Here is a 55,001-nt window from a genome sequence, read left to right on the forward strand (position 1 = left end):
GGTGCGGTGCTTGTACTCCAGGTTGCCTTCGGCCAGGCCGCGATCGCTGACGACGATGCGGTGTGGGATGCCGATCAGCTCCATGTCGGCAAACTTGATGCCTGGGCTGGTCTTCTTGTCGCGGTCGTCCAGCAGCACTTCGAAGCCGGCGGCGGTCAGTTCGGCGTACAGCTTGTCGGTTGCCTCGCGAACCACCTCGGTTTCGTAGCGCAGCGGTACCAGGGCGATCTGGAACGGCGCCAGGGCATCGTTCCAGATGATGCCCTTGTCGTCATAGCTCTGCTCGATGGCAGCGGCGACCACGCGGGACACACCGATACCGTAGCAGCCCATCGACAGAACCACCGGCTTGCCGTTCTCGCCCAGTACCTGGCACTTCAGCGCCTCGCTGTACTTGGTACCCAGCTGGAAGATGTGGCCCACTTCGATGCCGCGCTTGATCACCAGGGTGCCCTGGCCATCCGGGCTTGGGTCGCCTTCGACCACGTTACGCAGGTCGGCGACCTGTGGAACCGGCAGGTCGCGCTCCCAGTTGACGCCGAAGTAGTGCTTGTCATCGATGTTGGCGCCAATGCCAAAGTCGCTCATCAGGGCAACCGAACGGTCGATGATGCATTCCAGCGGCAGGTTCAGCGGGCCGAGCGAGCCGGCACCGGCGCCAATGGCGTCGCGCAGTTCGGCTTCGGTGGCCATGACCAGCGGGTCGGCAACCTGTTCCAGCTTGGTGGCCTTGATTTCGTTAAGTTCGTGGTCGCCACGGATGATCAGGGCAATCAGCTTGCCTTCTTCGGCTCCGCGCACGATCAGGGTCTTGACGGTTTTTTCGATCGCCAGGCCATGGTTTTCCACCAGCTGGGCGATGGTCTTGGCGTCCGGGGTGTCGACCAGGCGCAGCTCCTCGGTAGGGGCAGGGCGCACGGTTTCACGCGGGATGGCTTCGGCCTTCTCGATGTTGGCGGCGTAGTCGGAGCTGTCGCTGAAGATTACGTCGTCCTCGCCGGAGTCGGCCAGTACGTGGAACTCGTGCGAGTAGCTGCCACCGATCGAGCCGGTGTCGGCCTGCACTGGACGGAAGTCCAGGCCCAGGCGGGTGAATACGTTGCTGTACGCCTGGTGCATGCGGTCGTAGGTTTCCTGCAGGGAAGCCTGGTCGGCATGGAACGAATAGGCGTCCTTCATGATGAATTCGCGGCCACGCATCAGGCCGAAGCGCGGGCGGATCTCGTCACGGAACTTGGTCTGGATCTGGTACATGTTGAGTGGCAGCTGTTTATAGCTGGACAGCTCGTTACGGGCCAGGTCGGTGATGACTTCTTCGTGGGTCGGGCCAACGCAGAAGTCGCGCTGGTGGCGGTCCTTCAGGCGCAGCAGCTCCGGGCCGTACTGCTCCCAGCGGCCGGACTCCTGCCACAGCTCGGCAGGCTGGATGCTTGGCATCAGCACTTCCAGGGCGCCGGCGGCGTTCATTTCCTCACGCACCACGGCCTCGACCTTGCGCATTACCCGCAGGCCCATCGGCAGCCAGGTGTACAGGCCGGAGGCCAGTTTGCGGATCATGCCGGCACGCAGCATGAGCTGATGGCTGATGACCACTGCGTCGGCAGGGGTTTCTTTCTGGGTGGCGAGCAAATATTGACTGGTGCGCATGGTTAGCCGTGTCGATTGCCTAAGACGTTGAAATAGCCCCGCATTGTACGGGGGCGAAACGAAGGCGTACAGGATGCCCCAGGGCGGGGCGCTTGTCAGCCAAGAAAAAGCCCGGCGAGATCGCCGGGCTTTTCAAGTGCGGGGCACTGCAAGCCAGGCTTACAGGATGCTCAGCGGGTATTCCACGATCAGGCGCAGTTCGTCGATCGAGCTCGAACCGTAGTAAACGCCGTCGCTGGAGCGGTAGGTGGCCTGACGCACGCGCAAGCTCAGGTCTTTCGCCGGGCCGCTCTGCAGTACGTACTTGACGTCTACGTCGCGTTCCCATTCCTTGCCGTTGTTGGTGCTTTCGGTAGTGGCGCCCGAGCCGCGAACATAGCGGGTCATGAAGGTCAGGCCAGGTACGCCGTATTCGGCGAAGTTCAGGTCGTAGCGTGCCTGCCAGGACTTCTCGTCTTCGGCGTTGAAGTCGGAACGGGCAACGGAGTTGGCCAGGAAGATGGTGCCGCCACCGTCGACGCCGTAAGCGTAGTCGCCGTCGCCGCTGACCTTCTGGTAAGCCAGGGTGAAGGTGTGGGCGCCAATGTTGTAGGCGGCCGAGAGGCTGGCTGCAATGTTGTCCAGTTCGTTGCTGCCGTCAGCCTTGCTGACGAAGGCGCCGGTCAGGTTGTCGCCGATGGACTTGGTGTCATAGATGTTGAAGTCGAACACCAGGCCTTGCTTGTCGCTGATCGGCAGCGCCCAGTTGATGTTGCCGTACCACTTGCGGAAGTGGTCTTCAATGCGCGAGTAGTAGACGCTGGTGCTGAGGTTGTCGTTGATGGCGTAGGTGCCACCGAAGACGTTGGCCTCGGTCAGGCGCAGGCTATCGTGGTAGGTCTGGGCCTGGGCGTTCAGGGCGGTGAAGTGACCGGCGTGCAGGGTGAGGCCATCGATTTCGTTGCTGGTGATCAGGCCACCTTCAGCAACTTCTGGCAGCAGTCGGCTGTCGTCGGTGGCAAGTACCGGCAGGGCGGTGAACTGGTCGCCGAACTTCAGCACGGTATTGGACACGCGCAGTTTTACTGCACCGCCGCCTTCGGAGTAGTCATCTTGCGAACGGCCGTCGGAGGCAGTCGGGAACAGGCCGGTGCCGGCGCGGCCTTTGCCGCTGTCCAGTTTCAGGCCCAGCATGCCGATGGCGTCAACGCCGAAGCCTACGGTGCCCTGAGTGAAGCCCGATTCGAAGGTGCCCAGGAAGCCCAGGCCGGTTTCTTCGACGCGGCTCTTGCCGCTGTCGTTGTTACGGAAGTCACGGCTGAAGTACAGCATACGGGTTTTTACGTTCAGCTTGCTGTCTTCAAGGAAACCTTTGGACTCGTCTTGTGCCGAGGCCATTGCCAACTGCGAGGTCCCTGCCGCAACGGCCAGGGCGATCATGCTCCACTTCATCACGCGCATCGTGATTTGCTCCTTTGGTTTTTAGGAAGAGTACCGCCGCGCCCAAGTGTTTTAGTTATAGGGTGCAGCTCTTTCTTGTTATGTCGGCGAAAATGTATAGCACGCTGACTGTTGTTGGCGATATGGCTATAAAGACTCTTTACGGAACTTTTTTGCCGTGTCGCGTTTAAGTATTTCCATGTCGCAAATCACACCCCGGTTTTTAGGGCGTGTAAACGCCAGCGTTGTTCCTTTCGCCGTGGTGAACCTGCAAGTGCTGATTCCGGCTAGGGAAACTCCCTGGTAACCAATGCCGCTGTTGTTATTTGTCGCGTACACCTGCCATTGCAGATGCCGTGCCGACTTGGCGTGAAGGGAATGCAACAAGCGTGCTCAAAATTCGCAACAGTTCATGAATTTTTCACAAAACCTGCTACCGAGGGTCGGAAAGTGCCGTAAATACGGGTCGAAGGCACAATGAGGGGGTGGTGGAGTCGAGAATCATTAAAATTTAGAAACCTGCCATGAAAGTCAATGTGTTACCGCTATTTGTTAAACCAGAGTCATTTGTGGGGTGGCAAGTGTGGTGGTGGTGCGCAGGTGGCTTCATTTTGGTGCGAAAAGTAGCGCTGTGTTACCGGGAGTGTGCAAGGTATCCTTGCAGGCCTGTTTTCCGCTTGAAGCGGGTTCTGAAGGAGATATGCCGTGTTCGTCCTGGATTCGCGTTTGCAGCAGGATTCCCTGGTGCTTGGGGAGTTTGCGTTGTGCCAACTGCTGCTGAGCAAGGATGCCAACTACCCATGGTTCATTCTGGTACCCAAGCGCGCCGGGATCAGCGAGGTATTCGAGCTGGATGCGGCGGAGCAGCACCAGTTGTGGCAGGAAACCACCCTTATGGCTGAAGCGCTGAAGGCCAGTTACGGCGCCGCCAAGATGAACGTGGCCACGCTGGGCAATGTCGTCAGCCAGTTGCACATGCACGTGATCGTACGCCAGCGGGACGACGCGGCCTGGCCGGCACCGGTTTGGGGCAAGTGCCCTGCTGTGGCTTACAGCGAAGACCAGTTGCAGGCCATCCGCCAGCGCCTGCGTGGGCTGCAACTTGCTGGCTACCAGGAGGCCTGACATGTCACTGGAATTGCGTATTGTTGAACTGGAAACCCGGCAAGCGTTTCAGGATGACACTATCCAGGCGCTGAATGACGTGATGGTCGAGCAGGCGCGGGTGATCGAGCGGCTGCAATTGCAGGTGGCCGAGCTGATCAAGCGTCATGAAGAGATGGTCGGCCAGTACGGCAGCGAAGGGGAAGAGGCGCCGCCGCCTCATTACTGATGTCCTGAAGCAACAGAAACCCTGGCAGGAGCGGCGCCAGGCCGCTCCTGCACAGGTTAGCGGCGTGTTACCGCAACCACGTCTTCGGCCTGCAGGCCCTTGTCCCGGTGCATCACCGAAAACTCCACGCGCTGGCCTTCGACCAGGATACGGTGGCCTTCGCCGCGTATGGCACGAAAGTGCACAAAGATGTCATCGCCCGAATCGCGGGAGATGAAACCAAAGCCTTTCGAGGTGTTGAACCACTTCACCGTGCCGGTATCACGGTTGCCAGCATCCTGGGCGGCATGCTGGCTGCTGCGTGCCTTGCGCGGGCTGCGGGCAAAACCCACAGCCAGGTGCAGAGCCACAGCCAGTGCCGCACAGACCAGCGCAGCAAGGTTGCCCATTTCCGGGCGGGCCAGCAGCGTCAGGGTTTGCAGCACCACCGCCACCACCAGCAGGGCGCAGGCAAGGTGTTGCAACTGCTGGCGGGCGCCGCGGTAGTACAGCGGCACGACCGGCGCCAGGACCAGGTTGAGCAGGCCGAGCAGGGCAAGGTAAACCGCGTCGGGTTGTTGCAGGAAGGGTGTCGCATCGGTTTTCAGGCTGGGTATGAGCGATAGCAGCAAGGCTGCCACGCCCGTCACCAGATGGACGATCTTGAACATGGGGTTGGCTCACAGTTGATAAGGCCGATCACAGGAAGAGCGGGCAGTACGGTGCGCATGAGGTGTAAAGCGCGAACACGTGACAAGCCAGCCTATGCACCCGGCAATGACAGTCCGCACGGGTGGCACGGTGCCTATTTAACAGCAAAGCCGAAGCCTACTCAAACCGCAGGCCTCAGTGGGCGATGTGTTGCGCCATGTCACAGGCAGTGTGGGTAAAGTGTTGCTACAGTGGTCGGCGTCCGCTTGAGTCTCAAGCCTTATGGAAAGGGGAACTTCAATGGCAATCGATATCGGTATCAGTGAAGAAGATCGCAAGTCCATCGTCGATGGGCTGTCTCGCCTGTTGTCGGATACCTACGTGCTGTATCTGAAAACCCATAACTTTCACTGGAACGTTACCGGCCCGTCGTTCCGCACCCTGCACCTGATGTTCGAAGAGCAGTACAACGAGTTGGCGCTGGCAGTGGATTCGATTGCCGAGCGCATCCGTGCACTGGGTTTCCCTGCGCCAGGGTCGTATGCATTTTATGCGCGGCACTCCTCGATCAAGGAGGAGGAAGGCGTACCCCCGGCGGACGAGATGATCCGCCAGCTGGTCCAGGGCCAGGAGGCCGTGGTGCGAACTGCCCGTAGCATCTTCCCGGTAGTGGACAAAGTCAGTGATGAGCCAACCGCCGACTTGCTGACCCAGCGCATGCAGGTTCACGAAAAAACCGCGTGGATGCTGCGCGTGTTGCTCGACGGGAAATAAATACCCCAGCGCTGTGACAAAACCTGTGGGGGCGGGCTTGTCCCGCGAATGAGGCCACGCGGTGTATGGCACCGGCTTTGCCGGTGTTCGCGGGGCAAGCCCGCTCCCACAGTGTTTTCCTCGCGCTCAGGACTCGAGTGTTTGTGCGGGAAGACTTTGCTGCTGCTTTAAACCTGCCGCCCGGCGCTTCATTGGTCACCTGTTACCGGTGACGAGGAAGTAGGGCGCATGATGCAAGCGAGCAAGCGTGTGGCTGGTCAGGGAAGCTGGCCAGGAAAACAGTGCATTGATCCGTTCAAGGCAGATTTCGATATGTTGCAGACGCAGCCGGTGTCACGTTCGGTGCGGCTCAACGGTTTTTCCACCTGTCTGCGCCTGGAGGCCGTCTACTGGGGCATCCTGGAACGCATCGCCGCCGCCAACCGCTGTTCGGTCAGTGCGGTGTTGTCCTACGTGGACCGCGAAGTGCACCTGCGCCAGGGTGGAGTGCGCAACTTCAGTGGGCTGATTCGGGTAATCTGCGTTGCCTGGCTGCAAGACCCGCCAAGTGTGCGCTGATCGCCTGGCGGGCTGCGCAGTGCTTGGTAACCATATATAATCCCGCTTTTTGCTGCCCTGGCAGCCAGCGTTATGGTTGACGAGAGACACCCATGCCCCTTTATGACTATCAATGTGCGTCCTGCGAGCACCGCATGGAAGTGCTGCAAAAGATCAGCGCCGCGCCGCTGACCGATTGCCCGGCTTGCCAGGCGCCGGCGCTGAAGAAGCTGCTGTCGGTGCCAGGCTTCCGCCTGAGCGGTAATGGTTGGTACGAAACCGACTTCAAGACCGGGGCGAAAAAGAATCTGGCAGGCGGCGACAAAGCCGACTGAGTTGAATGCTGTGACCGGGTCTTGCAGTATTAGCCCTCTGGGCGGCCAAGGCCTCCACCGAATACACGAATCACGAGAAGCGAAACCACCATCATGATGCGCAGCCATTATTGCGGCCAACTGAACGAGAGCCTGGACGGCCAGGAAGTCACCCTTTGCGGCTGGGTCCATCGTCGCCGCGACCACGGCGGGGTGATCTTCCTCGACATCCGTGACCGCGAAGGCATGGCCCAGGTCGTGTTCGACCCGGATCGCGCCGAAACCTTCGCCGCCGCCGACCGCGTGCGCAGCGAGTATGTCGTACAGGTCACCGGCAAGGTCCGCAAGCGTCCAGAAGGTGCAGTGAATGCCAACATGGCTTCCGGTGCCATCGAGATCCTCGGCTACCAGCTCACCGTGCTCAACGAGGCGGAAACCCCGCCGTTCCCGTTGAACGAGTTCTCCGACGTCGGCGAGGAAACCCGCCTGCGCTACCGTTTCATCGACCTGCGTCGCCCGGAAATGGCTGAAAAGCTGCGCCTGCGTTCGCGCATCACCAGCAGCATCCGTCGCTTCATGGACGACAACGGCTTCCTCGACGTCGAAACGCCGATCCTTACCCGTGCCACTCCGGAAGGTGCGCGTGACTACCTGGTGCCAAGCCGTACCCACGCCGGTAGCTTCTTCGCGCTGCCGCAGTCGCCCCAGCTGTTCAAGCAGCTGCTGATGGTCGCCGGCTTTGACCGCTACTACCAGATCGCCAAGTGCTTCCGTGACGAAGACCTGCGTGCTGATCGCCAGCCGGAATTCACCCAGATCGACATCGAGACCAGCTTCCTCGATGAAAGCGAGATCATGGGCCTGACCGAGAGCATGATCCGCAAGCTGTTCAAGGAAGTGCTGGACCTGGAATTCGGCGAATTCCCGCACATGACCTTCGAAGAGGCCATGCGCCGCTACGGTTCCGACAAGCCAGACCTGCGTAACCCGCTGGAACTGGTCGACGTTGCCGACCAGCTGAAGGATGTCGACTTCAAGGTGTTCGCAGGCCCGGCCAACGATCCGAAGTGCCGCGTGACCGCTCTGCGCCTGCCAGGCGGTGCCAGCATGCCGCGCAGCAAGATCGACGAGTACACCAAGTTCGTCGGCATCTACGGTGCCAAGGGCCTGGCCTACATCAAGGTCAACGAGCGCGCCAAGGGTGTCGAAGGCCTGCAGTCGCCTATCGTCAAGAACATCCCTGAGGCCAACCTCAACAACATCCTCGACCGCGTTGGCGCTGTAGACGGCGACATCGTGTTCTTCGGTGCCGACAAGTTCAAGGTGGTCAGCGAAGCCCTGGGCGCCCTGCGTATCCGTCTGGGTCACGATTTCGAGCTGCTGACCTGCGAGTGGGCGCCGATGTGGGTCGTCGACTTCCCGATGTTCGAAGAGAACGAAGACGGCAGCTTTACCGCGCTGCACCACCCGTTCACCGCGCCGAAGTGCACGCCGGAAGAGCTCGAAGCCAACCCGGCCACCGCGCTGTCGCGTGCCTACGACATGGTCCTGAACGGCACCGAGCTGGGCGGCGGTTCGATCCGTATCCACCGTAAAGAGATGCAGCAGGCAGTATTCCGCCTGCTGGGCATCGAGGCAGCAGAACAGGAAGAGAAGTTCGGCTTCCTGCTCGACGCCCTGAAGTTCGGTGCGCCACCTCACGGTGGCCTGGCCTTCGGCCTGGACCGCTTGGTCATGTTGATGACCGGCGCCCAGTCGATCCGTGAAGTGATCGCCTTCCCGAAAACCCAGAGCGCCGCGTGCGTCATGACCCAGGCCCCTGGCCTGGTCGACGCCAAGGCCCTGCGCGAGCTGCACATTCGACTGCGCGAACAGACCAAGGTCGAGTAAGCGGTCCCGGGCGCATCCACATGGATGCGCCTTTGCGTTTCGGCGCAGGTATTTTCCCGTCCCGCCCCGTACAGGGGCGGGGCTGTTTGTGATTCAAAGGATTCGGAGTCGTTATGGCTGGTCATTCCAAGTGGGCGAACATCAAGCACCGCAAAGAGCGCCAGGATGCCAAGAGAGGCAAGGTCTTCACCAAGTGGATCCGCGAGCTCACGGTCGCTGCCAAGCAGGGCGGCCCTGACCCGGCATCCAACCCGCGCCTGCGCCTGGCACTGGACAAGGCCCTGGGCGCCAACATGAGCCGCGATATCATCGACCGAGCCGTGGCCCGTGGTGCTGGCACCAATGAAAGCGACAACGTCGAAGAGCTCAGCTACGAAGGTTATGGCCCGGGTGGCGTGGCGATCATGGTCGAAGCCATGACCGACAACCGCAACCGTACCGCCGCCGCCGTGCGTCATGCCTTCACCAAGTGTGGCGGCAACCTGGGCACTGACGGTTCGGTGGCCTATCTGTTCGAGCGCAAAGGCCAGCTCAGCTTTGCCCCGGGTGTGGAAGAAGACGCGTTGATGGAAGCGGCGATGGAAGCCGATGCCGACGATGTGGTGGCCAACGATGACGGCTCGTTCGACGTGTTCACTTCATTCAACAGCTTCTACGCCGTGCGCAATGCCCTGGAAGAGGCGGGCTTCAAGGCTGCGGACGCGGAAATCGTCATGCAGCCGACCACCAGCGCCGAGCTCGACCAGGACGGTGCTGAAAAGGTGCTCAAGCTGATCGACATGCTCGAAGACCTGGATGACGTGCAGAACGTCTACTCCAATGCCCAGATTTCCGACGAGATCATGGAAAACCTCGGCTAAGGTGACCTGGCGATCCACGCCGGCTCTTTGAGTTTTCAGTGCCTGTACCGGCCCTTTCGCGGGTAAACCCGCTCCCACAGGTACTGCACCGCGTTCGAATGCGGTGCAGTACCTGTGGGAGCGGGTTTACCCGCGAAAGGGCCGGTACAGTTTGCAAAGACGCATCATTTTTACGACAGGCACTATGACTCTGATTCTTGGTATCGACCCCGGTTCGCGCATCACCGGCTACGGCGTAGTACGCCAGACCGCCCGTGGTTGCGAGTACGTGGCGTCGGGCTGCATCCGCACCGGCAGCGGCGAGCTGCACGAGCGGCTGCAGATCGTTTTTCGTGGTGTCAGTGAAATCATCGCCCAGCATGAACCGGTGACCATGGGCATCGAGCGGGTGTTCATGGCCCGCAATGCCGATTCGGCGCTAAAGCTCGGCCAGGCCCGCGGCGCGGCTATCGTCGCTGCCGCCGAAGCCGGGCTCGAAATCGCTGAATACAGCGCCACCCAGGTCAAGCAAGCGGTGGCTGGGACCGGTGGGGCCAACAAGGAGCAGGTGATGATGATGGTCATGCACCTGCTGAAACTGACGCAAAAGCCGCAGATCGACGCCTCGGACGCCCTGGCTATCGCCCTGTGCCACGCCCACACCCGTTCCAGCCTGGTGCCCCATGGCCTGGCCACGGCGCGGCGGCGCGGCGGGCGCTTGCGTCTGTAGGCGCTTCATGCGCTGATACACATTTTGTGCGGGTGATGCGTTCACCCGTTGCATTTGCTGATAGGGTTGAGCGGTCTTTGACCGGCTCCCCGAGAGGAAGGATCGGAACGTGATTGGACGTTTGCGCGGCACCCTGGCGGAGAAACAGCCGCCGCACCTGATTATCGATGTCAACGGCGTGGGTTACGAACTGGAAGTTCCCATGACTACGCTGTACCGTCTGCCCAAGGTGGGCGAACCCGTCACCGTGCACACCCATCTGGTCGTGCGCGAAGACGCCCACTTGCTCTATGGGTTTGCCGAAAAGCGCGAGCGTGAGCTGTTCCGCGAGCTTATCCGGCTCAATGGCGTCGGTCCCAAGTTGGCATTGGCGCTGATGTCCGGCCTGGAAGTCGACGAGCTGGTCCGCTGCGTGCAGGCCCAGGACACGTCGGCCCTGGTGCGCGTGCCCGGCGTCGGCAAGAAAACCGCCGAACGCCTGCTGGTCGAGCTCAAGGACCGTTTCAAGGCCTGGGAAACCTCGCCGGCCATGTTCACCCTGGTGTCCGATGGCCCGTTGCCAGCCGCCAGCGAGTCCAGCGCCGAGGCAGATGCCGTCAGTGCTTTGGTATCGCTGGGTTACAAGCCGCAGGAAGCGAGCAAGGCAATCGCTGCGATCAAGGACAAGGCCGGCCTTGGCAGTGAAGAGCTGATCCGCCGCAGCCTGAAAGGGATGATTACCAAGTGATCGAAGCCGACCGCCTGATTGCCGCCAGTGGCCGCGACCGCGAAGAGGTCCAGGACCGTGCGATTCGCCCGCTGAGCCTGGACGATTACATCGGCCAGCCGGTGGTGCGCGAGCAGATGGCACTGTTCATCCAGGCCGCCCGTGGCCGCAGCGAGTCGCTTGACCACACGCTGATTTTTGGCCCGCCCGGGCTGGGCAAGACTACTCTTGCCAACATCATTGCCCATGAAATGGGCGTGTCGGTAAAAAGCACCTCGGGGCCGATCCTCGAGCGCCCGGGCGACCTGGCAGCCATGCTGACCAACCTCGAACCGCACGACGTGCTGTTCATCGACGAGATCCACCGCTTGTCACCGGTTGTCGAAGAGGTGCTCTACCCGGCCATGGAGGACTTCCAGCTCGACATCATGATCGGCGAAGGCCCGGCGGCCCGCTCGATCAAACTCGACCTGCCACCGTTCACCCTGGTAGGGGCTACCACCCGTGCCGGCATGCTCACCAACCCGTTGCGTGACCGCTTCGGTATTGTCCAGCGCCTGGAGTTCTACAGCGACAAGGACCTGGCCACCATCGTCAGCCGTTCGGCCAACATCCTTGGCCTGGTCATCGAAGACCAGGGCGCCTACGAGATTGCCCGACGTGCCCGTGGCACTCCGCGTATCGCCAACCGCCTGCTGCGCCGCGTGCGCGACTACGCCGAGGTACGCGGCAAGGGCCAGATCACCAAGGCCGTGGCCGACATGGCGCTGAACCTGCTGGATGTCGACGAACGTGGCTTCGACCATTCCGACCGCCGCCTGCTGCTGACCATGATCGAGAAGTTCGATGGCGGCCCGGTAGGGGTGGACAACCTGGCTGCGGCCATCAGCGAAGAGCGCCATACCATCGAAGATGTGCTGGAGCCGTACCTGATCCAGCAGGGCTACATCATGCGCACGCCGCGCGGTCGCGTGGTCACCCGGCATGCCTACCTGCACTTTGGCCTGAATATTCCCGGGCGTTTGGGGGAGGGCGGTGATTTTTCCGAGCCAGGCGATGAATGACAGATCAAAAGCGACTTTTCGTGGTCCTACCGCTGGCATACCAAGGGTGCGCTGGCAATAAGACATTAATGAAGAAAAAACAGTTGCCACAGCGGATTGGCAAGCTGAGGAGTAAGCACTAGAGTATGCGCGCGCAAAATCAGCTCGAACCGTTCGCACACCGTTGTCGCGTCTATTACGAAGATACCGATGCGGGCGGTGTGGTGTATTACGTCAACTACCTGAAATTCATGGAGCGCGCGCGCACCGAACGCTTGCGGCACCTGGGGTTTTCCCAGTCGCAGCTGGCTGAAGACAACCTGCTGTTCGTGGTCCATTCCAGCGAAGCGCGTTATCACGCGCCGGCGCGGCTGGATGACGAATTGCGGGTGACCGCGCACGTACTTGAACTCAATCGCGCCAGCCTGCGTTTTGTACAGCAGGTCTGGCGGGAAAAGGATGAAACGCTGCTTTGCGAAGGGCAGTTCCTGGTGGCCGCCGTGCGCGCCGACACTTTCAAACCCCGAGCCATACCCCCCCAGCTGCGCGACGCCTTTGCGGCGGACGGCTCGGGTAATCAACCGAATGCAGGAGAATAAGCGTGGAAGCTAACGTCGTCGACCATACCTCCATGTGGAGTCTGGTCAGCAATGCCAGCGTGGTGGTACAGCTGGTAATGCTGATTCTGGTGGCCGCCTCGGTCACCTCATGGATCATGATCTTTCAGCGCAGCACCATGCTGCGCGCTGGTCGTCGTGCGCTGGATGCCTTCGAGGAGCGCTTCTGGTCGGGCATCGACCTGTCCAAGCTGTACCGCCAGGCAGGCAGCAACCCCGACCCGGATTCTGGCGTGGAGCAGGTCTTCCGTGCCGGCTTCAAAGAGTTCTCGCGCCTGCGTCAGCAGCCGGGCGTTGACCCTGACGCGGTCATGGAAGGCGTTGGCCGTGCCATGCGCGTTGCCATCTCGCGCGAGGAAGAAAAACTCGAGCAGAGCCTGCCGTTCCTGGCCACCGTCGGTTCCACCAGCCCGTACATCGGCCTGTTTGGTACCGTATGGGGCATCATGAACTCCTTCCGCGGCCTGGCCAGTGCCCAGCAGGCCACCCTGGCAACCGTTGCCCCGGGGATCGCCGAAGCGCTGATCGCCACCGCCATTGGCCTGTTTGCAGCAATCCCGGCGGTAATCGCCTACAACCGTTTTGCCGCGCGCAGCGAAGTGCTGATCGGTCGTTACTACACCTTCGCCGACGAGTTCCAGGCGATCCTGCACCGCAAAGTGCACACCAGCGAAGAGTAATCAGGTAGAAGCCCATGGCCCGAGTTCGCCACAAACGCAAGCCCGTCGCCGAGATGAACGTGGTGCCCTACATCGACGTGATGCTGGTGCTGCTGGTCATCTTCATGGTGACGGCGCCCATGCTCAACCAGGGCGTGAAGGTCGACCTGCCCAAGGTTTCCAGTGAAGCCTTGCCGCAGGACAACAACGTCCAGATCCTCACCATTTCCATCAAGGCCGACAAAACCTACTACTGGAACCTTGGCAGCGAAGTCGATACCGACAAGCAGATGGACAAGGCCATGACCTTGCCTGACATGACCAATGCAGTGACCAAGATCATTGCTGCCGGCCGTGACCAGGGCAAGCAAACCCAGGTGTTCATTCGTGGCGACAAGGCTGTCGACTATGGCGCGGTCATGGGTGCCATGGGCGGGTTGCAGAAGGCCGGTGTCGGTAACGTTGGCCTGATTACCGAGGCGCCCTGATGCAACAGCGAGAGCCATCCGCCTCGGAAAGCTACTTCTGGCCCAGTGTCTGGGCCATCGGCCTGCATGTGCTGGTGTTCGCCATGCTGTTCGTCAGTTTTGCCATGACGCCAGAACTGCCGCCTTCCAAGCCGATTGTTCAGGCTACCCTGTACCAGCTCAAATCCAAGAGCCAGGCGACCACCCAGACCAATCAGAAGATTGCCGGGGAGGCGAAGAAAACCGCTTCGCGCCAGACCGAGGTCGAGCAACTGGAGCAGAAGAAGGTCGAACAGGAGGCCGTGAAGGCCGCGGAACAAAAGAAGGCCGACGCCGCTCAAAAGGCCGAAGAGGCTCGCGAAGCCGCCGAGGCGAAAAAAGCCGAGGACGCTGCCAAGGCTGCCGAAGCCGCCAAGGCTACCGAGGCCAAGAAAGCCGCAGAAGCCAAGAAGGCCGAAGAGGCTAAGAAGGCCGCCGAGAAGCAGCAGGCCGACATCGCCAAGAAAAAGGCCGAGGAAGAAGCCAAGAAAAAAGCCGAAGAAGAGGCCAAGAAAGAGGCCGCTGAAGAGGCGAAGAAGCAAGCCGCCGAGGACGCCAAGAAAAAGGCAGCCGAAGAGGCCAAGAAGAAAGCAGCCGAGGACGCCAAGAAGAAAGCGGCGGCCGAGGACGCCAAGAAAAAGGCAGCTGAAGAGGCCAAGAAAAAGGCCGCTGCAGACGCCCAGAAGAAAAAGGCACAGGAAGCGGCCCGCAAGGCGGCAGAAGACAAAAAAGCCCAGGCCTTGGCCGAGCTGTTGTCCGACACCACCGAGCGGCAGCAGGCGCTGGCCGACGAGCAGGGTGACCAGGTGGCCGGCGACTTCGACGACCTGATCCGCATGCGCGCGGCCGAGGGCTGGGCACGTCCGCCTTCCGCGCGCAAGGGCATGACGGTGGTCCTGCAGATCAACATGTTGCCGGACGGCACCATCACCAGTGTCAGCGTGGCCCGTTCCAGTGGTGACGGCCCGTATGACAGTTCGGCGGTGGCTGCGGTGAAGAACATTGGTCGTTTGACCGAGATGCAGGGTATGAAGCCGAGCGATTTCAACCAATATCGTTCGTTCAAGATGACATTTACACCTGAGGATCTAGCGTTGTGATTAAACGTCTGAGAGGACTGCTGGTCATGCTCTGCTGCGTGGCAGGCATGGCGGTGGCAGAGGAAAAGAACATCCTGGTCACCAGCGGCAGCGACCGGGCAACACCCATTGCGGTAGTGCCGTTCGGTCTGCAAGGCGGCAGCGTGCTGCCCGAAGACATTGCCGACATCATCGGCAACGACCTGCGCAACTCTGGCTACTACTCGCCGATTCCGCGGCAGAACATGATCAGCCAGCCGTCGCAGGCCAGCGAAGTCATCTTCCGTGACTGGAAAGCGCTGGGTGCCCAGTACGTGATGGTTGGCAGCATCGTGCCATCGGGCGGTCGCCTGCAGGTGCAGTACGCCCTGTTCAACGTCGCCACCGAGCAGCAAGTGCTGACCGGCAGCGTCGCGGGCAGCACCGACCAGTTGCGTGACATGGCGCACTACATCGCCGACCAGTCGTTCGAGAAGCTCACCGGCATCAAGGGCGCGTTCTCAACCCGTATGCTGTACGTGACCGCCGAGCGTTTCTCCACCAACAACACCCGCTACACGCTGCAGCGTTCGGACTACGACGGTGCGCGTGCGGTCACCCTGCTGCAATCGCGCGAGCCGATCCTGTCGCCTCGCTTTGCACCGGATGGCAAGCGTATCGCCTATGTGTCGTTCGAGCAGAAGCGTCCGCGCATCTTCATTCAGAACATCGACACTGGCCGCCGCGAGCAGGTGACCAACTTCGAAGGCCTGAACGGTGCGCCAGCCTGGTCGCCTGATGGTTCGCGCCTGGCGTTCGTGCTGTCGAAGGACGGCAACCCTGACATCTATGTGATGAACGTGGCGTCGCGCCAGATCAGCCGAGTTACCGCAGGCCCGGGTATCAACACCGAGCCGTTCTGGGGTAAAGACGGCAATACCCTTTACTTCACGTCCGACCGTGGCGGCAAGCCGCAGATCTACAAACAATCGGTCAGCGGTGGTGGTGCCGAGCGCGTCACCTTCGTGGGTAACTACAACGCCAACCCGAAACTGTCGGCTGACGAAAAGACCCTGGTGATGATCCATCGCCAACAGGGCTTTACCAACTTCAAAGTGGCGGCACAGGACTTGCAACGCGGAAGTGTAAAGATTCTCTCGGAAACAAGTCTTGATGAGTCTCCCACTGTTGCGCCAAACGGCACCATGCTAATCTACGCCACCCGCCAGCAGGGCCGGGGAGTCTTGATGCTCGTGTCGCTTAATGGCCGCGTGAGGCTCCCACTTCCTACCGCTCAAGGCGAAGTCAGAGAACCGTCCTGGTCCCCTTACCTGAACTGATTGCGGCGTAATACGTTTTGCTTAACACACTGGGGTTTCATTAGGAGTTTCACGATGGAAATGCTGAAGTTTGGTAAATTCGCTGCGCTGGCTCTGGCCATGGCTGTAGCTGTAGGTTGCTCCTCGAAGGGCGGTGACAACGCAGGCGAAGGCGCTGCTGTAGATCCGAACGCTGGCTACGGTGCCAACACTGGCGCTGTTGACGGCTCCCTGAGCGAAGAAGCCGCCCTGCGCGCAATCACCACCTTCTACTTCGAATACGACAGCTCGGACCTGAAGCCAGAAGCCATGCGCGCTCTGGACGTTCACGCCAAGGACCTGAAGTCCAACGGCAACCGCGTTGTCCTGGAAGGCAACACCGACGAGCGCGGCACCCGCGAGTACAACATGGCTCTGGGTGAGCGTCGTGCCAAGGCCGTTCAACGCTACCTGGTTCTGCAGGGTGTTTCCCCTGCTCAGCTGGAACTGGTCTCCTACGGTGAAGAGCGTCCTGTTGCCACTGGCAACGACGAGCAATCCTGGGCTCAGAACCGTCGCGTAGAACTGCGTAAGTAAGTTCTTATGCGTATGTGCCGCCGTGTAGTAACCGTCCTCGCACTCAGCCTGCCGCTCGCGGCCTGGGCTGAGGTCCCTGTAGTAGATGACAACGCAGGCAGCTATCCGCCTGTGGGTTATGGCACGAGCGGCGCCTATGCCGGGTCAGGGGCTTCGGCCCCTGCCTCTGCACAGGGCCAGCTGTTCATGCAGCTGCAACAGATGCAGGACCAGCTTTCCCGCCAGCAAGGCATCATCGAAGAGCTGCAGAACGATGTGTCGCGCATGAAGCAGGAAAACCTGGAGCGATACCAGGACCTGGACCGTCGCATCAACAGTGGCGCTGCACCTGCCGCGACCCCTGACAATTCCTCCGGTGGTGGTGCTTCAAATGCCGCCCCCGCTGCAGCAGCTGGTGCTGCTGCGCAACAACCGGCCGCCAGTAGCGAGCCTGGTGATCCCGCGAAAGAAAAGCTCTACTACGATGCTGCTTTCGACCTGATCAAGCAGAAAGACTTCGACAAGGCCAGCCAGGCCTTCAATGCCTTCCTGCGCAAGTACCCCAACAGCCAGTACGCCGGCAACGCCCAGTACTGGCTGGGTGAAGTGAACCTGGCCAAAGGCGACCTTCCGGCTGCCAGCCAGGCCTTCGCCCAGGTCAGCCAGAAGTATCCCAAGCACAGCAAGGTGCCGGATTCGCTGTACAAACTGGCCGATGTCGAGCGCCGCATGGGCCACACCGACAAGGTCAAGGGCATCCTGCAGCAGGTCATCACCCAGTACCCCGGCACCTCCGCCGCGCAGCTGGCCCAGCGTGACTTGCAGAAGCTCTGAGCCCTGCAGCTGTACCGCTCGAAAGAAACCCGCGCCAGTCGCGGGTTTTTTCGTTAGAATCACTGCCCTTTTTTCGTAAACACGCTGCTGCGGATAACGCCATGTCGAGTCCGCGACAGTGCCTGACGGAGGCGGACAGCCTGTTTAGCTGTCACGCCCGTGGCGAGCATGCAAGACACATTACGCATCACAGAAGTCTTTTACTCTTTGCAGGGTGAAACGCGAACGGCTGGCCTGCCCACCGTATTCGTGCGCCTTACCGGCTGCCCCCTGCGCTGCCAGTACTGCGACAGTGCCTATGCCTTCACTGGCGGCACTGTTCGTACCCTCGATTCGATCCTTGAGCAGGTTGCCGGCTTCAAGCCTCGCTACGTGTGCGTGACAGGTGGCGAGCCGCTGGCCCAGCCGAATGCCTTGCCGTTGCTGCAACGACTGTGCGACGCCGGCTATGAGGTCTCGCTGGAGACCAGTGGCGCCCTGGATATCTCGGGCACCGATGTGCGCGTCAGCCGTGTGGTCGACCTCAAGACCCCTGGGTCGGAAGAGTCCCACCGTAACCGCTACGAGAACATCGAGCAGCTCACCCGCAACGACCAGGTCAAGTTCGTCATCTGCTCGCGCGAGGACTATGACTGGGCTGTCTCCAAGTTGATCCAGTACAACCTGGCCGAGCGCGCCGGCGAGGTGCTGTTTTCGCCAAGCCACCACCAGGTGAGCGCAAGCGACCTGGCCGACTGGATCGTTGCCGACAACCTGCCCGTACGTTTCCAGCTGCAGTTGCACAAGCTGCTGTGGAACGACGAACCCGGACGTTGATTGAGAGTAAAAGCACATGACTGAGAAACGCGCAGTAATCCTGCTGTCTGGCGGCCTTGATTCCGCCACCGTCGTAGCCATGGCCAAGGCCGAAGGCTACAGCTGCTACACCATGAGCTTCGACTATGGCCAACGCCACCGTGCCGAGCTGAATGCAGCTGCCCGTGTCGCCCGGGACCTGGGCGTGGTCGAGCACAAGGTAATCGGCCTGAACCTCGACGGTATCGGTGGTTCGGCGTTGACCGACAGCAGCATCGACGTACCTGAAGCCCCAAGCGAAGGCATCCCGGTCACCTACGTGCCGGCGCGAAATACCGTGTTCCTGTCGCTGGCCCTGGGCTGGGCAGAAGTGCTGGAGGCGCGTGACATCTTCATCGGCGTCAATGCCGTGGATTACTCCGGTTATCCCGATTGCCGTCCCGAGTTTGTCGAAGCCTTCGAGCGCATGGCCAACCTGGCTACCAAGGCGGGCGTAGAAGGGCAGGGCTTCCGTATTCAGGCGCCGCTGCAAAACATGAGCAAGGCGCAGATCGTGCAGGCCGGCATGGCCCGTGGCGTGGATTACAGCCTGACCGTTTCCTGCTACCAGGCCGACGATGATGGCCGCGCCTGTGGCAAATGCGACAGCTGCCGCCTGCGCGCCGACGGCTTCAAGGCGGCTGAGGTACCAGACCCTACGCGGTATGTTTGAAAAAACTGTGATGGGGTATTGATTTCTCTTTAGAAATCAGTATTATACGCGCCATCAATCGGGTCGTTAGCTCAGTTGGTAGAGCAGTTGGCTTTTAACCAATTGGTCGTAGGTTCGAATCCTACACGACCCACCATACGCAGTACGTCAAAGCCCGCTACCAGAAATGGTCGCGGGCTTTTTCGTTTTCGCGATCTTGGGGCGCACAGCGCCCCCAGCTTACTCGGCCCACTCGGGGTCGCCTGTGAATACCACCGTCAGCCAGCGGTCCGGCCCTTCACCGCCTACTGCATCACCAATCTCGTTGCGCCACGTATCCCATTCATCGATGGTCTTTGCGGCCATTGTCTTTGGCACGATGAAATACAGCTCAATCTCTCGTGAGCGCCCAACCTTGGCGACATAGGCACGGTACGACTGCAGCCCGTGGCGGGCGACAAAGGCCTTGGCCACTTCATCGACGTGCAGCTTGAGGTCGCCGGGGGTAACCAGAAAGATTTCAGACAGCGCCTGGCGGACCACCGACAGCGGCAGCGGAATGATCACCAGGCACACCAGCGCCAGCACCGCCGGGTCGATGTACGGCGACACCCACTCCAGCGATGTGCCTTGCACCGCGTAACCAAAGCAGAAGGCGATCAGCAACGCGGCGGTGATGCTGGCCGACATCACCCAGCCCTTGACGTCCATGCGCACGAAGTCTGACTTCAGCTTGCGGTTGGCGCGGGCTTCGACGACGGCGATGGTCACGCAGGTGATTACGGTCAGCACGGCATAGACCATGGCAATACCGAACTCCAGGTGACGCCCGCCTTGCAACAGGCTGCTGACGGCGTTGATCAACGCGTAGATGGCCACGCCGCTAAGCAGGATGCCGTTGAGTGCCAGGACCATCGGTTCCAGGTGCCAGAAGCCCATGGTGAAACGCTCACGCAGCTTGCGTGACATCTGCACGCTGGTGGTGTGCGAGGTAATCAGCTTGACCACTACAAGTGAAAGGCCGCTCATGCTGGCGTCGACCAGCGAGTACACGCCGTCGAAGACGATGGAGAATGAGCCGGAGGCCAGGCCGAAGGCGATGCCGATGGTGGCGATGAACAGGGTGACGGCAATCGAGGTGCGTAACAGGCCCTGTTCGCTGGTGATGTCGAAGAAGGTGGATCGGGTTGCGGTTTGCATGACGTGTGCTCAGTAAAAACGATAATGCTGTGGTGGCTGTACGGGCTTCTTCGCGGGCACGCCCGCTCCCGCCGAGCCTGCGTTGGCCTGGAAGGCGACCACGCACCTGTGGGAGCGGGCGTGCCCGCGAAAGGGCCCTTGCAGGTTAGACGCGGAATTGCTCCATCAGCGCCTGTTGCTGGTTGGCCAGCCGGTTCAGCGCCTGGCTGATGCGCGCCGATTCGTCGGCCTGGCCAGCCAGTGATTCTGTCACATCCCGGATGCCTGCCACGTTACGGTTCACTTCCTCGGCCACCGCGCTCTGTTCTTCGGCCGCAGAGGCAATCTGCAGGTTCATGTCGCTGATCACAGTCACCGCCTCGCCAATGCGCTGCAGTGCAGGCAGCGCCTGTTCCATGCGTGCCGCGCTGGCCTGGGCCTGGCGCTGGCCTTCGTGCATGGCGCCCACGACATCTTGGGTGCCTTGCTGCAGGCCTTCGATGACCTGGCGAATTTCCTCCACCGACACCTGCGTGCGCTGGGCCAGGCCGCGCACCTCATCGGCGACCACGGCAAAACCACGCCCGGCTTCGCCCGCACGGGCGGCTTCGATGGCTGCATTGAGTGCCAGCAGGTTGGTCTGCTCGGCGATGGTGCGAATCACCTCCAGCACCGAGCCTATCTGGCCGCTGCGACCCTCCAGTGCGCGGGCCTCGTCCATGGCAGTGTTCATGCCGGCGGCCAGGCGATCGATGCCCTGGCGGGTGCTGTCGATCAGTTGCAGGCCTTCGCGGCTGGCCTGGTCGGCGGCCCGTGCGGCCTGGGCCGCCTGTGAGGCATTGTGTGCAACATCCAGGGCGGTGGCGCTCATCTCGTTGGCCGCCGTGGCCACTTGCTCGATTTCACGGTGCTGCTGCTGCATGCCGTTGCTGGTCTGGCTGGCGATGGCGGCAGACTGGTCGGCGGTGCCGCGGGCCTCCTGCAGCGAGCCCTTGACCTGAGCGATGACGGGTTGCAGTTTGTCGAGGAAGCGGTTGAACCAGTGGGTGAGCTGGCCCAGTTCGTCCTGGCGGGCGTAGTCCAGGCGGCGCGTGAGGTCGCCTTCGCCGCTGGCAATATCTTGCAGGCGTGCGGCCACGGCCAGTATTGGCCGGGTGACGCCGCGTGCGGTCAACCACACCAGCAGCAAGCCTGCGATGGCAGCGCCAAGGCCGATCAGCAGGCTGTTGAGGTTGGCATTCTGGCTATGGGCGTCCAGGCGCTGGTTGAGGGCTACGGCGGGTGCCTGCAGCACGCTTTCCGGCAGTTCCAGCAACACCTGCCAAGGGGCTGCGCCAGGGATCGGGGCGAAGGGGTGGGCCACGCGCAGCAGGCCGTCGGCTACTGCATTGTCCATGGGCTTACCGAGCACGCTGGCGTCACGACTGTTGCCAGCCAGCAGGCCGGCTGCGCTGGCAATACTCACATGGCCCTGGCCATCGAACAGCTCGCGGCGGCCGTCCAGGCTCAGTTGCTGCAGGTTGGCCAGGCCAATGTCCAGGCCGACCACGCCGACAACCTTGCCCTGTTCCAGCAGTGGCAGGGCGATGCTGGTCATCAGCACCTGACGGCCATTGACCTCGTCGAGGTACGGTTCGAGCATGCAGGTAGTGGCGGTGTCCTGCGGGCAGGTCAGCCAACGGTTCTTCGCTGCGCCGTTGCTGCCAATGCTGGCATCGCCAAGCATGGCTTCCGGCATGGCTTCAAGTTCCAGGGCGCCGGGGCGCGGTTGTGACCAGTACAACGAGAAACGCCCGCGTTCATTGCTACCCATCGCCTCCTGGCCAAGGTGCTGGCTGTCCTGCTGGTCCAGCGCATTGGGCTGGAACACCAGGTACAGGCCGATTACATCCGGGTTGCCGGCCAGGCTGGCACGGGCCTGGCGCGTCAGCTCGGTGCGCAGGTCACTGCCGCCTCGGGCCTTGAGTACCTGCACCAGGCGGGCAAAGCCATTGGCGTACTGATAGGCGTCCATGAAGTAGCGCTGCACCCGCAGGGCCTGGGTTTGCGCGTGGGCCTGCAGGCGCTGGCGCGCACTGTTGTCGAGCATGGCGGTGCTGGCCTGGCTGACCAAGGCAGCGCTGCGCTGCGCCTGGGTCAGCGAGGTGGCCACCAGCAAGGCGACGATGGCCAGCAGGCACAGGCCGGCGAGCAGGGTGATCTTCCACTGGATGGAGAGGCGACGCAGCGGCATGAGGCATTCCTTTTCGGGCAAGTACAACGCCCGCGGTCAGGCGCGGGCGTTGTCGGCAGCAGGGGTCATTCGGCGATGTAGTTGGGCGGTGCCGACCGGAAGGCTTTGGTCAGCCAGCCCAGGTAGATCAACCCGAGCGTTGCCCAGATGCCGCCAAACATCAGCGAGTGCACATTCAGGTCCAGCCACAGCGAGACGATGATGCAGAAGCCGATGGTAGGCAGCACCAGGTACTTCAGTTGGTTGGCCAGGCCTTTGCGGTTGCCTTCGCGCAGGTAGCAGTGGTTGATCACCGACAGGTTGACGAAGCTGAATGCGACCAGTGCGCCGAAGTTGATGATCGAGGTCGCGGTAACCAGGTCGAAGAAGATCGCTGACAGCGAAATCAGCCCCACCACCGCAATGTTCAGCACCGGCGTCTTGTAGCGCGAGTGCAGGCGGGCAAAGAGGCTGGCGGGGATCACGTTGTCGCGGCCCATCACGTACAGCAGGCGCGACACGCTGGTTTGCGAAGCCAGGCCAGACGCGATGGTGTTGATCACGGTGCAGGCGATGAATACCGACTGGAACAGCTTGCCGCCGACGTACAGGGCGATTTCCGGCAGGGCCGCTTCCTGGTCGTGGAAGCGCGCCATGGTCGGGAAGTAGGCCTGGATGAAGTACGACACGGTGATGAACACCACGCCACCGATCAGTGCGGTCAGGAAGATCGCCCGTGGGATCGTCTTGGCCGGGTCACGGGTTTCTTCGGACAGGCAGGTGACCGCGTCGAAGCCCAGGAACGAGAAGCACAGGATGGTGGCACCGGCAGCCAGCGCGCTGAGGTGGGTCTGGCTGTCGGCGAACGGCAGCAAGCTCCAGGTGGTGCCCAGCCCTTCACCCTGGCCCAGGCCGCGCACGCACAAGTAGATGAACACGGCGATGATCGCCACCTGAACGCCTACAAACAGCAGGTTGAAGTGCGCCACCAGGTTCACGCTGCGCATGTTGATCAGGCTGATCAAGGTGACGAAGCCGACGACCCACAGCCATTCTGGTACTTCAGGGAACATGGCCGAGAGGTACAGCTTGGCCAGCAGCGCGTTGACCATCGGCAGCAGCAGGTAATCCAGCAGCGACGACCAGCCGACCAGGAAGCCCACATGCGGGCTGATCGCACGTTGTGTGTAGGTATACGCCGAGCCCGACTGCGGAAAGCGTTTTACCAGGGTGCCGTAGCTTACGGCGGTGAACAGGATGCCCGCCAGCGCCAGGATGTAGGCGCTGGGCACATGGCCGGCGGTGATGCCGCTGACGATGCCGAAGGTGTCGAACACGGTCATTGGGGTCAGGTAGGCCAGGCCAATGATGATCACGTGCCAGAGGCGCAGGGTTTTGCGAAGTTGGCCGTTGCCGGAAGCGCTGTGATCAGGCTGCATGCTGACATGGCTCCTGGTGCTGGGCGTAAACGGCGGGCACGGTGTATTGCGCATGCGGCAAGGGCGAGCGGGTGGGCTCCATGTTGTTCACCTTTTTTGTAGGAGCAGCAGAAGGCGCGGGGGACGCGCTAAGTGGTGAAAATAAAAAACGATGGGTAGGTTGGTGTCAAGTTAAACATGACAAGATGTTACTGAATTGAAATATTTATCGATTTATAAGGGGTTTTGTTCGGTTTTTGCGCGTTTTTTTGCGGTTTTGATCAATTTGAATGTTCGTAAAAATTAACGAATGTGCCTCCCGTGGATGCGTGTCAGATGGTTCTGAAAAATGGATTTCTCGGTGAAGGCTGGCCCTCGTCTTCCATCGCAGTGTTAATCTTCGCCTCCTGCGTGGCCTTTGCTCGCCCAATGAAGCCCTTACGGACAATCGGTTCTATTCATGAAGAAATCAGTTGGCATTCTTTCCGGCCTGGCGATCGCCATTGCCGTCGCATCTACCGCTGGCGCCTGGTACACCGGCAAGCAACTGCCAGCCGAACTGGACAACGCCGTTGCCCGCAGCAACGCCGAACTCAAGAAGGCCCTGGTGACCACCGGCGGCAGCATGAGCATCGAACGGGTATCGCTGGAGCAGCATTTCTTCAGCACTACCGCCCAGTACCGGCTCAAGGCCCGCGACATAAACCTGGGTGAAGGCGAGGTGGTGAATTTCGACGTGGGCGTGACCGACCAGATTGAGCACGGCCCCTTTCCCTGGTCGCGGGTAAAGGCGTTGAAGCTGATGCCAGTGATGGCGGTCAGCAACAGCACCTTGCAGAAGGACGATGCCACTGCCGCGTGGTTCGCTGCCGCAGGCGAGCAGGCCCCGATCAGTGCACAGACCAGCCTGGGGTACGGCGGCAGTGTGGCCAGCCAGGTCCGGCTGGCGCCGGTCAAGCTTGACGAGGCGGACGGCAACAGCCTCGACTTCTCGGGTATGCAGCTGGAGGTCAGTGGCGACAAGGAGGGCAAGGCTTCGAAATTCCACGGGCAGGCCGACCGTTTCGTGATGAAACTTGTGCGCGATGATCAGCCGCCTGCCACGTTCGAACTCAAAGGCCTGAAGGTTGGCGGCAACTTGGCCGCCACCCCGCACGACACTGTCTATGTGGGTAACGTCGACCTGGCGCTGGCCGAAACCAAGGTCACCCTGGGGCCGAAACAGCAGGTGCTGCTGATCAAGGGCCTGGAGCAGAATGTCCTGCAAGCCCTCGATGGCCCGGATACCGTGGGCGGTCGCGTGGAGTACAAGGTCGGCGACATGACCTGGGATGGCCGTGCGGTGGGCAAGGCGCAGATGGTGGTGAGTGTCACCTCGGTCAACGCACCGGCATTGCAGGCGTTGTCGAAGTGGTACCAGGCGCACTTGCCGGAGTTCGAGGCAGCGTCTGCCGCTGGCCAGCCTGTACCGCAGATCCGCATGGACGACGCTGAGAAGGCCAAATTCCAGGGCGACCTGCGGCAACTGCTGGCCGCCAGGCCCAAGGTGGCGATAGAAAACCTGGCGTTCAAGACCGCCAATGGCGAGAGCCGTTTCAACCTGTCGATGGCCTTCGCCGCCCCAGCCAGCTTCGATCTGCCGCCAGACCAGTTGAGCAAGCAACTGATCACCGAGGTGAAGGGCAAGCTATCGCTCTCCAAGCCGATGATGGGTGACCTGGCGACCTTGCAGGCGCTGCTGGATGGCCAGACTGATGCCCAGGCGATTGCCATGCAATCTAGCCAGGCGGGGGAGATGGTCGGCATGATGGCGCTGCAAAGTGGCCTGGCCACCGTTGAAGGCAACGATGTGGTGAGCAGCCTGCACTATGCCGATGGCATGGTCGACTTCAACGGCAGGAAAATGACCGTGGAAGCGTTTGCCATGCTCATGGCAGCGCACCTGGCAGCACTGTCGCCGCAGGGTTGACACCCGCTTTGTCAGGCAACGCTGTTTTGTAGGAGCGGCCTTGAGTCGAAAGGGCTGCTCCTACACAACGCTCATTGCAGTCGCTCGGGTGACAACACAAAAACCACTTTAGTAATCGCTGGATTGTCTGTAGCCTTCGGCCTCCGATAATAATCCGCGCCCGCAGAGGGCCGTGGCGGCCTGCGTGCCGTCCGGCACCCTTAGCCGATCTGTCAGGGCCGGGTGATACACTCGATTTGATGCGCGCGCGCGCCTGCAGGTCCAGCGATCATGACCCAGATTTCCGAACGCCTGTTGGTTCAGGCTCACCTCGACGCCAAGCAGCCCAACCCGCTGACAGCCGAGCAGGAGGCCGAATACCGTGCGGCCATCGCTGCCGAGCTCAAGGCCCAGAACGCCGTGCTGGTTGCCCACTATTACTGCGACCCTGTCATCCAGGCCTTGGCTGAAGAAACCGGTGGCTGCGTGTCCGATTCGCTGGAGATGGCCCGCTTTGGCAAAAATCACCCGGCCGAAACGGTGATCGTGGCCGGTGTGCGCTTCATGGGCGAAACCGCAAAAATCCTCACCCCGGAAAAACGCGTGCTGATGCCCACCCTGGAGGCCACCTGCTCGCTCGACCTGGGCTGCCCGGTTGAAGAGTTCTCAGCCTTCTGCGACCAGCACCCCGAGCGCACTGTGGTGGTCTATGCCAACACTTCGGCTGCCGTGAAGGCCCGTGCCGACTGGGTGGTGACTTCAAGCTGCGCGCTCGAAATCGTCGAAAGCCTGATGGATAACGGCGAAACCATCATCTGGGGCCCAGACCAGCACCTGGGTCGTTACATCCAGAAGCAGACCGGTGCCGACATGCTGCTGTGGGACGGTGCCTGCATCGTTCACGAAGAGTTCAAGTCGCGCCAGCTGGCCGACATGAAGGCGCTGTACCCGGACGCAGCGATCCTGGTGCACCCCGAGTCGCCTGAAGCGGTGATCGAGTTGGCCGATGCGGTGGGGTCCACCAGCCAACTGATCAAGGCGGCGCAAACCCTGCCAAACAAGACCTTCATCGTCGCCACCGACCGCGGCATCTTCTACAAGATGCAGCAGTTGTGCCCGGACAAGGCGTTTGTCGAAGCCCCCACCGCTGGCAACGGTGCGGCATGCCGCAGCTGTGCGCACTGCCCGTGGATGGCGATGAACACCCTGGAGCGGGTGCTGGACTGCCTGCGTAATGGCAGCAACGAGATTTTTGTCGACCCGGCCCTGGTGCCCAAGGCGATCAAGCCGCTGAATCGCATGCTGGACTTCACCCAGGCGGCGCGCCTGAAGCTGTCCGGTAACGCCTGAGATCGCTGGGTCTTTGTGGGAGCGGGCTTGCCCCGCGAACACCGGCGAAGCCGGTGCCAGGCACCGCGTGCCCCCCTTCGCGGGGCAAGCCCGCTCCCACAATATTCAACCCCCTCAGCGCCCCATCATCTCCCGAACCATACGCTGTTGTTCCAGGATCTCGCGCTGGCGCTGGTCAATTTGCGACGCCAGCGGGAAGTTGCCGCCCGCCCGGCGCTTGGCGTAGTCCAGCTGCTGGATCGCCTGGTCAAAGTCCCCCGCCAGGGTGAAAAGCCGCTGAATCGCATGCTGGACTTCACCCAGGCGGCGCGCCTGAAGCTGTCCGGTAACGCCTGAGATCGCTGGGTCTTTGTGGGAGCGGGCTTGCCCCGCGAACACCGGCGAAGCCGGTGCCAGGCACCGCGTGCCCCCCCTTCGCGGGGCAAGCCCGCTCCCACAATATTCAACCCCCTCAGCGCCCCATCATCTCCCGAACCATACGCTGTTGTTCCAGGATCTCGCGCTGGCGCTGGTCAATTTGCGACGCCAGCGGGAAGTTGCCGCCCGCCCGGCGCTTGGCGTAGTCCAGCTGCTGGATCGCCTGGTCAAAGTCCCCCGCCAGGGTGAAAAGCCGCTGAATCGCATGCTGGACTTCACCCAGGCGGCGCGCCTGAAGCTGTCCGGTAACGCCTGAGATCGCTGGGTCTTTGTGGGAGCGGGCTTGCCCCGCGAACACCGGCGAAGCCGGTGCCAGGCACCGCGTGCCCCCCCTTCGCGGGGCAAGCCCGCTCCCACAATATTCAACCCCCTCAGCGCCCCATCATCTCCCGAACCATACGCTGTTGTTCCAGGATCTCGCGCTGGCGCTGGTCAATTTGCGACGCCAGCGGGAAGTTGCCGCCCGCCCGGCGCTTGGCGTAGTCCAGCTGCTGGATCGCCTGGTCAAAGTCCCCCACCAGGGTGAAGTATTCGGCACGCGCCCGGTGCAAGCCGATGGTATTGCCCGACAAACCCCGCACTTCGGCCATGTCGTACCACACGTCCGGGTCATCCGGACGGCTCTTGATCAACTCGTTCAACACCTTCTCCGCTTCGGCAGGCTTGTTCTGCTTCACCAGCAGGTCGGCACGCACTTGTTTGAGCGGGTAGTTGCCCGGATACAGCCCCTGCATCCGTTCGGCCCGCTGCTGCGCGTCGGCCAGGCGGTTGTTGGTGATGTCCAGGTCGATCTGCGCCAGGTTGTAGGTGATGTCGTTGGGCGCCTTGGCCAGTAGCGGCTTGAGCAGTTCACGTGCTTCGTTCAGCTGGCCACCCTTGATTTGCGCCAGGGCCAGGCCGTAACGCGCGGCGTCCATCTTGGGGTCTTCGTCCAGCTGGGCGCGGAAGCGCTTGGCGGCAAGCCCCGGGGTGCCTTCATAGGTCAGTGCCACCCGTGCGCGGATCAGCTGGTAGCGCATGCTGTCTTCCACGCCACCTTTGGGCGCCTGTTCGGCGCGGTTGCGGGTATCGGCGATACGTGATTCGGTCACCGGGTGAGTCAGCAGAAATTCCGGTGGCTTGGCGCCGTAGCGGTATTGCTGCGCCAGGCGTTCGAACATGGTGGGCATGTTGCGAGGGTCGTAACCGGCCTTTTCCAGGTTCTGGATGCCGATGCGGTCGGCTTCCTGTTCGTTCTGCCGCGAGAAGCGCCGTTGTTCCTGGATCGCCGCGGCCTGGGTGCCGGCAATCATGCCGATACCCGCATCGCCGGCGCCACCGGCAGCCAACACGATACCCGCGAGCAAAGCCGCCATCATCGGCAGTTGCATGCGTTGCTGGGCTTCGACGCCGCGGGCGAAGTGGCGTTGAGACAAGTGCGCCAGTTCGTGCGCCAGCACCGAGGCGTACTCGCCTTCGGTGCGGGCATTGAGAAACAGGCCGCCGTTGACCCCGACGATGCCGCCAGGGGCAGCGAAGGCGTTGAGCTCACGGCTGTCGATCAGGATGAATTCCAGGCGCCGGTCCTGCAACTGGCTGGTCTCGGCCAGGCGGTACACGGTAGTTTCGACATAGTCCTTGAGCTGCGGGTCGTTCAACTGGTTGACCTGGCCGCGCAGCAGGCTCAGCCAGGCACGGCCCAGCTGGTGCTCCTGTTGCGGCGAGACGATCGCGGAACTGGCGTCACCCAGTGATGGCAGGTCGTCAGCATGGCCGGGAAGGGCCATCAGGCAGGCCAGCGTCAGCAGGGTAGGGCGCAGTAGATTCATGCACGAAGCTCGCGTCGATCAAAGATACCTACTGTAGCGGGCTCACACGTTGGCGACCAGTGGCGCTATCCTAGCTGACCCTGTCAAGCAGCAACCTGGCAATGCCTTTGGAGAGCCCCGCGATGAGTGACACCCTGACCTGCGACGCCGAACTGGACGCCAGCGGGCTGAATTGCCCTTTGCCGCTGCTCAAGGCCAAGATGGAACTCAATCGCCTGGCCAGCGGCGCGGTGCTCAAAGTGATCGCCACTGACGCCGGTTCCCAGCGCGACTTCCGCACTTTCGCCAAGCTGGCCGGTCATACCCTGCTGCAGGAAACGGCTGACGCCGGCACCTATACCTACTGGCTGCGCAAGGCCTGAGTCTTTTCCAAGGATCGTCAATGTTCAAAGTGCTTCGCGACTGGATGCAGCGCTACTTCTCCGATGAAGAAGCGGTGGTGCTGGCGGTCCTGCTGTTCCTGGCTTTTACCGCCGTGCTCACCCTGGGCGGCATGCTCGCGCCGGTGCTGGCGGGCATGGTGCTGGCGTTCCTGATGCAGGGGCTGGTCAACGCCCTGGAGCGGCTGCGGGTACCGACCCGGCTGGCGGTGATGCTGGTCTTCGCCTTGTTCATGGGCGCGCTGGCGGTGTTCATGCTGGTGTTGGTGCCGCTGTTGTGGCACCAGCTGATTACCCTGTTCAACGAGCTGCCGGGCATGCTCGGCAAGTGGCAGTCGTTGCTGTTGCTGCTGCCCGAGCGTTACCCGCACCTGGTGTCGGACGAGCAGGTATTGCACGCGATCGAATCGGTGCGCGGGGAAATCGGCAAGTTTGGCCAGTGGGCGCTGACCTTCTCGCTGTCCAGCCTGCCGTTGCTGGTCAACGCCATGATCTACTTGGTGCTGGTGCCGATCCTGGTGTTCTTCTTCCTCAAGGACCGCGAACTGATCGGCCGTTGGGTCAGTGGTTACCTGCCCAGGCAGCGCGCCTTGCTGAACCGGGTAGGCAGTGAGATGAACCGGCAGATTGCCAACTACATTCGCGGCAAGGGCATCGAAATCCTGATCTGCGGCATTGCCACCTACATCGCGTTTATCAGCCTGGGGCTCAACTACGCCGCGCTGTTGGCGCTACTGGTGGGCCTGTCGGTGGTGGTGCCCTATGTGGGTGCAGTGGTGGTGACGGTACCGGTGACGCTGATTGCGCTGTTCCAGTGGGGCTGGGGCGACCAGTTCATATACCTGATGACGGTGTATGCGATCATCCAGGCGCTGGACGGCAACGTGCTGGTGCCGCTGCTGTTCTCGGAGGCCGTTAGCCTGCACCCGGTGGCGATCATTTGCGCGGTGTTGCTGTTTGGCGGGCTGTGGGGGTTCTGGGGGATCTTCTTCGCCATCCCGCTGGCGACGCTGATCAAGGCCGTGCTGGATGCCTGGCCGCGGCAGGAGCCTAGCGTGTCACCGATGCTTTGATGCAACTGGGGCTGCAAAGCAGCCCCCATCAATTTCAAGCCTTGTTCAAGGCCTGGGCAGCCGCCAGCACGGCATCCACATGCCCGGACACCTTCACCCCACGCCATTCCTGGCGCAGCACACCGTCCTTGTCGATCAGGAAGGTGCTGCGATCAACGCCCATGTATTCCTTGCCATACAGCTTTTTCAGCTTGATCACGTCGAACAGCTGGCACAGGGCCTCGTCTTTGTCGCTGATCAGCTCGAACGGGAAGCCTTGCTTGGCCTTGAAGTTCTCGTGCGACTTGAGGCCATCGCGCGATACCCCGAACACCACGGTGTTGGCTGCGGCAAAGGCATCATGCTGGTCGCGGAACCCCTGGCCTTGGGTGGTGCAGCCCGGCGTGCTGTCCTTCGGGTAGAAGTACAGCACCACTTGCCGGCCCTTGAGCTCGGCCAGGCTGACGGTTTGCCCGCTGGTGGCCTGGGCCTGGAAGTCGGCAACGGGTTGGTCGAGTGCTACGGCCATGGTCGGTTTCCTTACATTGGGTTCTGTGGGCGCCATGGCTCGATCAGCGCATCGAGGTTCAGGGCGTCGGCAAAGTCCAGGAACTGGTCACGCAGCCAGCTGATCTGGGTGCCGGCCGGCAGGATCACGGTGAACTGGGCGTTGAGCATGCTGCTGCCGGTCTGCGGTGCCAGGTAGGTGTCGCAAGTCATGGCTTCCAGCTCGACACGGTGATCGAGGAAGAACTGGCACAGCTCGTTGATGATGTCCGGGCGGTAAGCGGCGCTCACATAAGCCACGTAGGGCAGGGCCTGCGGGCGCACCTCCTGGTCGGCGCTGCGCACCACGTCCAGGGTCAGGCCGTGCTTCTTGCCCAGGCCCGGCAGGGTGGATTCGAGGCGCGCCAGGGCGTCCCAGCTGCCGCCCACCTGCAGCACCAGGGCGCTGGTCTCGCCGTGGCGGCTCAGGCGCGAGGTGACCACCGCGCAGCGGTTTTCGAAGGCAGCGCGGCTGAGGACGTTGGCCAGTTCCATGGGATTCGGGCCCAAGGCACTGATGACAAGGAATTGTTCGCGAACAGTGGTGGGGGTGGACATGCAGCATTCCTAAAGCGATGAGCGGTCGGTGCAGGACGGTCTGAAGCCTCCTGTCGGCAGGGCCCGGGGCTCGCATGCGAGGTCTTGGACGCTGGCGGGGAGCAAGGTCGACGGCCCGGCGGGCCGCGCTGCACCGATCAAAGGGTCAAGGGTAGCGAAATAAGGCGCCGAGGGGAATGCTCCGCCCGCCTGCTTCGCTTGTGCAAGGTCGATGCCCCCAGTACCATTACCGCTCTCTTTTTCCGGCAGGAGCAGTTACATGATTGCGGGCAGTATGGTGGCATTGGTCACACCCATGGATGCACAAGGGCGTGTTGACTGGGGCAGCCTCGACAAACTTGTAGACTTCCACCTGGAAAACGGCACCCATGCGATCGTCGCTGTCGGCACCACCGGTGAGTCGGCCACGCTGGATGTCGAAGAACACATTCTGGTCATCAAGCACGTGGTCGAGCGCGTCAAGCGCAGCGCCAAGCCGATTCCGGTCATCGCCGGCACCGGTGCCAACTCCACCACCGAAGCGGTGCACCTGACGCAAAACGCCAAGAACGCCGGCGCCGATGCCTGCCTGCTGGTTGTGCCGTACTACAACAAGCCGACCCAGGAAGGCCTGTACCAGCACTTCAAGCACATCGCCGAAGCCGTCGACATCCCGCAAATCCTCTACAACGTACCCGGCCGCACCTCCTGCGACATGCAGGCCGAGACCGTGATCCGCCTGTCGACCGTGCCGAACATCATCGGCATCAAGGAAGCCACCGGCGACCTGGTGCGCGCCAAGGCCATCCTCGATGGCGTCAGCAAGGACTTCATCGTCCTGTCCGGCGACGACCCAACTGCCGTCGAGCTGATCCTGATGGGTGGCAAGGGCAACATCTCTGTTACGGCCAACGTCGCCCCGCGCGAAATGGCCGACCTGTGCGAGGCCGCCCTTGAGGGCAATGCCGAGAAGGCCCGCGCAATCAACGAAAAACTCATGCCGCTGCACAAAGACCTGTTCTGCGAAGCCAACCCGATCCCGGTGAAGTGGGCGCTCGTCGAAATGGGCCTGATGCAAAAAGGCATTCGCCTGCCACTGACCTGGCTGAGCGAAGGCTGCCACGAAAAAGTCCGTACTGCCTTGCGCCAGTCCGGCGTACTGGTTTAAGAGGAAGTGCACCGCATGAAGCGACTGGCTGGTCTTTCCGCCCTTGCCCTGATTATCTCCAGCACCAGTGGGTGTGGCTGGCTGTGGGGCGAGGATGGCTATTTCCGCGACCGCGGCAGCGATTACCTGCAGGCGCACCCGACAGCGCCGATGCAGCTGCCGCAGGACGTCAGCAACGTCAAGCGCCTTGACCCGTTGCTGCCCATTCCACGTAACGTCGCCGATGACAACGTCGCTGGCGAGTTCGAGGTGCCGCGCCCGCAACCGCTGACCGGTGGCGCCGCCCAGGTTACCGATTACAGCCTGCAACGCAGCGGCAGCAGCCGTTGGGTGCTGGCCCAGCATTCGCCTGCCGAGGTGTGGCCAGTGGCCCGCCAGTTCTTCGAGGACAACGGCTTCCGTATTGCCGAAGAGCGCCCGCAGACCGGTGAATTCAACACCACCTGGCAGCGTTTCGACGAGCTGTCGGCATCGCTTGGCCAGCGCCTGGCCAGCACTGCCAGCAGCGGTGACAGCGAAGTGCGGGTACGTGTGCGCATGGAGCCCGGCGTGCAGCGCAACACCTCCGAGGTGTACGTGGTGAGCGTCGAGCGCCCGGCCGGCAGCACTGCCGAGCCTGCATTTCCGTCCACGTCTGCCAACACCGGCGCCGATGCTCTGCTGGTCGACGAAATGCTTGCCAGCATGAACCGCAGCGCCGAGAAGGGCGGTTCGGTGTCGCTGCTGGCCGCGCGCGATTTCGACGCGCCAAGCCGCGTCAGCCTCAGCGAAGACGGCAGCGGCAACCCGGTGCTGTACCTGGGCTCCGACCTGGACCGCGCCTGGTCTGGCGTGGGCCGTGCCCTGGAGCAGGGTGGCGAGTGGCGTGTCGAAGACATCAACCGCAGCCTGGGCCTGTACTACATCAACCTGTCGGAAAAGCCTGACGACAAGCAGAACCAGCCTGGCTTCTTCAGCCGCATGTTCGGCAGCGAGCCGACCAAGGAAGAGCGTGAAGCCCGCGCCGAGCGCTACCAGGTTCGCCTGAGCAAGGTGGGTGAGAGCGTGCAGGTCACGGTCGAGAAAAACATCAACACCGTGGCTCCGGCCGATGTCGCCCGCCGCGTGCTGAGCGCCATTCAGGACCACCTGGGTTAAGTGCGCTTCGCGGTACTCGGAAGCGGTAGCCAAGGGAACGGCACGCTGATCGCCAGTGGTGACACGTTCATCCTGGTCGATTGCGGCTTTTCCCTGCGTGAAACCGAGCGGCGCCTGGCGCTGCTCGGCGTCTCGGCGGCCCAGCTCAGCGCAGTATTGGTCACCCATGAACATGCCGACCACGTGCATGGGGTCGGCTTGCTGTCACGGCGCTACAATGTACCGGTCTACCTCAGCCAAGGGACCTTGCGCGGCATGCGCAAGCCGGTGGAGGTGGCCGGTTTTCTCGCTTGTGGCCAAAGCCTGCGTATCGGCAGCCTGGAAGTGACCGCGGCGCGGGTAGAGCACGACGCCTACGAGCCGTTGCAGTACGTGATCAGCGACGGCCAGCGGCGCTTCGGCATGCTGACCGACCTGGGTTCGTACGACGCGCTGTTGCTGGAACGTTACCAAGGCCTGGATGCACTGCTGATCGAGGCCAACCACTGCCGCGACCTGCTGGCACGCGGCCACTACCCGGTCTTCCTGAAGCAGCGGGTAGGTGGCATGCAAGGGCATTTGAACAATCACCAGGCCGCGCGCCTGGTGCACGAGTTGGGCTGGAGCAACCTGCAACACCTGGTGCTGGCCCACCTCAGCAGCAAGAACAACCTGCCACACTTGGCCCGCCAGTGCTTTGTCGACACCTTAGGGTGCGACCCGGACTGGCTCCAGGTGGCGAATCAGGAACACGGGCTCGACTGGCGCGAAATCGCCTAGCCCAACACCTCAAGCAAGCGGAGCCCAATCATGGAAAAACGCGACGAACTCTACCGCGGCAAGGCCAAATCGGTTTACAAGACCGACGACGCCGACCGCTTGATCCTGCTGTTCCGTAACGACACTTCGGCGTTCGACGGCAAGCGCATCGAACAACTCGACCGCAAAGGCATGGTGAACAACAAGTTCAACGCCTTCATCATGCAGAAACTGGAAGAAGCCGGCGTGCCAACCCAGTTTGACAAGCTGCTGGGTGACAACGAGTGCCTGGTGAAGAAGCTGGACATGATCCCGGTCGAATGCGTAGTGCGCAACTACGCCGCCGGTAGCCTGGTCAAGCGCCTGGGCGTGGAGGAGGGCATCAAGCTGGAGCCGTCCACCTTCGAACTGTTCCTGAAAAACGACGAGAAGGGCGACCCCTTCATCAACGAATCCCACGTTGTCGCGTTCGGCTGGGGCACCGCCGAGCAGCTGGTCGAAATGAAAAAGCTGTCGCTGAAGGTTAACGAAGTGCTGAGCAAGCTGTTCGGTGACGCCGGCCTGCTGCTGGTCGACTTCAAGCTGGAGTTCGGCGTATTCCACGGCCAGATCGTGCTGGGCGACGAGTTCAGCCCGGACGGCTGCCGCCTGTGGGACAAAGAAACCCGCAAGAAGATGGACAAGGACCGCTTCCGTCAGGGCCTGGGCGACGTAATCGAAGCCTACGAAGAAGTTGCCAAGCGCCTGGGCGTGCCGCTGTAAGCGGCCCGTTCACGCAAGCGCCTGATACCACGCGATTTTTTTTAAAAAAAGGTTTGCGTTTTAAAAGAACGCTGGTATGATGCGCGGCATTGGAGAGATGCCGGAGTGGTCGAACGGGACGGATTCGAAATCCGTTGTACTGGCAACAGTACCTAGGGTTCAAATCCCTATCTCTCCGCCATATGCGAAGTAGTCGAAGCCCCCGAAAACGTTGATGTTTTCGGGGGCTTCGTCGTTTCAGGGGTATTGGTTAGGGCAAATTTAGGGCATTTTTTGATACGTTCGGGCCGGCGCAGGCCGCCTCAGGGCGCCAATCTTGTATGTGGATTTGTCTAAGCCTTTCTGATGGCGTGGCCTTTTGGCACCATAGGTGATCCTGCATCGATCTGAGCAGGGTGGGCCCCATGGAGGAAGGTATGAACCCAACGGTTACAGAGAAACTGATTCTTCAGATGCTTTGTGATATTCACAAGCGCTTGGATATTCAGGACAGCTATGATCCGACTTTAATTTCCAAGGCACTTGCTTCGGATGACTATTGGGTCTTGGATTGGGCCTATGACATTTCTGAGCCTGGCACGCCGACACCGCCGCATGTTACGGCTGTCGTAGATGCCTTGGATATGTACAGTTTCTTGAAGGAATCGTTTGAGGCTCTCAGCCCGCAACAAAGGCAAGCGTTGGAAGCCGCAGTTCCAAATGTAGCTGCTCGAATCGATTTCCCTGGTTTCGATGGTAACAATGAGGGCCGTTACCGCACTGCCGCACGTTACCTTACTAATGAGCTTGATCGCTTTGAGTCGATGAAGGCTGTTGCAGATCGCAACTCCCATACACGGATGGTTGATGTATACGGACGAATGGTGGCGGTTTTCGAGCCTATTCGGGACGGCTTGAGTGATCGCCTTATGAATGTCGATGAGATTGTGAAGGTATTGGATGCGCGGATTCATCCAGCCAATCGTTGAGTGAAGGCAGGCCCATAGGGCCTGCTCTTAATCAAAACCCATCATCTTCGAAACGATTTCCGCCATGCTTTTGGTGTCCTTGGAGATCCAGCGACCGTAGTGCTTGCGCACCATGGTCGTGTCACTGTGGCCGAGTTGGCGGGCGACCCATTCAATCGGCACGTAGCTCGACAGTGCTTGGCTCGCGAAAGTGTGGCGTGCCTGGTTGGCGCCTCGATGGCGAATGCTTGCTTTCTCCAGGTGGGCGGTAAACCAGTTGCTCACGGTCTTGCCGTTCCACAGCAGGCCGCTCGTGGAGCTGCGGAATAGGAAGCGGACCCGCTCGTGCTTCTTCGTGATGTTGTCTCGCTGCACTACCGTAATGTGCGTGGGCTCGGCATCCTTCGCTTCAGCCACGATCATGGTCAGCAACTCCAAGGCCGGCGCGATCAGCTCCACCGTGCGGATGCGCGAGCGTTCCTTCGGTACCTTGAATTCCCCTGCGACCAGAGCGCGTCGAATTGTCAGCGTGCCGGCCACCAGGTCGACGTCCTCTACGCCGGCCGCGATCAACTCGGACAGAGACAGCCCGGCCCAACAGTTGAAGACGATCATCCGGCTGTCTGGCATTCGCTCAGGGTCAGTGGTGGCTATCCGCTCGATCTCGCTCCGGGTGAACGGATCGGCGAATTCACTATCGCTATCAGACTGGATGTTCTCGATGCGCTCCAGGGGGTTGAGCTTGATGATCTCATCGCTAAACGCATCCCCCCACACCCCCCGTATAATCGTGAAGACGTCGTTTACGGTTTTCGGTTTGAGGCCGTTAGTGAGTAGCTCGGCTTGGAATAATTCAAGCTCGCTCTTGGGGATGCTTGCGATGGCTCTACCTGTGAATTTCTTCCTAACGTGTTCGGACTTGCTCTTGTAGTTGATGAACGTACTGTGAGCTTTTTTGACTTTGGCAACTTCAAGCCATTGAGCTATCCCTTCGTCCACAGTCCTTTTGGCGGGCTCATTGGGAAGCTCTTGTCGGGCTTTGAGCCAAACCGAATCAGGGAAGTGTGCCGCATAGTCGAAGCGGTTTTCCTTGATCTCCGCAAGTATCGTTCTGCGTTTGTTGTCTGCATAGGCAATGGCGGCCTTGTTGATTTTGGCAACGTTACGTAGAGGCTCGCGGCGGCGTTCGCCTTCATACATGAAGGCGATCCGCAGAAGATTGCCGTTGATGTCGACGCCCTTAGGCAAGGCGTCGACACCTGGTGGAAGCTTCACGCTCATGGACGGCCGGCCATCCAGTTTTCGATTTCAACGCGGTTGTAAACAATGACGTTGGCTGGATCGGTCCGCCATTGTTTCTCCTCAAGCCAGATTCCACGATCGCGGTATTTGCGAACGGCTTCGGTGCTGAGTCCGAAAATCGGGAACAGAAGTTCTTTTCGTATCCATGTAGACGGTGTTATTAGAAGTTGCACCGTTTCGCCTTGGTTGGCAGCTTCATGGATTGGCTTAATCTGTGGCTTGGCCATTAATGTGTTCTCCAACTTACCTAATAGGACGCAGGCGCTTGACCTGCTGGAGTTTCTTTGCGGCCACATTGGCCATGTAGGATTCCCATTCCACGCTTTTCTGCTGTTGCCGGAGTTGGCTGCAGCGGGCATGGTTTCGGGTTGAGCGTGCTTTGCCGCAGATGTCGCACATCGCCGGAAGGTCGAGGCTATGGGAGGCAATGCGCGGCCGCGTTCTTCTCGAATCAGTCATGGCGCTCCTCCAGCACGCGGCTGTAGTCGATCCGGTAGCGCTTCCCAGTTTTGATGTTCTGGACGGAGATCGTCCCTGGGTGGGCTACGTTGGGGTGGCAGACCACCTCGACGTGCGCGTGATGTGTGCCCCGGTCAACCATCAGCTTGCTTCCGATTGGGTAGGCATGCTCAACGGCGGAGTTCAAGTTGCGTCGGGCTGCCTCCAGCCAGGCGCAGGCAGCATTGAGGTCGTGGGAAGGATTGATGAGGTCGGGCATGTCGCCCTCCGCTTTGTCGAGGCTGCGGCAAGGCGTGGCATTGGTGCAGGGGACACCGCAGAGCAGGGTGTTGCTGTCGGGCTTGCAGCCCTCGGCATTTACCTGGCGGTGGCGCTCGATCTCTGCGATAAGCTCCAGAACATCTGTTGGCGGTACCATGATCCTGTACACGACGGACGTGGTTTCATTCGACGGCTTAGCAGCGGCCCATTCAGCCGCCCACTTGAGTTGTAGGATTTCCATGCGTGTAGTGGTCACAGCGAATACCTCTCATGGATTCGGCGAGCGTTTGGGCTCAAGGCCAGGTGCCCAAGGTTTGTGGCGCTGTTTACAGTCGTAAGCGTGCCTTTCGCAGCGTGGCTGGCAGTGCTGCTGCGGCTCAGCTCGGCCAGTGAGGCGATTAGCGCCATGGCGAGCGCGAAGCTGATCAGCTGCCAGATGCGTACTGGGTTAGGCATGGATGCCAGCCTCTCGAACGTGGTTACGGGCGAGTTGCGGATTCCACGCTGACTCGGACACCCATTCCACGCGCATCCGGACAGTGATTCCACGCTGATCCGGACACTCATTCCACGAGCATCCGGACACCGACTCCACGGTCATCCGGACACTTTTCTGGCAGGCAGCCACGCAGGATTTATTCACTACCATCGATCTCTTTTTCGAAGCAGAGAGGTCGTTGTGGAGCGTTTATCCATGCGTAAAATCCGAGAGGTGTTACGCCTCAAGTTCGACTGCGGCCTGTCCGTGCGCAAGATCGCCCGCAGCCTGGGCATTGGCCACAGCAGTGCCGGTGATTACCTCTGCCGTTTTGCCGCCAGCGGCCTCACCTGGCCCTGTTCGTTGTCCGATGCCGAGTTGGAGCAGCAACTGTTCCCGCCGGCCCCGGCGGTTGCCAGTGAGAAGCGGCCTTTACCCGATTGGGCATGGGTGCATGCCGAACTGCGCCGCCCCGGGGTGACCCTGGCGCTGCTCTGGCAGGAGTACCGCCTGAGCCAGCCTCAGGGCTTTCAGTACAGCTGGTTCTGTGAGCACTACCGAGCCTGGCAGGGCAAGTTGGACGTGGTGATGCGTCAGGAGCACCGCGTCGGCGAGAAGCTGTTCGTCGACTATGCCGGCCAGACGGTGCCGGTTATCGATCGCCACAGCGGCGAGATCCGCCAGGCGCAGGTGTTCGTCGCGGTGCTCGGCGCGTCCAGCTACACCTTCGCCGAAGCCACCTGGTCGCAGCAGCTGCCGGACTGGCTAGGCTCCCATGCCCGCTGCTTCGCCTTCCTCGGCGGCGTGCCGGAGATCGTGGTGCCGGACAACCTGCGCAGCGCGGTGAGCAAGAGTCACCGCTACGAGCCGGACATCAACCCGAGCTACCGCGATCTGGCCGAGCACTATGGCGTGGCGGTGGTGCCGGCGCGGGCACGCAAACCGCGCGACAAGGCCAAGGCCGAAGTCGGCGTGCAGGTGGTCGAGCGTTGGATCCTCGCCGCACTGAGGAATCGGCAGTTCTTCTCCCTGGATGAACTCAACACGGCCATCGCCGGGCTGCTGGAGCGGCTCAACCAACGCCCGTTCAAGAAGCTGCCGGGCTCCCGGCAGTCGGCCTTCGACAGCCTGGATCGTCCGGCGCTGCGCCCCCTGCCGGAGCAACCCTACGTCTACGCCGAGTGGAAGAAGGCGCGGGTGCACATCGACTACCACGTCGAGGTCGATGGGCATTACTACTCGGTGCCGTATCAACTGGTGAAGAAGCAGCTGGAGGTGCGCCTGACGGCGCGCACCGTCGAGTTTTTCCACGCCAACCAGCGAGTGGCCAGCCACCTGCGCTCAATGCACAAGGGCAGGCACAGCACGCAGGCCGAGCACATGCCCAAGAGCCATCGCGAGCATGCCGAGTGGACGCCGCAACGGCTGATCCGCTGGGCCGAGCAGACCGGGCCGAACACCGCCGGCGTGATCCGGCACATCCTCGAACGGCGCATCCATCCGCAGCAGGGCTACCGGGCCTGCCTGGGCATCCTGCGCCTGGGTAAAACCCACGGTGAGGCGCGTCTGGAGTTGGCCTGCCGTCGCGCCATCAGCCTCGGCACGTGCAGCTACAAGAGCCTCGAATCGATCCTGCGCCAGGGGCTGGAAAACCTGCCGCTAGCTCAAACCAACCTGCCGCTACTACCGGACGACCACGCCAACCTGCGCGGATCCGCCTACTACCACTGACCCCAAGGAATCCCACCATGCTGCCCCATCCGACCCTGGACAAGCTGCAAACCCTGCGCCTGCACGGCATGCTCAAGGCGCTGAATGAACAACTGAAAACCCCGGACATCGACAGCCTGAGCTTCGAAGAACGCCTCGGCCTGCTGGTCGACCGCGAGCTGACCGAACGCGATGACAAGCGCCTGAGCAGCCGCCTGCGCCAGGCCCGGCTCAAGCACAACGCCTGCCTCGAAGACATCGACTACCGCAGCCCGCGCGGACTGGATAAGGCGCTGATCCTGCAACTGAGCAGTGGTCAGTGGCTGCGCGACGGCCTCAACCTGATCATCGGCGGCCCCACCGGTGTCGGTAAAACCTGGCTGGCCTGCGCCCTGGCCCACCAGGCCTGCCGGGAGGGCTACAGCGTGCGCTACCTGCGCCTGCCACGTTTGCTGGAAGAACTGGGTCTGGCCCATGGCGACGGCCGCTTCGCCAAGCTGATGAGCAGCTACGCCAAGACCGACCTGCTGATCCTCGACGACTGGGGCCTGGCCCCGTTCACCGGCGAGCAACGGCGCGACATGCTGGAGCTACTGGACGACCGTTACGGCCAGCGCTCGACCATCGTCACCAGCCAGATGCCGGTGGACAACTGGCACGAACTGATCGGCGATCCGACCCTGGCCGATGCCATCCTCGACCGCCTGGTGCACAACGCTTATCGGATCAATCTGAAGGGTGAATCAATGCGCAAACGGACGCAGAAATTGACGACGCCAGCCAACCCGGACTAACAATGCCACCCCTGCGTCGCTGCGCTCCGACTGCCTGTCCGAATGAGCGTGGAACAGGTGTCCGGATCAGCGTGGGCTGAGTGTCCGAATGGCGTGGAATCCGCAGGCGAGTTGGAAAAGTTGCTCGGGGGACACTGGTTCCAAGTGCTGTTCGCCGTTCTGCACGGCTTCCAATCGAGTGCGGTACAGCCCGGCCCGGCCGAGCCAAGCGGCGGCGTGCTGCTCAGCGTCAGGCTTGATGCAGTTGTTTGCGCTCATGCTGCCTCCCGTTGAGCCACGCTCAGGCCGACGGCAACAGGGCGTACCCAAATCGGCATGCTGCTCAGCACAAAGGTTTCGCCCTGGGCCACCAGCAGAAGGGTGGTGCCCATGACGTCGGCAACTGCCTCCGCCGCAGCTGGCGGGACGGCGTTACCGATGCGCTCGCGCCAGGCTTGGTCGCTCAGGCCGTCCAGTTCAAGCTGTTCTTCCGGTTCGACCAGGCTCTGTATGGCTGCCAGCTCGAAGGTGGTGAAGGGGCGGTGCCATGTGCCGTCCAGCGATTCGATCACGCATGCCAGGCGGTCATTGGCATCGGGTAGGCGCGGGTCGGCCACGCTCCAGCGGCCGTTGTCGTGCATGGCACTGGCGGACACTGCGCCTGCCGCCCCATCCCACGGTACAACGCCGTAGTGCCCACCGGTGAGGTAGGCATCACCTTTGGTGCGGCGCATACCTGGGCGTGGGTCTTGCACAGCAAAGGCGCCCTGGCCGGTAGTGCTGCCGGCGATGACGGTTCCCGCTGGGCTGTTGTATGGCGTGACCTGGTACTTGCCGAAACCGGCGCCTGCTCGACGTGGATCGGCAACGCTGAAGGTTCCCTGCCCGGGGCTCTTCACGCCGATTACCGCGCCGCTGGTATCACCCCAGCGGCGCACACCGTACTGTTGGTACTGCAGAGCGCCGGCCTTGGCGCGTGGATCTGCTACCGAGAACTTGCCGTTGGTGGGGCCGCTACGCGCAGCGACCGTGCCAGCTGTCTCTTGCCAGTCGTGCACGCCTAAGAACCCGTCGCGAAATTGCGGAACGATGATTAGGTCGCGCAGGTAGCCTTCCTCGATCACCAAATCGTTCAGGCTGCGCCAATCCTTGCCGGCTTCGACCAAGGCGAGGCGTACCCATGTTTTCCACTGGAGCGAGGGTACCCGGTGCATCGGGCCGGCTGCTTGAATGTCGCCGGCCAGCGGCATGCGGCCGAGAATATCGCCTACCGCACGAAGCGACTTCTGCTCAGGTTCGTACAGGAACGGCGGTACTTTCTCGACGTGACGGCCAACCAGCAGGAAGCGCTTGCGGCTCTGTGCGAGATTCCCAATACGCCCGCAGTCGTGGGTGGTTTCGGCAACGGCGTAGCCAAAGCTGGAAAGCAGGCTGTTGATCTGGTCGAGCAGATGCCGCCCACGGCTGGCGAGACGAGGAACGTTCTCGAACACCAGTAGCGGAACCGGGTCGTCTGCCCATGCCTCACAGAACAACCAGATGCAGCGCAGGGTCAGCTCGTTGAGGGCTTGGTAGCGTGGCGTTTGGCTCATCGTTTCCGAGAGCAGCCCGCTTGCACCCTTGCACGGTGAGCTGATGAATACGGCGTCTGGGCGCTGGCCGCCAGCGGCCTTGCGAATGTCCTCCGGTGTGGCCTCGCGCCACCCCGGTGGCGGCTCTTTCCCATGGAAGCGAATGTATTGATCGCGTGTGAACAGGTCGATGAGCGTGCCTTTCACCCCTGATAGGCGCTCAAAGTCGGCGAGACCTGCAGGGTCTACGTCAACGCCACCGATGCACTGCCACTCCGCCTCTAGATTGCCGACGATGGGCTTGGAGCGGTTGAACCCCTTCGCACCGCCACCAAGGCCGCAGCACATGTGAAAGTGCTTAAGTACGTGCTTTCGCAGAGTCATGCTGCAGCCTCCGCAGTCGATGCCGTGGCTGGGGTGCTGCGCAGCTGGGCGTGAATGCGCTTGGCGAGCGAATCAACACAGAGCGCATGTGCTGCAGCCAGACTCGCCTGCTGATCCGACTTCAAGGCTTTCATGGTGCGATGGGTGAGCTGCAGTGTTTCGCTGGCCTTTGCCAGCAGCTCGTAATCGGCCCTGGTCACCGGCATGCCGGTGTAGGACATGATTCGCTCTTCAAGCTCGCTGATGGTGAGCTTGAGGTTTGCCACGGTCTTGAGGTGTTTGCGCTGGTCGGCTTCGCGTTGTACGGCGAGCTCTGCCAGTTCTTCGTTCAGCGTTCTGAGCCGCTGGGCATGTGTGGCGTTGCGTTCCGCCAAGCCAATTTCTTTGCCTTCTTCATGTGCCCGGCGACGGGCTGTAGCGAGCAAGTAGGGCATAATCGCCAAGACGACGAGTAGGACGATCCCAGCGCTGAGTGCGTATTGGTAGGGTTGCATGTGCTGTGCTCCGAACTGCCCGCCATCGGTATAAGTGAGAGGTCGACGGCGAGCTGGTTACCCCTGTAGACCGGGGCCGTCTGGTTTAAGCCGACTGCTTCGTCTCTTCCGCCTGGCGGTCGAGGTACTCGGCCAGGTCGTGGAGGTAGATCACGTGTTGTGCTTTTGCCGAGTTGTGCAGCTTCTTGAGCTTCAACTTGATCTGGCCTTTATTGATCAGCTCCCGGAAGCGGCGGTCAGTCCCGATGTGGGAGAAGTAGTGCTCCCTTACAGCCGTCAACGTGGGGCAGGGCGTGCTCCACTGGCTGCGCAATTGCTCCAGCGTGCTGCTCATGCGCGCTCCCCGAGCCCCTCTTGGGCGGGCCGGAGCTGGGTGCGGATGACTTGAGCGAGGTGCTCTTTGCAAGTGCCGGTGGCGGCTGCGCAGATCTCGCCCAGGTCATTGGTCACTACTGCGCCAACCGGTAGCTCAGGGTTGGTGGTGGCGGTGATGTAGGCGATCTGATCGGCGCGGATGACGGTGTTTACGCTGTCTAGCGCCTCCCTCAAGTCGATGTCTTCCTGCGAGAGTTGGCCAGATTCGGTCCGGCCGTTCGCCACGTCTTGGAGGAAGTCCCGCAGGGCCATGTACTTGGCAGAGTCGCCACGCTTGAGCGTGATCGAGCTGGTGAGCGGGCCAAAGCGAACGCTCAGGCGGTGGGCCTGGCTGTCGTTCTCGACTTCAATCTCCGCGTCCATCGTCGTTTCTGGTCGACGCAGCGGGCAGGTAGTAGTGCCGCCGTCTTCCAGCGTCTTTTGCAGCAGCATCACTCGCTTCAGGGAGAGGGTGTATTCGCTCATGCGGCACCCCCTGCGCATGGCGAGGGGACGGCTTGAACGGTACCGGCCTCGGTGATGACCAGCTGCATGCCGGTACGGCGCTGGAAGGCCAGGATTTTCTGCAAGCTGCTGCAGGCTGTGGGGTGGATCAGAACCGTTCCCGGTCCTTTGTGCTGTGCTGTTCTCATGGTCCGTGTCCTTTGCGTGAGAGGGTGACACGGGCCGAAATTAGCAAAAGCTAAAATGCTCGGCAATAGCAAATGCTAAATATTTTTGGCGTAGCAGTACCTGCCTGATGGCCGGTACCTGCTGAAAGAGGCGAGCGTTAAAGCTTTTTAGCGTTCCAGGCGAGCAGCACGCGGGCCTGAATATGCATGCGATCGATCATCGATAGGTCGATGGTGATGGGAGGATAGATCGGGTTGTCCGAGATCATTCGCAGCTGTCCGCCTGTAAGCCGCTGCAGGCGCTTGATGTACAGATCTCCGTCCAGTGTGAAGACGTAGATGGCGTCTGTTTTGACCTCGGTGATTCCTCGGTCAACCAGCAGCGCATCACCATCTGCAAACGTCCCAGTCATGCTGTCGCCGTTGCCAGAGATGATCGCCAGGTTGTCGACTTTAGAGAACGTAAGGCCCTGCAACCTCAGCCAGTCGAGGTGCACGGTCATGTCGCGGATCACTTCAATGTGCATATAGGGGGCTGCCTTGCCATGCCCCATCGATGCCGCAATGTCGAGGTACGGGATCAGGACGAAGTTCTTGTCTTTGGTGGCTCGCGCTGAGAGCTGAACGACGTTATCCGGGGCTTTGTGAATGGGACCCTCCGGTTGTGGAGAGGTTAGCGTCCCTGCAGTAAGCCCGATCTTGAGCTCTAGATTGAGCGCAGCCTTCTCCCCCAGCTTGCGATGGCCGTTCAACAGTTGCGACAGATACGACGCGTCCAGGTCATGAGCCTCGGCAAATTCCTTCTGGCTCATGGTCCCCATGATCTTGCGGAGGGAGGCGATACGCCTTTCGTTGATATCCATCCGGTGATGATTGCTTTCCGTTAGCAAACAGTAAATTACAAGATGCTATTGTTTTGCCGATTAGCAATTGCTAATCTCGCCGCCAATGGAGGTGTGTATGACGCTTAGCGACTACTTGAAAACGATGGACAAGGAAGGGCTTGCGGCCTTTGCACGCCGCTGCGGGACGTCTGCAGGCCAGCTGAAACAAGTGGCTTATGGGAATCGTCGTGCGAGCGCCGGCTTGGCTGTAAGCCTGGACCGGGAAACGAACGGAGTGATCCGTTGTGAAGTGATGCGGCCCGATATCGATTGGGCCTACTTGAGAAAAGCCAGAAATTAAGGTGCTGGACCGGGGCCTCTCACCTCCCCAGTCCAGCGACGACGACGCACAGCACAGCACATCGGTCGTGGTTGTAGGATAGGTCTTACCTGTTCCTGTGACTACACCGTAAATCGAGGTTTTACGGTTATGAGTCGCATCGATCTATTGCCGGGCACTGGCCCGGTCCTCACCTTGCGGCAGGCGCTTTATCGCGCAGGTCGTGATTATCGCGGTGGTATCACCAAGCTGGCCTTCGACATGGGGCTTGAGGTGGATACCCTACAGAAGAAGCTTCACCACAACGAAGAGCGCCGCTGGCCAACCCCTGATGAGCTGGAAGAGATCGTGCAGTGGACCGCGGATCCGCGTCTGCTTGACGCCTTGGTCCGTCCGGCAGGAGCTGTGTGGTATCGCCCTGAGCCGGTACCGGCAACGAATGATGCACTGAAGGGGGTCGCCAAGCTCCTTGAGGAGTCGGGTGAGTTCGTAGGTAGTCTGCACGATGGGGCCTCCGACAATGTCTGGACTCCGGCAGAGGTTCTGGACCTGGAGCAACGGGGGATGGATGTTATCCGCCAGGTGCTTTCCATCATGGCCGGTGCGCGCCAGGCGATGGAGGATCGTTGCAATGGCTAACATTCCCGATCCGTTGGACATGGCCAGCGAACAGGCCGAGTACTTGCTGCAGGCTGCACTTCGGCGGCATGCGAACCGCCCTGTTAAGCCAAGCGCCCAGTTCTGTGATGACTGTGGTGAAGCTATCCCTCTGAAGCGGCAGCAACTGGTACAGGGCTGCGAAACTTGCATCAGTTGCCAAGAGTTGCGGGAGCGCCGCAGATGAGCGAGCGCCCAACTCCTACCACAGCTGATTGGGCGCGGCGTTACATTGAAACCTTCGGTCTTGCCCTGGTCCCCATCGAGCCGGGCAAAAAGGGGCCGACGGGGGACGGCTGGAACAGGCCTGGTGGCTACTTCACTGATACCGCGAGTGCCGATCAGTTCTGGAAGGCTAACCCGAGCCACAACCTTGGTGTTGTGCTTGGGCCAAGTAACGTCTGCTCGCTGGATGTTGATGATGTCGAGTTTACGCGGTTGGTTTTGCAGCAGACGCATGGCCTCGACGTCGATGCGCTCGCTGCTGCCTACCCGACCTCGGTGGGCAATCCCGCGCGCTTCCGCATCATGTTTCGCGTCCCCGACGGCGTGGAACTGAAGAAACACGCATTGGTGTGGCCAAATCAAAATGACCCCGATGGCACTATCCATAAGGGGCTCATGGTTCAAGTAAGGGCCGCTATTGAACAGAAGGACGCGGCCCGTGAGGCCGCTTTCCGCTTGGCGGCTGAACCGTTCAAGAAGCTCACAGTGTTCGAGTTGCGCGCCGGCCTGGTGCAGGACGTGTTGCCGCCATCCATCCACCCTGGTACCGGTAAGCCGTACACGTGGCGTAGTGCACCAGATGCAAAGGGTCTCCCTGAGCTGCCGCCTGAGCTGCTGGCTATCTGGCAGGGGTGGGAAGATTTCAAGCCGACAGGAGAGGCGCTTTGCCCGTGGCGACCTAAGCAGGTCACGTCGGCTCGACCAGCCATCATGCCGAGGCCCGTAGTCGCCCGATCGGGCGACTCACTGCCAGAGGTGATCCCTGAGTTCAACCGCCGCCATGACATCGCCACGATCATTGAGGCGCATGGCTATAAGCGTGTGGGCGGGAAGTGGTTGTGCCCGCAAAGTAGCTCGGGGCTGCCGGGCGTGAGCATCACGGATGACAAACTCTACTCGCACCACACCTCGGACCCGCTGGCCAACGGGCACAAAAACGATGCATTCGACGTCTTCTGCATCTTGGTGCACAGCGGTGACCAGCGTGCAGCGACCAGGGCGGCTGCGCAGATTCTCGGCATCGACGCCAAGTCACGCCCGCCAGCGCCGCCGCCGCTGGGCGAACTTCCCCTTGCCCCATCGATGGTCGAGCAGGCCGGGCACGACGAAACCGCTGTTGATGCAGCTGTCCAGCCTGACACCAGCGTTCCGACCGTTGCCAGCTCGGCCGGCTCCTCGGCCGATGGGGGGGCAGGGGGAGAGGGCCTCGTACTGAAGAGTGCTATGCGCCGATTCGCCCTGGTTGAAGGCACCACGAACGTGTGGGACATGGACAAAGGGCAGTCGATGAAGCGAACAGGCTTTGAGGCGCTGGTCGGCAAGCCCCTTGCGAAGCAATGGATGGAGAGGACTGACAAGAAGTTGGTCTCCGCCGAGCAGGTCAAGGAACTCGAACAGGGTCGCAAGATGTCGAGCAAGAAGGGCGGGGCGCTGAATCTTGACCCGCTGGATCGCTATATCTACATCGACGGCACCAAAGAGGCTTGGGACCGGGAGAAGAAGCGTCGTCTACCTGAGGGGAGCGTCAAGATGGCGCTGGGCGATGCTTATCAACTCTGGCTGAACAGTCCGAATCGTCGAGTGGTTGATGTCGACCATATCGTGTTCGACCCGACGATGACCAAGGACCCAGCCATCTACATCAACACCTTCGAGGGCTTACCCCATCAGCCGGTGCGGGATGACGCCGCCTGTGAGAACTTGCGCTGGCTGATCTCGTTCCTCTGCAACCATGACCCTGAGGCGCTGGAGTGGCTGGTGAACTGGCTCGCCTATCCGCTGCAGAACATGGGGGCGAAGATGGATACCGCGATCCTGTTCCATTCCACCATGGAGGGATCGGGCAAGAGCCTGCTGTTCGCGGACATCATGGGGGAGCTCTACGGGCGTTACGGCGCCACGGTTGGGCAGACGCAGCTGGAAGGTAACTTCAACGCCTGGCAGAGCGGCAAGCTGTGGGCCGTCTTCGAAGAAGTCGTTAGCCGCGACCAACGATACAACCAGGTCGGCAAGATCAAGCACATGATCACCGGCAAGACGGTCCGAATGGAGTCGAAGTTCATCAACGGTTGGGAGGAGGCCAACCACATGAACTCGGCGTTTCTGAGTAACGAGATCATGCCGTGGCCGATCAGCGAAGATGATCGCCGAATGCTGGTGATGTGGCCGCTGGAGACCTTGCCTGCCGAGCGGCAGAAGGCGATTGCGAGAGAGCTGGCCAACGGCGGGGTAGCGGCCCTGTACGGCTGGCTGTTGGACGTGGACCTGGGTGACTTTAACCAGCGCACACGCCCGCCCAAAACAGAGGCCCGTCAGCGCTTGGTTGAGCTGAGTCGCACTGCCTGGCAAACCTTCTTCTATCTCTGGCGAGCGGGCGAGCTCGGGCACGGCCTATGGGGCTGCTGCCTGACTTCGGATGTGTACGCCATGTTCCTTGAGTGGTGCTCTCACAACAAAGAGAACGCAATGAGCCACACCAAGTTCTCGCTGATGCTCAGTGCGAAGGTGGAGAAGACACGCGCTATCCCCTGGACGGATGGCAGTGCGCGGCGTTTCGCGGCGTTCTTCTTTCCCAGTGACGGTGATCCTTCCCTGCCCCCATCCATGAAGTCGGCCGAGCTGGGCAAGAACGTCGTCGAGTGGCGTGCTCGAGCGAAGCTAGCGGGATGGAGCGTGGACGGTTGGGACCACATCAAGAGGCTTGCAGCATGACTACGCCGGTAAGTGTGTTGGGTGTGTTGGGTTGGTGTTGGGTTGATTCCTGCAAGCCAACACAATTCAAAGCCCCTGATTTCTTGACGTCGCGGGAGTGTGTGTTGGGTGTGTTGGGTTTTCGCACGCGCGCGCGCACGCGATTTTTTTCTAACAGCGTTATCGAGGGGGTAAGAAATCTCTATGTGAACCCTGAAAAACCCAACACACCCAACACACTCAACACGGATAGATCTAATTCATTGAATTTATTGGGTTTTGAGTGTGTTGGGTTTGTGTTGGGTTGGCTAAATCTGTGTTGGGTACTGCTTGGGGAGGGCGGGCAATGACGAAAGATCTGGAACTGCGCATACAAAGCCAGGTGCAGCTCATGCTTCACCAGGTCGAAATGGCGCAGCTCATCGATCAAGCCGAGCGCCTGCGCCTGATCGGAGAGCTGATGAAGCATTGGGGGGAGCGCCGAGCACAGCTTGGGCTGGAAGCCAGCCTTGGTAGCCAGATGGGCAGCATCATGGAATGGAAGGGCGCTGCACCGCGTGGTGGATCGTCAGGGTCGCGCATCTTGGTCGGTGGTGCTGGTCTTGATCACGCGGCAGCAGAAGTCGACGCAGCGGTAGTCCAGCTGGAGCGGCGTGATGGACGAGGGGCAACCCTGGCCAAGCTGGCACACCTTCGCTATCTACATGGGGCAACGGTGCGGGAGCAGATGCGCGAGGTTGGGCTGGCTGAGGACGCCGACCGAACCTACCGGAACTGGATCAAGGCCCTGCACTTGCAGGTCTTTGCCATCTTGGCAGCAAGGGCTGGACGGGTACGTGAGCAAACCGTTCGTCGGGTGACTATGCGACATGTGAGCAACATCGACGCTCCATAGCCACCACATTGCGACGAACCGAAAATAGGCCCTTTTCGGTTTTTCCGGTGACCTGTAAAAAGTCCCCACGATATCAAAAGTGCGCTTAGGCGCTTCCCCACAAGCACTGTGCTGTGCAACCCGCTCCGATCTGTCGGTGCACCGAGAACCCTGCCACCCGGCGGGGTTTTCTTTTTCCGGCGCCGTGCTTTGCCAATGAGGCTTACATGAACAGCGAGCAACAAACGTTAGCCGAACTGCCGATCTGGATGGTGATCGTGCTGTCCCTGGTCGGCGGTGTTTCGGGAGAGATGTGGCGGGCCGACATGGCGGGCGCTCGCGGTTGGGGGCTGATTCGCCGGCTGGCGTTGCGCTCTGGTGCCTGTGTGACCTGCGGGCTTTCGACCAACATGCTGCTGTACGCCCTCGGCGTTTCGGTATGGGCGGCCGCAGCGGTCGGTTGCTTGGCTGCAATGGCTGGAGCCGATGTCGCGATCAACCTGTACATGCGATGGGCTGCCAAGCGGCTGGGCCTCGGGCAGGTGACACCTGCAAGCAGTGACTCTGCTCAGTGAGAGGAGATTTAGATATGCAGGTACGTGTTATTGGCGAGGAGCAACAATTGTTGTGGGTGAGAACACAAAACGGCGGTGTGACGAGCCTGTCCCACCGCCGAGATGGCACTCTGTCGAAGATCATCGCGGCACTTGAGTCTGCTCTACAACAGGCGAGAGCAGAAGCTAAGCAAGTTAACGAGGACGATCAGGCAATGGTTGCCAGCTCCAAAGATATCGACGCTCTGTTAAAGCGTGATTTCTCGGTTGATGTTCGCGGCAACCATGTTCCAGATCCCAGGGGACTTGAATAAGGGATGCCACTTAGGCGGAGCGACGAATCCAACGCGGTTTCCGCTCTTCCAGATTGCAACTGCATGACCTGCCAGGCCGGCTGCATTAACAGCCGCTTCGAAGGCCGCAACGAACTCTTGCTGATCGGAGCTGGATCGGCTTCCGAATGAAGAGTCCACAGGAACAATGATCATGTCCTGTCCTTGCTCGCGTACGTGAGCGAATTTGTATCTAGCCATCATTCATCCTTTTGATTGTTGAGGTAGTCCTTCCTCGGCATGCCTTCTGCTAGGAAGGACCAGGCGATGCTAGCACTTTGACTTCATGCGTGAGGAGTTTCCGTGTCTATGAACCAAGGATCGGATGTCTTGTTGGCAGGACGAGCTAGGGCCATGACCCCGTCAGCAGCTCAGGTCTGGCGGGGGACCCTGGCGATATGGCCGGAGTACGGGGCAGGAAACCCGCGGTTCTTTGTTAGCGGAAGGTTCACCAGCTTAGTGAACTGCGGTGAACTGGTTAACCCCCTGAATTCATTGGGTGAACTGGACATTTCGACATGACCCACCTGACAAAATCGGAGTTCGCCGCCCGGCACGGATGGTCGAAATCCTACGTTTCAAAACTGGCCAAGCAGGATCGCCTGGTGTTAACCGCCGACGGTAAGGTCGATGTAGAAGCCACAGAACTGCTGCTGGCCGAATCTGCCGATCCGAGCAAGGCGGCTGTCGCCGCTCGGCACGAGGAGCACCGTGTCGAGCGGGATGTTCGAAGCCAGCTCCAGCCCGGCCCCGGCTCATTTACGACGCTTCAGCCAGATTCGCCGTCCGTTGGGGCTCACAACTTCCAGAAGGCGAAGGCGCACCGCGAGTACTACCTTGCCCAACTGGCTGAGGCAGAGTTCAACAAGGTCCAGGGCAACCTAGTCGAGCGGCAGGCTGTAGAAGATGCCGCGTACTCTGCGGGTCGTATGCTTCGCGATCAGTTTCTCGGCCTTGCGCCACAGCTGGCCGCCGAGCTAGTTGCGATGAGTGATCCGTGGGACATCGAGAAACACCTCATTGACGCCTTCCGCCGCGTCTTCACCGAGGTCGGCAAGATGAACAGCGCCGACCTTTCGCAAGCCATTACACAGAGCTGAGCCTATGCCCACCGGATACGCTGACGGTGCCGAGGTGTACCGCGAAGCGTATTGCAGAGGGCTGAAGCCTGACCCCGATCTGTGGGTCGACGAGTGGTCGGACGAGTACATGCGGATCCCGCGTGATACTGGCGCCGCAGAGCCTGGCAAGTACCGCACCGCGCGTACACCGTACGCCCGCGAACCCATGCGCTGCCTGTCTCCAGCCCACCCGTGCAAGCGGGTGGTGACCAAGGTCGCATCGCAGCTGATGAAAACGCAGATTGCCCTGAACTGGATCGGGGCGCTGATCCACATGGCACCGTCAAACATCTTGACGCTACTGCCCAGCCTGGGACTAGCCAAGCGGGTGTCCTCGCGGATCGGTAAGACGATCGATGCTACGCCCGAACTCAAGGCGCGTGTGGCGGCTAACCGCTCCAGAGATGCCCGCAACACCATGGACACCAAGGAGTTCGAGGGTGGCACGTTGTTCGCCACTACGGCTGGCTCGGCTGCCAACCTGTCCGAGCTGTCGGCGCGGTACATCTACGGCGATGAGGTTGATCGTTGGGATGTCGACGTTGACCAAGAGGGCGACCCCATCAAGCTGGCCGAGGCCAGGGGCAGTACCTTCGGCCGCAATGCCAAGTTCTATTTCTCCAGCTCACCGCTCATCAAGGGGGCGTCGCGGATCGACGACCTCTTCATGATGGGCGATCAGCGCCACTTCTACGTGCCGTGCCCGACCTGTGGGCACATGCAGGTGCTGAGCTGGGACCGCCTGCTGTACTCGCCTGACTTTAGCACCGTTCACTACCAGTGCGCAGGGTTGGATTGTGATGTGCTGATCGAGGAGCACCACAAGAGCGAGATGCTGGCAAAAGGCGAGTGGCGCGCGCATGCGAAAGGGGACGGCGAGACGGTGAGCTTCCAGCTCAACGCGCTGTATGCCCCGCTGGGCTGGCACTCGTGGACGATGTTGGCCCGCGAGTTCGAGGAAGCCAAGCGCGCCCAGGACCGCGGCGATCTGGAGCCCATGCAGGTGTTCTACAACACCCGCCTGGCTGAGGTCTGGGACAGTGCGATCGAGCAGACCAAGGCCGAAGTACTGCAGGCCCGCGCGTTGCAAGAAGACTACGTGCTCGGCACATTGCCAGTGGGAGCGCTTGCGTTGACGGCCTCCGTCGACGTTCAGGCCAACCGCCTGGAGCTGATGGTCATGGCCTGGGGCGCTGGCATGGAACGCTGGGTGGTCGATCACCAGGTGATCCCCGGTGACCCGGCCGACGAGCGTACCTGGGCGCTGCTCGATGACCGCCTCAAGATTCGCTACCGCCACCCTTGTGGGGTAAGCCTGGCGATCTTGGCCACTGGCATCGACTCCGGCGGCCACCACACCCACGAGGTCTACCAGTTCACCCGCGTACGCCGTTGGCGCAACGTGTTTGCGCTCAAGGGGGCGAGTAAGCCGGGTCGGCCTGTTATCGCCCAGCGGCCGTCGCAGGTGGACGTCACTTGGAAAGGCCAGACCGAACGAAACGGTGCTGAGTTGTGGATCGTTGGTACCGACACGGCCAAGGACTGGATCTATAACCGCTACAGCTTCGAGAAAGGCCCTGGTGCGCTGCACTTCGCGAAGGACCTGCCGGACGAGTTCTTCCAGCAGTGCGTGGCCGAACGCAAGATCGCCCGCTACGTGAAGGGCTATAAGCGGATCGAGTGGGTCAAGAGCAAGGCCGAGCGCAACGAGGCGCTGGACCTCATGGTGTACAACCTGGCCATGGCCAACTTCCTCGGCCTGCACCGGTACGGCGAACAAGACTGGGACAAGCTGCGGCAGGCGCTCGCGCAGGCCAGCCTGTTCGATCAAGGCGAGCAGCAGCCAGCCCGGCCTAAGGCCCGCGAGCCGGTGGCAGGTGACCAGGGTGAAGATGATCCGCCGCCACCGACTGCACCGGCGCCGTTCAGGCGAAGCGAGCCACCCCCACAGCCGGCCCCACGTGCCGCGCCCCAATCCATGCAACGCCGCAGCTCCAGCAGCGGCTACCTGAAGAGACGCTGACATGGCTTACACGAAGGCAGACCTCGCCACCGTCGAGCGTGCGATCGCGCGTGGTGAAAAGATCGTTCGGTACTCGGATCGTACCGTCGAATATCGAACGGTCGATGAGTTGATCAAGGCCCGCGACCTGATCCAGTCTGAACTGGTGAGGGCCGCCGGGCCGCGCTCGCGCGTGACTCGCCTCTACCATGGGGGCAAGGGACTGTGAGCGGACGTTATATGTCCCTCGGCCGTTCGGGCATCTTGGTGCCCGAGCGGATCAAGGCCAGCTACGAAGGCGCCGCCGAGGGACGGCGCTCATCGGGGTGGGATGCGCCGGACACCGGCGTGAACAGCTTGATCATGCCGGCTTTGCGCAACCTGCGTTCCCGCTCCCGCAGCGCGGTCCGCAATGACCCATACGCCGCCAACGTCATCGACAAGCGGGTCAGCAACCTGATCGGCACC

Annotated in this window: 58 protein-coding genes, 2 tRNA genes and 2 pseudogenes (2 of these 62 cut by a window edge); 43 read left to right on the forward strand and 19 right to left on the reverse strand. The window is 61.2% G+C overall.

Going from position 1 to position 55,001, the window contains the following annotated elements; translation table 11 throughout:
- Both J3A71_RS07025 and J3A71_RS07030 read right to left on the reverse strand, forming a co-directional pair.
- Window positions 1–1,647: the 5' portion of a proline--tRNA ligase gene (locus J3A71_RS07025; RefSeq protein WP_016488663.1), read on the reverse strand. It extends 69 nt beyond the left edge of the window; only the first 1,647 of its 1,716 coding nucleotides appear in the window; it begins with the start codon at window positions 1,645–1,647; its stop codon lies beyond the left edge, outside the window.
- 159 nt (window positions 1,648–1,806) lie between these two features.
- The gene (locus tag J3A71_RS07030; protein ID WP_016488662.1) at window positions 1,807–3,087 is read right to left on the reverse strand and encodes an OprD family porin; all 1,281 of its coding nucleotides are present in this window, start codon (window positions 3,085–3,087) and stop codon (window positions 1,807–1,809) included.
- A gap of 684 nt (window positions 3,088–3,771) precedes the next feature.
- On the opposite strand from J3A71_RS07030, the gene J3A71_RS07035 reads away from it, so the two are divergent.
- Together J3A71_RS07035 and J3A71_RS07040 are read left to right on the forward strand one after the other, a co-directional pair.
- Window positions 3,772–4,191, forward strand: a complete 420-nt coding sequence (locus tag J3A71_RS07035; protein ID WP_016488661.1) for an HIT domain-containing protein — start codon at window positions 3,772–3,774, stop codon at window positions 4,189–4,191.
- A gap of 1 nt (window position 4,192) precedes the next feature.
- Window positions 4,193–4,399 (forward strand): SlyX family protein, encoded by a 207-nt coding sequence (locus J3A71_RS07040; protein ID WP_016488660.1) that lies wholly within the window; start codon window positions 4,193–4,195, stop codon window positions 4,397–4,399.
- A gap of 56 nt (window positions 4,400–4,455) precedes the next feature.
- Here J3A71_RS07040 and J3A71_RS31665 read toward each other — a convergent pair whose 3' ends face one another.
- Window positions 4,456–5,049 (reverse strand): cold-shock protein, encoded by a 594-nt coding sequence (locus tag J3A71_RS31665; protein ID WP_016488659.1) that lies wholly within the window; start codon window positions 5,047–5,049, stop codon window positions 4,456–4,458.
- A gap of 280 nt (window positions 5,050–5,329) precedes the next feature.
- Here J3A71_RS31665 and J3A71_RS07050 point away from each other — a divergent pair, with 280 nt between their 5' ends.
- From J3A71_RS07050 to J3A71_RS07135, 18 genes are all read left to right on the forward strand, one after another.
- Complete coding sequence (locus J3A71_RS07050) at window positions 5,330–5,803, forward strand: Dps family protein (RefSeq protein WP_003254783.1); 474 nt, start codon at window positions 5,330–5,332, stop codon at window positions 5,801–5,803.
- A 228-nt stretch (window positions 5,804–6,031) separates the two neighbouring features.
- Complete coding sequence (locus J3A71_RS07055) at window positions 6,032–6,361, forward strand: ribbon-helix-helix domain-containing protein (protein ID WP_016488658.1); 330 nt, start codon at window positions 6,032–6,034, stop codon at window positions 6,359–6,361.
- 92 nt (window positions 6,362–6,453) lie between these two features.
- A complete protein-coding gene (locus tag J3A71_RS07060) occupies window positions 6,454–6,675 on the forward strand; it encodes a zinc ribbon domain-containing protein (protein ID WP_003254776.1) in 222 nt (73 codons plus the stop codon).
- A 93-nt stretch (window positions 6,676–6,768) separates the two neighbouring features.
- Window positions 6,769–8,544, forward strand: a complete 1,776-nt coding sequence (gene aspS, locus J3A71_RS07065) for an aspartate--tRNA ligase (RefSeq protein ID WP_016488657.1) — start codon at window positions 6,769–6,771, stop codon at window positions 8,542–8,544.
- A gap of 113 nt (window positions 8,545–8,657) precedes the next feature.
- The gene (locus tag J3A71_RS07070) at window positions 8,658–9,404 is read left to right on the forward strand and encodes a YebC/PmpR family DNA-binding transcriptional regulator (RefSeq protein WP_023048900.1); all 747 of its coding nucleotides are present in this window, start codon (window positions 8,658–8,660) and stop codon (window positions 9,402–9,404) included.
- Between the two features lie 184 nt (window positions 9,405–9,588).
- A complete protein-coding gene (gene ruvC / locus J3A71_RS07075) occupies window positions 9,589–10,113 on the forward strand; it encodes a crossover junction endodeoxyribonuclease RuvC (RefSeq protein ID WP_016498323.1) in 525 nt (174 codons plus the stop codon).
- A 109-nt stretch (window positions 10,114–10,222) separates the two neighbouring features.
- A complete protein-coding gene (gene ruvA, locus J3A71_RS07080) occupies window positions 10,223–10,840 on the forward strand; it encodes a Holliday junction branch migration protein RuvA (protein WP_016488654.1) in 618 nt (205 codons plus the stop codon).
- The gene (gene ruvB / locus J3A71_RS07085) at window positions 10,837–11,883 is read left to right on the forward strand and encodes a Holliday junction branch migration DNA helicase RuvB (protein ID WP_016488653.1); all 1,047 of its coding nucleotides are present in this window, start codon (window positions 10,837–10,839) and stop codon (window positions 11,881–11,883) included. Before ruvA ends, ruvB begins: the two co-directional genes overlap by 4 nt.
- A 125-nt stretch (window positions 11,884–12,008) precedes the next feature.
- The gene (gene ybgC / locus J3A71_RS07090) at window positions 12,009–12,461 is read left to right on the forward strand and encodes a tol-pal system-associated acyl-CoA thioesterase (RefSeq protein ID WP_096426666.1); all 453 of its coding nucleotides are present in this window, start codon (window positions 12,009–12,011) and stop codon (window positions 12,459–12,461) included.
- 2 nt (window positions 12,462–12,463) lie between these two features.
- The gene (tolQ, locus tag J3A71_RS07095; protein WP_008090219.1) at window positions 12,464–13,159 is read left to right on the forward strand and encodes a protein TolQ; all 696 of its coding nucleotides are present in this window, start codon (window positions 12,464–12,466) and stop codon (window positions 13,157–13,159) included.
- 14 nt (window positions 13,160–13,173) lie between these two features.
- Window positions 13,174–13,626 carry a protein TolR gene (gene tolR, locus J3A71_RS07100; protein WP_012273765.1) on the forward strand — a complete coding sequence of 151 codons (453 nt, stop codon included), beginning with the start codon at window positions 13,174–13,176 and terminating at the stop codon, window positions 13,624–13,626.
- Window positions 13,626–14,744 carry a cell envelope integrity protein TolA gene (gene tolA / locus J3A71_RS07105; protein ID WP_016488651.1) on the forward strand — a complete coding sequence of 373 codons (1,119 nt, stop codon included), beginning with the start codon at window positions 13,626–13,628 and terminating at the stop codon, window positions 14,742–14,744. Before tolR ends, tolA begins: the two co-directional genes overlap by 1 nt.
- Window positions 14,745–14,770: 26 nt before the next feature.
- Window positions 14,771–16,042, forward strand: a complete 1,272-nt coding sequence (gene tolB / locus J3A71_RS07110) for a Tol-Pal system beta propeller repeat protein TolB (protein WP_012273763.1) — start codon at window positions 14,771–14,773, stop codon at window positions 16,040–16,042.
- A 54-nt stretch (window positions 16,043–16,096) separates the two neighbouring features.
- Window positions 16,097–16,597, forward strand: a complete 501-nt coding sequence (gene pal, locus J3A71_RS07115; protein WP_012273762.1) for a peptidoglycan-associated lipoprotein Pal — start codon at window positions 16,097–16,099, stop codon at window positions 16,595–16,597.
- A gap of 6 nt (window positions 16,598–16,603) precedes the next feature.
- A complete protein-coding gene (gene ybgF, locus J3A71_RS07120; protein WP_016488650.1) occupies window positions 16,604–17,410 on the forward strand; it encodes a tol-pal system protein YbgF in 807 nt (268 codons plus the stop codon).
- A gap of 168 nt (window positions 17,411–17,578) precedes the next feature.
- Window positions 17,579–18,226: a 7-carboxy-7-deazaguanine synthase QueE gene (gene queE, locus J3A71_RS07125; RefSeq protein WP_016488649.1), complete on the forward strand. Its 648-nt coding sequence runs from the start codon at window positions 17,579–17,581 to the stop codon at window positions 18,224–18,226.
- Window positions 18,227–18,242: 16 nt separating this feature from the next.
- A complete protein-coding gene (queC, locus tag J3A71_RS07130; protein ID WP_016488648.1) occupies window positions 18,243–18,917 on the forward strand; it encodes a 7-cyano-7-deazaguanine synthase QueC in 675 nt (224 codons plus the stop codon).
- Window positions 18,918–18,977: 60 nt separating this feature from the next.
- Window positions 18,978–19,053, forward strand: a tRNA-Lys gene (locus J3A71_RS07135).
- A gap of 83 nt (window positions 19,054–19,136) precedes the next feature.
- Here the strand turns inward: J3A71_RS07135 and J3A71_RS07140 are convergent.
- From J3A71_RS07140 to J3A71_RS07150, 3 genes are all read right to left on the reverse strand, one after another.
- On the reverse strand, window positions 19,137–20,096 hold the full coding sequence (locus J3A71_RS07140) for a cation transporter (RefSeq protein WP_016488647.1): 960 nt from the start codon (window positions 20,094–20,096) through the stop codon (window positions 19,137–19,139).
- A gap of 145 nt (window positions 20,097–20,241) precedes the next feature.
- Entirely contained in the window at window positions 20,242–22,308 is a 2,067-nt protein-coding gene (locus J3A71_RS07145; protein WP_096426665.1) for a methyl-accepting chemotaxis protein, read from the reverse strand.
- 65 nt (window positions 22,309–22,373) lie between these two features.
- A complete protein-coding gene (locus J3A71_RS07150; protein WP_096426664.1) occupies window positions 22,374–23,726 on the reverse strand; it encodes an APC family permease in 1,353 nt (450 codons plus the stop codon).
- Between the two features lie 439 nt (window positions 23,727–24,165).
- Between J3A71_RS07150 and J3A71_RS07155 the strand changes: the two genes are divergently transcribed.
- On the forward strand, window positions 24,166–25,674 hold the full coding sequence (locus J3A71_RS07155) for a YdgA family protein (protein WP_096426663.1): 1,509 nt from the start codon (window positions 24,166–24,168) through the stop codon (window positions 25,672–25,674).
- Between the two features lie 270 nt (window positions 25,675–25,944).
- A complete protein-coding gene (gene nadA, locus J3A71_RS07160; RefSeq protein WP_016488643.1) occupies window positions 25,945–27,003 on the forward strand; it encodes a quinolinate synthase NadA in 1,059 nt (352 codons plus the stop codon).
- A 114-nt stretch (window positions 27,004–27,117) separates the two neighbouring features.
- Here the strand turns inward: nadA and J3A71_RS07165 are convergent.
- The 3 genes and pseudogenes from J3A71_RS07165 to J3A71_RS07175 form a co-directional block, all read right to left on the reverse strand.
- Window positions 27,118–27,273: pseudogene (locus J3A71_RS07165) on the reverse strand (M48 family peptidase); the annotation flags it as partial.
- A 181-nt stretch (window positions 27,274–27,454) separates the two neighbouring features.
- Window positions 27,455–27,610 (reverse strand): annotated as a pseudogene (locus tag J3A71_RS07170) (M48 family peptidase); the annotation flags it as partial.
- A 181-nt stretch (window positions 27,611–27,791) separates the two neighbouring features.
- The gene (locus J3A71_RS07175) at window positions 27,792–29,228 is read right to left on the reverse strand and encodes a M48 family metalloprotease (RefSeq protein WP_016488642.1); all 1,437 of its coding nucleotides are present in this window, start codon (window positions 29,226–29,228) and stop codon (window positions 27,792–27,794) included.
- A gap of 122 nt (window positions 29,229–29,350) precedes the next feature.
- On the opposite strand from J3A71_RS07175, the gene J3A71_RS07180 reads away from it, so the two are divergent.
- Window positions 29,351–29,590, forward strand: coding sequence for a sulfurtransferase TusA family protein (locus tag J3A71_RS07180; RefSeq protein WP_016488641.1), 240 nt, complete (start codon window positions 29,351–29,353; stop codon window positions 29,588–29,590).
- Window positions 29,591–29,610: 20 nt separating this feature from the next.
- Window positions 29,611–30,681 (forward strand): AI-2E family transporter, encoded by a 1,071-nt coding sequence (locus tag J3A71_RS07185; RefSeq protein WP_016488640.1) that lies wholly within the window; start codon window positions 29,611–29,613, stop codon window positions 30,679–30,681.
- Window positions 30,682–30,715: 34 nt separating this feature from the next.
- On the opposite strand, the gene J3A71_RS07190 is transcribed toward J3A71_RS07185, so the two are convergent.
- Together J3A71_RS07190 and J3A71_RS07195 are read right to left on the reverse strand one after the other, a co-directional pair.
- Complete coding sequence (locus J3A71_RS07190; RefSeq protein ID WP_096426661.1) at window positions 30,716–31,189, reverse strand: peroxiredoxin; 474 nt, start codon at window positions 31,187–31,189, stop codon at window positions 30,716–30,718.
- A gap of 11 nt (window positions 31,190–31,200) precedes the next feature.
- A complete protein-coding gene (locus J3A71_RS07195) occupies window positions 31,201–31,764 on the reverse strand; it encodes a glycine cleavage system protein R (RefSeq protein WP_016488638.1) in 564 nt (187 codons plus the stop codon).
- A 259-nt stretch (window positions 31,765–32,023) separates the two neighbouring features.
- On the opposite strand from J3A71_RS07195, the gene dapA reads away from it, so the two are divergent.
- The 6 genes from dapA (at window position 32,024) to J3A71_RS07225 (ending at window position 36,516) form a co-directional block, all read left to right on the forward strand.
- Window positions 32,024–32,911: a 4-hydroxy-tetrahydrodipicolinate synthase gene (dapA, locus tag J3A71_RS07200; RefSeq protein WP_016488637.1), complete on the forward strand. Its 888-nt coding sequence runs from the start codon at window positions 32,024–32,026 to the stop codon at window positions 32,909–32,911.
- Between the two features lie 15 nt (window positions 32,912–32,926).
- Window positions 32,927–34,048 (forward strand): outer membrane protein assembly factor BamC, encoded by a 1,122-nt coding sequence (gene bamC, locus J3A71_RS07205; protein ID WP_016488636.1) that lies wholly within the window; start codon window positions 32,927–32,929, stop codon window positions 34,046–34,048.
- Window positions 34,049–34,807: an MBL fold metallo-hydrolase gene (locus J3A71_RS07210; protein WP_016488635.1), complete on the forward strand. Its 759-nt coding sequence runs from the start codon at window positions 34,049–34,051 to the stop codon at window positions 34,805–34,807.
- Between the two features lie 30 nt (window positions 34,808–34,837).
- Complete coding sequence (gene purC, locus J3A71_RS07215; RefSeq protein WP_096426660.1) at window positions 34,838–35,548, forward strand: phosphoribosylaminoimidazolesuccinocarboxamide synthase; 711 nt, start codon at window positions 34,838–34,840, stop codon at window positions 35,546–35,548.
- Between the two features lie 91 nt (window positions 35,549–35,639).
- Window positions 35,640–35,729, forward strand: a tRNA-Ser gene (locus J3A71_RS07220).
- 235 nt (window positions 35,730–35,964) lie between these two features.
- Window positions 35,965–36,516 (forward strand): YfbU family protein, encoded by a 552-nt coding sequence (locus tag J3A71_RS07225; RefSeq protein WP_209952722.1) that lies wholly within the window; start codon window positions 35,965–35,967, stop codon window positions 36,514–36,516.
- Between the two features lie 27 nt (window positions 36,517–36,543).
- On the opposite strand, the gene J3A71_RS07230 is transcribed toward J3A71_RS07225, so the two are convergent.
- The 3 genes from J3A71_RS07230 to J3A71_RS07240 form a co-directional block, all read right to left on the reverse strand.
- On the reverse strand, window positions 36,544–37,776 hold the full coding sequence (locus tag J3A71_RS07230) for a DUF3596 domain-containing protein (RefSeq protein ID WP_209952724.1): 1,233 nt from the start codon (window positions 37,774–37,776) through the stop codon (window positions 36,544–36,546).
- Complete coding sequence (locus J3A71_RS07235) at window positions 37,773–38,024, reverse strand: hypothetical protein (protein WP_082412167.1); 252 nt, start codon at window positions 38,022–38,024, stop codon at window positions 37,773–37,775. Before J3A71_RS07235 ends, J3A71_RS07230 begins: the two co-directional genes overlap by 4 nt.
- Window positions 38,025–38,248: 224 nt before the next feature.
- Window positions 38,249–38,773 (reverse strand): hypothetical protein, encoded by a 525-nt coding sequence (locus J3A71_RS07240; RefSeq protein WP_209952727.1) that lies wholly within the window; start codon window positions 38,771–38,773, stop codon window positions 38,249–38,251.
- A 438-nt stretch (window positions 38,774–39,211) separates the two neighbouring features.
- On the opposite strand from J3A71_RS07240, the gene istA reads away from it, so the two are divergent.
- Complete coding sequence (gene istA, locus J3A71_RS07245) at window positions 39,212–40,726, forward strand: IS21-like element ISPpu7 family transposase (protein ID WP_019437638.1); 1,515 nt, start codon at window positions 39,212–39,214, stop codon at window positions 40,724–40,726.
- A 17-nt stretch (window positions 40,727–40,743) separates the two neighbouring features.
- The gene (gene istB / locus J3A71_RS07250; RefSeq protein ID WP_019437637.1) at window positions 40,744–41,499 is read left to right on the forward strand and encodes an IS21-like element ISPpu7 family helper ATPase IstB; all 756 of its coding nucleotides are present in this window, start codon (window positions 40,744–40,746) and stop codon (window positions 41,497–41,499) included.
- 254 nt (window positions 41,500–41,753) lie between these two features.
- Here istB and J3A71_RS07255 read toward each other — a convergent pair whose 3' ends face one another.
- From J3A71_RS07255 to J3A71_RS07275, 5 genes are all read right to left on the reverse strand, one after another.
- The gene (locus J3A71_RS07255) at window positions 41,754–43,433 is read right to left on the reverse strand and encodes a DNA cytosine methyltransferase (protein WP_209952731.1); all 1,680 of its coding nucleotides are present in this window, start codon (window positions 43,431–43,433) and stop codon (window positions 41,754–41,756) included.
- Window positions 43,430–43,927, reverse strand: a complete 498-nt coding sequence (locus J3A71_RS07260; RefSeq protein WP_209952734.1) for a hypothetical protein — start codon at window positions 43,925–43,927, stop codon at window positions 43,430–43,432. The genes J3A71_RS07255 and J3A71_RS07260 overlap by 4 nt, the downstream gene beginning before the upstream one ends.
- Window positions 43,928–44,012: 85 nt before the next feature.
- Complete coding sequence (locus J3A71_RS07265; protein ID WP_110740334.1) at window positions 44,013–44,261, reverse strand: pyocin activator PrtN family protein; 249 nt, start codon at window positions 44,259–44,261, stop codon at window positions 44,013–44,015.
- Window positions 44,258–44,767: a hypothetical protein gene (locus tag J3A71_RS07270; protein WP_061203480.1), complete on the reverse strand. Its 510-nt coding sequence runs from the start codon at window positions 44,765–44,767 to the stop codon at window positions 44,258–44,260. The genes J3A71_RS07265 and J3A71_RS07270 overlap by 4 nt, the downstream gene beginning before the upstream one ends.
- Before the next feature lie 304 nt (window positions 44,768–45,071).
- Window positions 45,072–45,776, reverse strand: a complete 705-nt coding sequence (locus J3A71_RS07275) for a LexA family transcriptional regulator (RefSeq protein ID WP_209952736.1) — start codon at window positions 45,774–45,776, stop codon at window positions 45,072–45,074.
- A 97-nt stretch (window positions 45,777–45,873) separates the two neighbouring features.
- On the opposite strand from J3A71_RS07275, the gene J3A71_RS07280 reads away from it, so the two are divergent.
- From J3A71_RS07280 to J3A71_RS07330, 11 genes are all read left to right on the forward strand, one after another.
- Window positions 45,874–46,098: a YdaS family helix-turn-helix protein gene (locus tag J3A71_RS07280; protein ID WP_016485750.1), complete on the forward strand. Its 225-nt coding sequence runs from the start codon at window positions 45,874–45,876 to the stop codon at window positions 46,096–46,098.
- Window positions 46,099–46,227: 129 nt separating this feature from the next.
- Entirely contained in the window at window positions 46,228–46,716 is a 489-nt protein-coding gene (locus tag J3A71_RS07285) for a phage regulatory CII family protein (protein WP_209952740.1), read from the forward strand.
- A 1-nt stretch (window position 46,717) separates the two neighbouring features.
- Window positions 46,718–46,921, forward strand: coding sequence for a TraR/DksA C4-type zinc finger protein (locus J3A71_RS07290; protein WP_061203592.1), 204 nt, complete (start codon window positions 46,718–46,720; stop codon window positions 46,919–46,921).
- On the forward strand, window positions 46,918–49,671 hold the full coding sequence (locus J3A71_RS07295) for a bifunctional DNA primase/polymerase (protein WP_209952743.1): 2,754 nt from the start codon (window positions 46,918–46,920) through the stop codon (window positions 49,669–49,671). The genes J3A71_RS07290 and J3A71_RS07295 overlap by 4 nt, the downstream gene beginning before the upstream one ends.
- A 325-nt stretch (window positions 49,672–49,996) precedes the next feature.
- Window positions 49,997–50,545, forward strand: coding sequence for a hypothetical protein (locus tag J3A71_RS07300; protein WP_209952745.1), 549 nt, complete (start codon window positions 49,997–49,999; stop codon window positions 50,543–50,545).
- Between the two features lie 206 nt (window positions 50,546–50,751).
- Complete coding sequence (locus J3A71_RS07305) at window positions 50,752–51,099, forward strand: phage holin family protein (protein WP_024717528.1); 348 nt, start codon at window positions 50,752–50,754, stop codon at window positions 51,097–51,099.
- Window positions 51,100–51,113: 14 nt separating this feature from the next.
- Window positions 51,114–51,392, forward strand: coding sequence for a hypothetical protein (locus J3A71_RS07310; protein WP_209952747.1), 279 nt, complete (start codon window positions 51,114–51,116; stop codon window positions 51,390–51,392).
- Between the two features lie 536 nt (window positions 51,393–51,928).
- Window positions 51,929–52,510 (forward strand): terminase small subunit, encoded by a 582-nt coding sequence (locus J3A71_RS07315; protein WP_209952750.1) that lies wholly within the window; start codon window positions 51,929–51,931, stop codon window positions 52,508–52,510.
- A 4-nt stretch (window positions 52,511–52,514) separates the two neighbouring features.
- Window positions 52,515–54,554 (forward strand): phage terminase large subunit family protein, encoded by a 2,040-nt coding sequence (locus J3A71_RS07320; protein ID WP_209952752.1) that lies wholly within the window; start codon window positions 52,515–52,517, stop codon window positions 54,552–54,554.
- Window position 54,555: 1 nt separating this feature from the next.
- Window positions 54,556–54,762, forward strand: a complete 207-nt coding sequence (locus tag J3A71_RS07325; RefSeq protein ID WP_013971759.1) for a hypothetical protein — start codon at window positions 54,556–54,558, stop codon at window positions 54,760–54,762.
- On the forward strand, window positions 54,759–55,001 hold the 5' portion of the coding sequence (locus J3A71_RS07330; protein WP_044046944.1) for a phage portal protein. Its footprint extends 1,239 nt past the window's final position; 243 of the gene's 1,482 nt are visible here — the first part of the coding sequence; the start codon lies at window positions 54,759–54,761; its stop codon lies off the right edge, out of view. Before J3A71_RS07325 ends, J3A71_RS07330 begins: the two co-directional genes overlap by 4 nt.

It is taken from the genome of Pseudomonas sp. PvP089, assembly GCF_017875165.1.
Lineage (GTDB): Bacteria > Pseudomonadota > Gammaproteobacteria > Pseudomonadales > Pseudomonadaceae > Aquipseudomonas > Aquipseudomonas fortuita.

Excerpts from the sequence above, each read along its gene's own strand:
- J3A71_RS07030 (WP_016488662.1), bottom strand. The coding sequence starts at position 3,087 with ATGCGCGTGATGAAGTGGAGCATGATCGCCCTGGCCGTTGCGGCAGGG.
- J3A71_RS07040 (WP_016488660.1), top strand. The coding sequence starts at position 4,193 with ATGTCACTGGAATTGCGTATTGTTGAACTGGAAACCCGGCAAGCGTTT.
- J3A71_RS31665 (WP_016488659.1), bottom strand. The coding sequence starts at position 5,049 with ATGTTCAAGATCGTCCATCTGGTGACGGGCGTGGCAGCCTTGCTGCTA.
- J3A71_RS07050 (WP_003254783.1), top strand. The coding sequence starts at position 5,330 with ATGGCAATCGATATCGGTATCAGTGAAGAAGATCGCAAGTCCATCGTC.
- J3A71_RS07055 (WP_016488658.1), top strand. The coding sequence starts at position 6,032 with ATGATGCAAGCGAGCAAGCGTGTGGCTGGTCAGGGAAGCTGGCCAGGA.
- J3A71_RS07060 (WP_003254776.1), top strand. The coding sequence starts at position 6,454 with ATGCCCCTTTATGACTATCAATGTGCGTCCTGCGAGCACCGCATGGAA.
- aspS (WP_016488657.1), top strand. The coding sequence starts at position 6,769 with ATGATGCGCAGCCATTATTGCGGCCAACTGAACGAGAGCCTGGACGGC.
- J3A71_RS07070 (WP_023048900.1), top strand. The coding sequence starts at position 8,658 with ATGGCTGGTCATTCCAAGTGGGCGAACATCAAGCACCGCAAAGAGCGC.
- ruvC (WP_016498323.1), top strand. The coding sequence starts at position 9,589 with ATGACTCTGATTCTTGGTATCGACCCCGGTTCGCGCATCACCGGCTAC.
- ybgC (WP_096426666.1), top strand. The coding sequence starts at position 12,009 with ATGCGCGCGCAAAATCAGCTCGAACCGTTCGCACACCGTTGTCGCGTC.
- tolR (WP_012273765.1), top strand. The coding sequence starts at position 13,174 with ATGGCCCGAGTTCGCCACAAACGCAAGCCCGTCGCCGAGATGAACGTG.
- tolA (WP_016488651.1), top strand. The coding sequence starts at position 13,626 with ATGCAACAGCGAGAGCCATCCGCCTCGGAAAGCTACTTCTGGCCCAGT.
- tolB (WP_012273763.1), top strand. The coding sequence starts at position 14,771 with ATGCTCTGCTGCGTGGCAGGCATGGCGGTGGCAGAGGAAAAGAACATC.
- pal (WP_012273762.1), top strand. The coding sequence starts at position 16,097 with ATGGAAATGCTGAAGTTTGGTAAATTCGCTGCGCTGGCTCTGGCCATG.
- ybgF (WP_016488650.1), top strand. The coding sequence starts at position 16,604 with ATGCGTATGTGCCGCCGTGTAGTAACCGTCCTCGCACTCAGCCTGCCG.
- queE (WP_016488649.1), top strand. The coding sequence starts at position 17,579 with ATGCAAGACACATTACGCATCACAGAAGTCTTTTACTCTTTGCAGGGT.
- queC (WP_016488648.1), top strand. The coding sequence starts at position 18,243 with ATGACTGAGAAACGCGCAGTAATCCTGCTGTCTGGCGGCCTTGATTCC.
- J3A71_RS07140 (WP_016488647.1), bottom strand. The coding sequence starts at position 20,096 with ATGCAAACCGCAACCCGATCCACCTTCTTCGACATCACCAGCGAACAG.
- J3A71_RS07145 (WP_096426665.1), bottom strand. The coding sequence starts at position 22,308 with ATGCCGCTGCGTCGCCTCTCCATCCAGTGGAAGATCACCCTGCTCGCC.
- J3A71_RS07150 (WP_096426664.1), bottom strand. The coding sequence starts at position 23,726 with ATGCAGCCTGATCACAGCGCTTCCGGCAACGGCCAACTTCGCAAAACC.
- J3A71_RS07155 (WP_096426663.1), top strand. The coding sequence starts at position 24,166 with ATGAAGAAATCAGTTGGCATTCTTTCCGGCCTGGCGATCGCCATTGCC.
- nadA (WP_016488643.1), top strand. The coding sequence starts at position 25,945 with ATGACCCAGATTTCCGAACGCCTGTTGGTTCAGGCTCACCTCGACGCC.
- J3A71_RS07175 (WP_016488642.1), bottom strand. The coding sequence starts at position 29,228 with ATGAATCTACTGCGCCCTACCCTGCTGACGCTGGCCTGCCTGATGGCC.
- J3A71_RS07180 (WP_016488641.1), top strand. The coding sequence starts at position 29,351 with ATGAGTGACACCCTGACCTGCGACGCCGAACTGGACGCCAGCGGGCTG.
- J3A71_RS07185 (WP_016488640.1), top strand. The coding sequence starts at position 29,611 with ATGTTCAAAGTGCTTCGCGACTGGATGCAGCGCTACTTCTCCGATGAA.
- J3A71_RS07190 (WP_096426661.1), bottom strand. The coding sequence starts at position 31,189 with ATGGCCGTAGCACTCGACCAACCCGTTGCCGACTTCCAGGCCCAGGCC.
- J3A71_RS07195 (WP_016488638.1), bottom strand. The coding sequence starts at position 31,764 with ATGTCCACCCCCACCACTGTTCGCGAACAATTCCTTGTCATCAGTGCC.
- dapA (WP_016488637.1), top strand. The coding sequence starts at position 32,024 with ATGATTGCGGGCAGTATGGTGGCATTGGTCACACCCATGGATGCACAA.
- bamC (WP_016488636.1), top strand. The coding sequence starts at position 32,927 with ATGAAGCGACTGGCTGGTCTTTCCGCCCTTGCCCTGATTATCTCCAGC.
- purC (WP_096426660.1), top strand. The coding sequence starts at position 34,838 with ATGGAAAAACGCGACGAACTCTACCGCGGCAAGGCCAAATCGGTTTAC.
- J3A71_RS07225 (WP_209952722.1), top strand. The coding sequence starts at position 35,965 with ATGAACCCAACGGTTACAGAGAAACTGATTCTTCAGATGCTTTGTGAT.
- J3A71_RS07230 (WP_209952724.1), bottom strand. The coding sequence starts at position 37,776 with ATGAGCGTGAAGCTTCCACCAGGTGTCGACGCCTTGCCTAAGGGCGTC.
- J3A71_RS07235 (WP_082412167.1), bottom strand. The coding sequence starts at position 38,024 with ATGGCCAAGCCACAGATTAAGCCAATCCATGAAGCTGCCAACCAAGGC.
- istA (WP_019437638.1), top strand. The coding sequence starts at position 39,212 with ATGCGTAAAATCCGAGAGGTGTTACGCCTCAAGTTCGACTGCGGCCTG.
- istB (WP_019437637.1), top strand. The coding sequence starts at position 40,744 with ATGCTGCCCCATCCGACCCTGGACAAGCTGCAAACCCTGCGCCTGCAC.
- J3A71_RS07255 (WP_209952731.1), bottom strand. The coding sequence starts at position 43,433 with ATGACTCTGCGAAAGCACGTACTTAAGCACTTTCACATGTGCTGCGGC.
- J3A71_RS07260 (WP_209952734.1), bottom strand. The coding sequence starts at position 43,927 with ATGCAACCCTACCAATACGCACTCAGCGCTGGGATCGTCCTACTCGTC.
- J3A71_RS07265 (WP_110740334.1), bottom strand. The coding sequence starts at position 44,261 with ATGAGCAGCACGCTGGAGCAATTGCGCAGCCAGTGGAGCACGCCCTGC.
- J3A71_RS07270 (WP_061203480.1), bottom strand. The coding sequence starts at position 44,767 with ATGAGCGAATACACCCTCTCCCTGAAGCGAGTGATGCTGCTGCAAAAG.
- J3A71_RS07275 (WP_209952736.1), bottom strand. The coding sequence starts at position 45,776 with ATGGATATCAACGAAAGGCGTATCGCCTCCCTCCGCAAGATCATGGGG.
- J3A71_RS07280 (WP_016485750.1), top strand. The coding sequence starts at position 45,874 with ATGACGCTTAGCGACTACTTGAAAACGATGGACAAGGAAGGGCTTGCG.
- J3A71_RS07285 (WP_209952740.1), top strand. The coding sequence starts at position 46,228 with ATGAGTCGCATCGATCTATTGCCGGGCACTGGCCCGGTCCTCACCTTG.
- J3A71_RS07295 (WP_209952743.1), top strand. The coding sequence starts at position 46,918 with ATGAGCGAGCGCCCAACTCCTACCACAGCTGATTGGGCGCGGCGTTAC.
- J3A71_RS07300 (WP_209952745.1), top strand. The coding sequence starts at position 49,997 with ATGACGAAAGATCTGGAACTGCGCATACAAAGCCAGGTGCAGCTCATG.
- J3A71_RS07305 (WP_024717528.1), top strand. The coding sequence starts at position 50,752 with ATGAACAGCGAGCAACAAACGTTAGCCGAACTGCCGATCTGGATGGTG.
- J3A71_RS07310 (WP_209952747.1), top strand. The coding sequence starts at position 51,114 with ATGCAGGTACGTGTTATTGGCGAGGAGCAACAATTGTTGTGGGTGAGA.
- J3A71_RS07315 (WP_209952750.1), top strand. The coding sequence starts at position 51,929 with ATGACCCACCTGACAAAATCGGAGTTCGCCGCCCGGCACGGATGGTCG.
- J3A71_RS07320 (WP_209952752.1), top strand. The coding sequence starts at position 52,515 with ATGCCCACCGGATACGCTGACGGTGCCGAGGTGTACCGCGAAGCGTAT.
- J3A71_RS07325 (WP_013971759.1), top strand. The coding sequence starts at position 54,556 with ATGGCTTACACGAAGGCAGACCTCGCCACCGTCGAGCGTGCGATCGCG.